The following is a 56,995-nucleotide window of genomic DNA, read 5'->3' as shown; positions in this document are numbered from 1 at the left end:
AACGAAACGCCCATGAAGCCACCGGAACGGGTATAGATCTGCGAGTTGATCCCGACCACTTCACCATTGAGGTTGAACAGCGGACCACCGGAGTTGCCCGGATTGATCGGCACGTCGGTCTGGATGAACGGCACGTAGTTTTCGTTTGGCAGGCTACGACCGACGGCACTGACGATACCTTGGGTCACGGTATGGTCAAAGCCGAATGGCGAACCGATTGCCACGACCCACTGGCCAGCCTTCAAATCCTGGGATTTGCCCAGTTTCAAGACCGGCAGATCCTTGCCTTCGATTTTCAGCAGCGCCACGTCGGAACGCGGGTCGGTGCCGACCAGTTTGGCTTTCATTTCGCTGCGGTCGGACAGACGCACGAGAATTTCGTCGGCATCGGCGATCACATGATTGTTGGTGAGGATGTAGCCATCAGGCGAAATGATGAAACCCGAACCCAGGGATTGGGCTTCACGCTGACGATCGCCCCGCGGTGAACGAGGCTGCTGCGGCATGCCCCGCTCGAAGAACTCGCGAAGCGCCGGCGGCAAGCCTTCCAGGTCAGGCATATCCTGGATCGACACTTTGCGGTCCGGCAGTTTTTGCGTGGTACTGATGTTGACCACCGCAGGCGATGCCTGTTCGACCAGCTGCGTGAAATCAGGCAATTCGACCGCTTGAGCAGCGACCGCCTGACCGAGCACCAGTACTGTGGCAAAAATGGAGAGGTAAGACTTCAAGCGTGGTATCGACATACGGCTCCCGTTACGACGAGCATGGTTAAGCGATATGGATCAAGGAACACCGAGAAAGATACGCCGGTATTTTTGTTCCGGGAACAACAAACAAGGCCAGAGCCGAGGGCTCTGACTTAAGAAAAATTCACTGGATTTTGCAAATTGAAATGTTCACGAAACATTTCTATCTCGGCTTACTGCTTGGTTGCGGCGGCGTCACTGCGCATGGAAAGCGCAATCCGCTCTGCAGTGCCGACCGGAATTTCGCCGACGACCGTGACCATCATTCCGCCTTGCGGGGTGGTCAGGCTTCGGGAAACGGCAACGGTGGGGCCCAGCTGCGTGCGGGTGTCAGTGACTGTCGCGCCGTTCAACGGCTCCAGGAACACCGAAAAACGCGCCAGACCATCGTCATACATCAAGCTGTTGACTTGGGTTTTGGTTTCCTGATCCTTGCGAGCCGAGCTGCTGACCAACTCGAAACCGGGTGGCAACCAGTCAGAATGCCAAGTTTGAGCCGCCTTCACAGAGGAAGCCTTGTCACTCTCGAGATTGACCGCCTTGCAATCTGCGCCTGGCTGCAACTCGGCGTCAGACGGGACATCGGCGGTATCCAGTTGCGTAAACTGGAATCGCTCCAACAACTGTCCTTTGTCATTCAGTAGCAATGACTTGAGAGGAAGGCCGGTTTCTTTATCCAGATGCAGTTCAAAACCATAGCGGTGTTGATCGCGTGGCGTCAGTGAAACGATCACCGCCGGTCGACCGGCCACGCGCGACTTGCCGATGACAGCAAGGTCATACCAATTCTTGAGCTTTTGAGGATCGAGGGCTCGCGCGGGAGAATTCGGGGAATCCCCAAGTCCGGCTATCAGGATGCCGCTGACGCATTGAGTATGCCCGTCAATGCGGACAACTTCCTGCTCGGAGCCATCCTGCTGGAGCAGGCGTTCATGGACCTTGCCCTCCTGGACGCGGTGCCAGATCTTATGGGTAGAAAAACTACCGTTACGCTCGTAGACAAAAGTACCCTGAAAGCTGTGCTGCTGCTCGGCCTGACCAAGACGGGTCAACCAGTCCTGGGCTTCATCGGCATGGGCTGGAACAATGAACCAGCCACTAAGCAGAAGCGTAAGTAGAGGTATGGCGCGCATGATCCTCCTTAACGGTTTTCCAGGCTTGCTGCACGAGCGTAAGGCAGAGCGCTCTCGGTACCTTTCATTGCAGCCTGTTGAGCATGTTGGCGCAAGTAGCCCGGCAGACGCTGATCGTGCCAGCCTGGTTGACCTTGCAATACGCCATTGGCCATGGGACCAGTAGCTTCCGAACTCTCATTGTAGCCTGCCAAAACGGCTGGGCCTTTAACTTGAGGAGCAATCAGGTTCTGTTGACTGGATTGCTGAGCCAGTTCGACGCCAGCGATCTCGTCCTGGTTGTACAGACGAACACCGGCCAGTACGGCAAGGGTTACCGAAGCCGCTACAGCCAGACGACCCAGGCTGCGCCATGGTCCGCGGGAGGCTTTAGCCGGCACGGCTTCATCAGCCAGAGCAGCAGATACGGCCGCAGCGATATCCAGGCGTGGAAGCAGCAGATCCTTGTGCATCACCGCCCGAGCGATTTGATAACGAGCCCAGGTATCACGGGTTTCAACATCGTCACAGGCACTCAGTACCCGACGCAATTCCAACTCGTCCGCTTCGTTATCCATCACTGCGGACAGCGATTCCTGCAGGGCTTCACGACTCATGGCGTTCCTCTCTTGGCTGTCGCCGCTGTCTTCAGTTTTCCTGCAACAACGGCTGCAGGGCTTTATCGATGGCCTCCCGGGCGCGGAAAATCCGGGAGCGCACGGTACCGACCGGGCATTGCATAACGCTCGCAATGTCCTCGTAACTCAGACCATCGAATTCACGTAAAGTTAAAGCCGTACGCAAATCTTCTGGCAGTTGCTGAATGGTTCGATGGACGGTGCCTTCGATCTCATCCCGCAGCAAAGCTCGTTCTGGCGACTCGAGATCCTTGAGGCCATGATCGCCATCGTAGAACTCTGCATCCTCGGAACTGACATCGCTATCCGGCGGCCGACGGCCGCGTGAAACCAGATAGTTTTTCGCCGTGTTAATGGCGATGCGGTAAAGCCACGTGTAAAACGCGCTGTCCCCGCGAAAATTTCCAAGTGCACGGTACGCCTTGATAAAGGCTTCCTGTGCCACATCCTGGGCTTCATGGGTGTCGTGCACAAAACGCACGATCAACCCGAGAATTTTGTGCTGGTATTTCAGCACTAGCAGATCGAAAGCACGCTTGTCGCCACGCTGAACGCGCTCGACCAGTTGCTGATCCTCTTCCTGGGTTAGCATGAACACTCCTCGATAAGCTCGAAGGAGGCTTGCATAACTAAACGACCGGACTTGCAAACATAGACTCGGGCTTTTCGCAAAAGTTCTCCCCCTCCAGGCAAGTTTCCTGCGGGCTCTGATTCGGCACGCACGAAAAGCGCAGCGCGAGATGGCCCGGCTGCGCAAATAATCTTGTCATCGGATTCGCTGGCAAGGACCCAACCGCGGTTCCTGCGCTGAAGCCGACACTGTCCCTTGAATCGGGCAACCGTCTATTGATCTTGGGCCTTTGGCAAAAGTTCCAAATATTTATAGCCGTGCCGAACCGACATTGTGCGACTGTGAATAGAAAAAGACTGTTAAATCCGCGATACAGTTCACTTGTCGCCGAATCGATGCAAAAAACATCCGACGAAGCGTCAGGTCTTTTCTGTCACGGTAGTTTCACAATGCCATATAGGCTCGGGTATTGTGCCGCTCCCCCTCTCTATATACTAGTGGGCTGCGCGGCTGCCTGACTTGCCTGTCCAGATGTCTGGCGCCTACCCCGACCCGGGTCGCTTTGAGCGGAATCCTGAAATGAGCCAACAGTTTCAACACGATGTTCTGGTAATTGGCAGCGGCGCTGCCGGCTTGAGCCTTGCGCTGACCTTGCCCGGTCATTTGCGCATTGCCGTACTGAGCAAAGGCGACCTCGCCAATGGCTCGACCTTCTGGGCGCAAGGCGGTGTTGCCGCGGTCCTCGACGACACCGACACCGTCGAGTCCCACGTCGATGACACCCTTAATGCTGGCGGTGGCCTGTGCCATGAGGACGCCGTGCGCTTTACCGTCGAACACAGTAAAGAGGCGATTCAATGGCTGATCGATCAGGGCGTGCCATTTACCCGCGATGAACAGTCAGGCACTGAAGATGGCGGATTCGAGTTTCACCTGACTCGCGAAGGCGGTCACAGCCACCGGCGTATCATCCATGCGGCCGATGCCACGGGCGCTGCGATTTTCAGGACGCTGCTCGCCCAGGCCAAGCAACGGCCGAACATCGAGTTGCTCGAACAACGGGTAGCCGTCGATCTGATCACCGAAAAACGCCTGGGCCTCGAAGGCGATCGCTGCCTGGGTGCCTATGTGCTCAATCGCGGCACCGGCGAAGTCGACACCTACGGCGCACGCTTCGTGATTCTTGCCTCCGGCGGCGCGGCCAAAGTCTACCTCTATACCAGCAACCCCGACGGCGCCTGCGGTGACGGCATCGCCATGGCCTGGCGATCCGGCTGCCGGGTGGCGAACCTGGAGTTCAACCAGTTCCACCCCACGTGCCTGTATCACCCGCAAGCCAAGAGTTTCCTGATCACCGAAGCCCTGCGCGGCGAAGGTGCACACCTGAAACTGCCCAATGGCGAGCGTTTCATGCAGCGCTTCGATCCACGGGCCGAACTGGCACCACGGGACATCGTCGCCCGGGCCATCGACCATGAAATGAAAAGGCTTGGTATCGATTGTGTCTATCTGGACATCAGCCACAAGTCCGAAGATTTCATCAAGACCCACTTCCCCACCGTGTACGAGCGCTGCCTCGAGTTTTCCATCGACATCACCAAACAGCCCATTCCGGTAGTTCCCGCGGCGCACTACACCTGTGGCGGCGTCATGGTCGACCAGCAAGGTCGCACCGACGTGCCAGGGCTGTATGCGATTGGCGAAACCAGCTTTACCGGCCTGCATGGCGCCAACCGCATGGCCAGTAACTCGCTGCTGGAGTGCTTTGTGTATGCGCGCTCAGCGGCGGCGGATATCCTGGAACAATTGCCGAACGTTTCGACCCCCGCCGCCCTGCCGGTCTGGGACGCGAGCCAGGTGACCGACTCCGATGAGGACGTGATCATTGCGCACAACTGGGATGAACTACGGCGATTCATGTGGGATTACGTGGGTATCGTGCGCACCAACAAGCGCCTGCAACGGGCCCAGCACCGAGTGCGCCTGCTGCTGGATGAAATCGACGAGTTCTACAGCAACTACAAGGTCAGCCGGGACTTGATCGAGTTGCGCAACCTGGCCCAGGTGGCCGAGTTGATGATTCGCTCAGCCATGGAGCGCAAGGAAAGTCGCGGCCTGCATTACACGCTGGACTATCCGAAGATGCTGCCGGTCGCGCTGGACACTATTCTGGTGCCGTCCACCTACGCCGGCTGAACTTGAGTCGAACCCGCAGGCGTCGGTGCAGATCCGCCGCCTGCGAATCCCGGGGCACGCAAACAGACCGGATGCGCCGCTCCCCCCGCAGACGAACCCGCAGCAGCACCACTAATGGCAGCGCGATACTGTCCGGACGAAGCTGCACCGCTTGCCATCCCGCCGCCCGGCTCCACAACTGCCAGCCATCGGCATCGCGCCGCAAGCCGCGAAAGGCCTGCGCGTGGGTCAGCAGAATCTGGCGTGGCAATGCCCAAACGGCGTGCAGCAGACAGCAAAAGGCGCCGAGCAGACTGGCCCAAAGCGGAATAGCGAGAAGATAAAGCGAACCCAACGCGAACAGCTGGGCCAACAGATACGCCGCCAGCAACTGCCGTGAGGCATGCCAGCGGCATTCGAAACCGTTACTTGGGCTGAACACGGTCCAGAATCATGCGGACCATGCGTTGAAGCTCCGGGTCTTCCGATTCGGCGCGTTCCATGAACCAGCCGAACATGTCCTGATCTTCGCATTCGAGCAACCTGACGTAGCAGGCACGATCAACCTCGTTGAGGTGCGGATAAACCTCTTTGACAAACGGCACCAGCAACACGTCAAGCTCAAGCATGCCGCGGCGGCTGTGCCAGTAGAGGCGATTCAGTTCAACATCTTCGACCATGGAGCGCTCCTCAAATAGGCCGCAAGTATACAGCCCCGCGCCCCGTAGAACAGTCGGCTTTGGTCGGGCACCGGCGAACCTTTGTGAACTACCCATTTCAACAGCGCCCCCTTATCATGTCCGCCAGATTCTTTACCCTGCGATGACCCATGGCCGATTCTGCTTTTTTCTGCACGCTGTCTCATGAAGGTGTTCTGGCGGTCCGCGGCGCGGATGCCGGCAAGTTCCTGCAAGGTCAATTGACCTGCAACCTCAATTACCTGAGCGATACCCAGGCCAGCCTCGGCGCGCGTTGCACGCAGAAGGGCCGGATGCAGTCGAGTTTCCGCATTCTGCTCGAAGGTGACGGCGTGCTCATGGCCATGGCCAGCGAATTGCTGGAACCGCAACTGGCCGACCTGAAAAAGTACGCCGTATTTTCCAAGTCCAAACTGACCGACGAAAGCGCTGCCTGGGTCCGCTTCGGCATCGATCATGGCGATGCCGCGCTCGACAGCCTCGGCCTTGAACTGCCTGCGGAAACCGACCGGGTGGTGCGCAGTGACGGGCTGATCGCCATTCGCGTTTCACCCGATCGCGCCGAACTCTGGGTCAGCGCCGATCAAGCCGGGGCCATCAAGGGCAAGCTGTCCGCCCTGCTTGCCGAAGGCGACCTGAATCAATGGCTGCTGGGCCAGATCCGCGCAGGGATCGGCCAGGTGATGCCGGGCACCCGCGAGCTGTTCATCCCGCAGATGCTTAACCTGCAGGCTGTCGGAGGCGTGAGCTTCAAGAAAGGTTGCTACACCGGCCAGGAAATCGTCGCGCGGATGCAATACCTGGGCAAACTCAAGCGCCGCCTGTATCGCCTGCAACTGGACGCCAGCGAACGGCCTGAACCTGGCACCCAGCTGTTTTCCCCGAGCCATGGCAGTTCAATCGGCGAAGTGGTACTGGCCGCCCATGGCGAACAACAGATCGAATTGCTGGCGGTGCTGCAAGCCGAAGCAGCGGAGGCCGGCGACCTTCACGTCGGCGCGGTCGACGGCCCGGCCTTGCACTTGCTCGATCTGCCTTATCAACTGGACCGCGACCGCGAAATCCAGCGTTAACCGCAGTACTTTTTTGCGACACCAAGAGAACAGAAATGAGTGAGCTGGCGGAAAAGGTCCAAAGGGATTTGGTTGAGGCCATCGATAACGATGACCTGGTTCTGCCAACACTTCCGGAAGTGGCACTGCAGATTCGCAAGGCGGCAGAGGACCCTGAAGTCAGTATCAGCGCCCTGAGCAAGGTCATTGGCCGCGATACCGCGCTGTCGGCGCGCCTGATCAAAGTGGTCAATAGCCCGCTGCTGCGCGCGACCCAGGAAGTTACCGAGTTGCAAACGGCCGTCACTCGCCTGGGGATCAACTACAGCAGTAACCTGGCCATCGGCCTGGTCATGGAGCAGATCTTCCATGCCCGCTCCGAGGTGGTGGAACAGAAAATGCGTGAAGTCTGGCGCAAGAGCCTGGAAATCGCCGGTGTCAGCTATGCGTTGTGTCGCCACTACACCCAGCTCAAGCCCGATCAGGCAGCCCTTGGCGGGCTGGTGCATCAAATCGGCGTCCTGCCGATCCTGACTTACGCCGAAGATCACTATGATCTATTGTCCGACCCGGTCAGCCTCAACCATGTGATCGACCATATCCATCCGCTGCTCGGCGACAAATTGCTCAGGGTCTGGGAGTTTCCGGACATGCTGGTGCAGGTGCCGAGGCTCTACCTGAACTTCAAGCGACGGTCTGACCAGATCGATTATGTTGATCTGGTGCAGGTGGCCAGCCTGTACTGCTGTAAAGACACCGACCACCCGTTTGCCTGCATCGACCCCTTCAGCGTGCCAGCCTTCAACAAGCTTGGGATCGATTACGACAACAAAGCCCTGTGCGCCGATCTGGAAGAATCACGCTCGATGTTTTATTAAGCATCAATGCAATTCCTGTGGCGAGGGCGCCAGCCTCCTCGCCACACATGCTTGACTCACTCCCCGGCAATAAAACTCACCCGCACTTTCAACCCCGCGTGCTCACCATCATGCAGGCTGATCTGCGCCAGGTGCGCGCGGCAGATCTCGCCGACAATCGCCAAGCCCAACCCGGACCCGGCCACCTGCTGGTTACGTCGGTAAAAACGTTCGAACACGCGATCACGCTCATCGAGCGGAATGCCCGGTCCATCGTCCTCAACCTCCAGCACCGCCGGTGCCGAGACTCGCAAAATCACGTTGCCGCCCGGTGGCGTATGGGCCAGCGCGTTATCCACCAGGTTGCTCAACAGTTCGTTGAGCAAGGTCGGCTCACCCCGCATCCACACCGGCTCGTCCGCTTCCAGCGCTAGCGCCACGCCGCGCTTGTGGGCCAATGGCGCCATGGCCATACCCAGGTCACGCGCCAGTTGACTGAGATCGAGCAGCTGCGCGCCGCCCTCGGCAATCGCCCGGGCGCCATTTTCGACCCGAGCCAGGGAGAGCAATTGATTGGCCAGATGGGTCAAGCGATCGGTGCCCTGGGCGGCGGCTTCCAGCGTACTGCGCCAGGTTTGCGGTTCGCTTGAACGCAGGCCCAGTTCCAGCCGCGCCTTGAGCGCCGCCAATGGGGTGCGCAGTTCGTGGGCGGCATCGGCGATGAATTGCGCCTGACGCTCGAACTGCCCGCGCAGGCGTTCGGTAAAGTGATTGAGCGCACGCACCAGCGGCCACAACTCATGCTGCACTTCCACCAATGGCAATGGCCGCAGGTCATCCGGCTGGCGTTCTTCCACCGCCGAGCGCAAGCGCTCCAGTGGGCGTAGCGCGGCACTGACCGCGAACCACACCACCATTAGCGCACCAATGGCCAGCATGCCAAGACGCAGCAACGTGTCGGTCGCCAGGCTGCGGGCCATGCTGACGCGCGCCTCGTCGGTTTCCGCCACGCGAATTTCCGCCATGCCATTCATGTTCGGTTCGCTGACCGGTTTGAGCAGACTCACCACACGTACGTTCTGCCCTCGGTAAGTCGCATTGTAGAAACGCGCCAACGCCGGATAGTCATCGGTGCGCGGTGTCCCCGGTGGAGGTGGCGGAAGGTTTTCGTAACCGGAAATCAGCTTCTGATTGATATCGTTGACCAGATAAAAAATCCGACCGGCACTGTCGTACGCGAACGTGTCGAGCGCCACGTAAGGCACATCGGCGCTCAGCGTGCCGTCGCGCTGGGTCACGCCCGCCGCGATGGTCCGGGCTGAAGCGAGCAATGTCCGGTCATAAGCGGTGTCGGCCGCTTCGCGACCATTCCAGTAGGCACTCAAACCACTGGCCAGCATCAACACCACCAACAACAGCGCCAGGTTCCACAGCAACCGCCAGCGCAGGCTGCTGGGCTTATGCATCGCGGCTTTCCAGCAAATAACCGAGACCACGGAACGTCACGATGGCAACCGGCTGACCGTCGAGCTTCTTGCGCAAGCGATGTATGTAGATTTCGATGGCGTCGGGACTGGCTTCCTCGTCGAGGCCAAATACCTGGGAGGCCAATTGCTCCTTGCTCATCACCCGGCCGGGACGGGCGATCAAGGCTTCGAGCACGGCTTGTTCACGGGAAGTCAGGGTCAGCAGTTCTTCGCCAAGGGTGAAACGGCGCGTGTCCAGGTCATAGGCCAGCACGCCGCAACGTTGCAGGCGCTCGCCACCGAGCACGCTACGCCGCAGCAGTGCCTTGACCCGGGCTTCAAGCTCGGTGAGTTCGAAAGGTTTGGCCAGGTAATCGTCTGCACCCAGATTCAGCCCATGGACCCGATCCTTGACGTCGCTGCGTGCGGTCAACATCAACACCGGCAGGTTCTTGCCCCGCCCGCGCAAACGCGCCAACACCTCGAAACCATCCATGCGCGGCAAGCCGACATCAAGGATCGCCATGGCGTATTCCTCGCTGCCCAGCGCCAGGTCGGCGGCCACGCCGTCGTGCAGCACATCCACGGTCAACCCGGTGCTCTTGAGCGCCTGGGCGACACTCTCGGCGAGCTGCAGATGGTCTTCGACGAGCAGGACACGCATGAATTTTCACCTCATTCAGGGATGGTCGACGCCATTCTTTGGCGCGGAGTTTACAGCCGCAACCGCCGCTGTGAAGCCCGAAAACCGTGAAAGTCAGCTGAAAGGTTAACGAAAGGTTAGCCCGTTACAGTCCAGCCACGGACAGTTTCGGCTGCCGTCGCTGCTGCCACACAGCGATACGAAAAACGCCTCGAAGCGTTTTCGACCAATAAGAACAATAAACGGAGTCATTCATCCATGCAGTCCTTGCAGACCCAGGCTATCGCGCCTGCCCGCCTCTCCCGTTTCAGCCACACTGCGCTTGCCAGCGCTGCCGCCCTGGCCGGTTTTTCACCGTTGAGCCAGGCCGCCTTCATCGAAGACAGCTCGGCCACGTTCGAAACCCGCAACATGTATTTCAACCGCGATTTTCGCGACGGTACCAGTGCCCAACAGTCCAAGCGTGATGAGTGGGCCCAGGGCTTCATGCTCAATCTGAAATCGGGCTACACCGATGGCACCGTGGGGTTCGGTGTCGACGCACTGGGCATGATGGGGGTCAAGCTCGACTCAAGCCCGGACCGTACGGGGACCGGCCTGTTGCCGACCGACGATGGGCGCGCCGTCAACGAATACTCCAAGCTCGGCCTGACCGGAAAAATGAAGATCTCCGCCAGCGAGCTGAAAGTCGGCACCCTGATTCCGGAGCTGCCGATCCTCAAGCCCAACGACGGGCGCATCCTGCCGCAGACCTTCGAGGGCGGCATGCTGACTTCCAAAGAAATCAAGAACCTGACTTTCACCGGCGGGCGCCTGGACAAGGCCAAGGATCGCGACAGCACCGACTTCCAGGACATTGCCCTCAACAACAAGAACAGCCGCTTCGCCGGCACGGTGGCCGGCAAACACTTCGACTTTGGCGGCGTGGACTACAAGTTCACCGACAAGATCACCGGCAGCTACCACTTCGCCCAACTCGATGACGTCTACAACCAGCACTTTCTCGGGCTGGTCGCTTCCAAGCCGTTCGGCCCCGGCACCTTTGCCAGCGACCTGCGGTTTGCCATCAGTGACGACCAGGGCCAGGCCCGTGGCGGCAAGATCGACAACAAGTCGCTCAATGGCCTGGTGAGCTACGCCTTGAGCGGGCACAAATTCAGCGCGGGCTACCAGCACATGTCCGGCGACAGCGCGTTCCCCTATGTGGATGGCAGCGACCCGTACCTGGTGAACTTCGTGCAGATCAACGACTTTGCCGGCGCCGAAGAGCGCTCCTGGCAGGCGCGTTATGACTTTGACTTTGTCACCCTCGGCATCCCTGGCCTCAGCTTCATGAGCCGTTACGTGAGCGGTGACAACATCAAGCTCAAGAACGGTGACGAAGGCAAGGAATGGGAACGCAACAGCGAGATTAAATATGTTGTACAAAGCGGCGCACTCAAGGATGTTGCCGTCCGCCTGCGCAATGCCACCTACCGTTCCAACTACTCCGCTCGCGATGCCGATGAAGTGCGTCTGCTGGTGAGCTATAGCGTTGCCCTTTGGTAATTCAGTACGTCCATAACAACAACTCCCAAGGAGACTTGAATGAACCTGTCAATGCGTAAAATCGCCCTCGCCGCCAGCGTCCTGCTGTTCACCGGCCAGGCGCTCGCCGAGCCCAAACGCCCCGAATGCATCGCCCCGGCCTCGCCAGGGGGTGGTTTCGACCTGACCTGCAAACTGGCGCAAAGCGCGCTGGTCAACGAAAAATTGCTGACCAAACCGATGCGCGTGACCTACATGCCCGGCGGCGTCGGCGCGGTGGCGTACAACGCGGTCGTCGCCCAGCGTCCGGCCGATGCCGGCACCCTGGTGGCCTGGTCCAGCGGTTCGCTGTTGAACCTGGCGCAAGGCAAGTTCGGGCGTTTCGATGAAACCAACGTGCGCTGGCTCGCCGCCGTGGGTACCAGCTATGGCGCCATCGCGGTGAAAAGCGATTCGCCCTACAAGACCCTGGACGATCTGGTGCAGGCGTTGAAGAAAGATCCGAGCAAAGTGGTGATCGGTTCCGGCGGCACGGTCGGCAGCCAGGACTGGATGCAAACCGCATTGATCGCCAAGGCCGCCGGGATCAACCCGCGCGACCTGCGTTACGTCGCCCTCGAAGGTGGCGGTGAAATCGCGACCGCCCTGCTCGGCGGCCACATCCAGGTCGGCAGCACCGACATTTCCGACTCCATGCCGCACATCCAGAGCGGCGATATGCGCTTGCTGGCGGTGTTCGCCGACAAGCGTCTCGACGAGCCGGAAATGAAAGACATCCCGACCGCCAGGGAACAAGGCTACGACATCGTCTGGCCGGTGGTTCGCGGTTTCTACCTCGGGCCGAAAGTCAGCGATGAAGATTACGCCTGGTGGAAAGCGGCCTTTGACAAGCTGCTGGCTTCCGAAGACTTCGCCAAGTTGCGCGATCAGCGGGAACTGTTTCCGTTCGCCATGACCGGCCCGGAGCTCGACACCTATGTGAAGAAGCAAGTGGCGGATTACAAGGTGCTGGCCAAAGAGTTCGGCCTGATTCAGTGATCGCCTCTGTCTAGCTAGCGGCTGCGGCTCCGGTTTGCGGGGCCGCGGCCCAGGAGTTCCCCATGCTCTTACAACGCATTTTTGCATCGGTGCTGTTGCTGGCCTGTGTTGGCCTGGCGCTGATGGCCTGGCCGTATCAAGCGGCTTTTTCCTACGAACCGGTGGGGCCTCGGGCCTTTCCGCTGTTGATGCTCGGTCTGATGAGTGCGGCGCTGCTGTACATGGTTTTTCGCCCGGCACCGATCAAGCACAGCGCTGACGAGCCGCCACTGGATCGCGCAACCCTGAACAAAATCGGCCTCTGCGTGGTGCTGTTACTGGTCTTCGCCGGCACCTTCGAACCCCTCGGTTTCATCGTCGCCAGCATCCTCACCGGCGTGCCGATGGCGCGCCTGTATGGCGGCCGCTGGCTGCCCAGTGTCGTGATCATCAGCCTGATGGCCGTCGGCCTCTACCTGCTGTTCGACAAGTTGATGGACGTGCCGCTGCCCCTTGGCGTGCTCGACGTTCTGGAGAACTGATATGGATACTCTTGGCTATTTGGGTCAGGGTTTCGGCGTTGCGCTGAGCCCGTACAACCTGGTGACCGCCCTCTGCGGCACCCTGATCGGCACGGTCGTGGGCCTGTTGCCAGGCCTGGGGCCGATCAACGGCGTGGCACTGCTGATCCCGATCGCATTCGCCCTCGGCCTGCCACCGGAGTCGGCACTGATCCTGTTGGCGGCGGTGTACCTGGGCTGCGAATACGGCGGCCGGATCAGCTCGATCCTGCTGAACATCCCTGGTGAAGCCTCCACCGTGATGACCACCCTCGACGGCTATCCGATGGCCCGAAAAGGCCTGGCCGGCGTGGCCTTGTCGTTGTCGGCGTGGAGTTCGTTCATCGGTGCCTTCATCGCTACTTGCGGCATGGTGCTGTTCGCCCCGCTGCTGGCGAAATGGGCGATTGCCTTCGGACCGGCGGAATATTTCGTACTGATGGTGTTCGCGATTGTCTGTCTCGGTGGCATGGCCGGTGATCGTCCGCTCAAGACCTTCATAGCAGCACTGATCGGCCTGTTCCTGTCGACCGTCGGCATCGACGCCAATAGCGGCGTTTACCGTTTCACCGGCGATAACATCCACCTGACCGACGGCATTCAATTCGTGGTGCTGGTGCTGGGCCTGTTCTCCATCAGCGAAATCCTCCTGCTGCTGGAAAAGACCCATCACGGTCAGGAAGCGGTGAAAGCCACCGGACGGATGATGTTCAACTTCAAGGAAGCGGCATCGGTGTTCGTGGTGAACATTCGTTGCGGCGTACTCGGCTTCATCATGGGCGTGTTGCCAGGTGCCGGTGCGACCCTGGCCAGTGCCGTAGCCTACATGACCGAGAAACGCATCGCGGGCGCCAAGGGTACGTTCGGCCAAGGCGATATGCGCGGCCTGGCCGCACCGGAAACCGCCATTGGCGGCGCAGCCTGTGGCGCACTGGTGCCGATGTTGACCCTCGGTGTGCCCGGCTCGGGCACCACGGCGGTGATGATCGGCGCACTCTCGCTGTACAACATCACGCCTGGGCCGCTGTTGTTCCAACAGCAACCCGACATCGTCTGGGGCCTGATTGCCTCGTTGTTCATCGCCAACATCATGCTGGTCATCCTCAACATCCCGATGATCCGTATTTTCACGCGCATCCTCGCCGTGCCGAACTGGGCACTGGTGCCGGTGATCGCCATCATTACCGGGATCGGCGTCTACGCGGTGCACGCGACCACCTTCGACCTGTTCCTGATGATCGGCATTGGCATCTTCGGCTACATCCTGCGCAAGCTGGATTTCCCGTTGTCGCCCCTGCTGCTGGGCTTCATCCTCGGTGGCTTGATGGAGCAGAACCTGCGTCGTGCCCTGTCGATTTCCAACGGAGCGCTGGAAATCCTCTGGTCGAGCCCAATCACCTTCGGGTGCTGGGTCCTGACGGCGATCATGCTGTTGATGCCGATCATCCGTATCTGGCGTAAACGTTCGGCCGCGCAACGCGCTATCGCCGATGTCTGACCGATTACCCCTCAAACACTGGTGGGGTACACCGCTGGTCGGCCTGCTCGGCGGTTACCTCGCCAGCCAGGTCGGCTGGCCGCTGCCATGGATGGTCGGCTCGTTGCTGGCGATCATCCTGGTGCGCTGCCTGACCCCTTGGCAATTGGCGGAAATCCCTGGTGGCCGCAAGTGCGGCCAGTGGGTCGTCGGTATCGGCATCGGCCTGCACTTCACCCCGGTGGTGATGGAGCAGGTGCTCAGTCATTTCGGGCTGATCTTCTTTGGCGCATTGGTCACCAGCCTGTCCGCGGTGGTCGGGGTCTGGTTGATGCGGCGCACCGGTGAGGATCGCGCCACCGCATTCTTTTCCAGCATGCCCGGCGGCTCCGGGGAGATGGTCAACCTCGGCACACGCAATGGCGCGGTGCTCAGCCGCGTTGCCGCCGGGCAAAGTCTGCGGGTACTGGTGGTCGTGCTTTGTGTGCCGGCCGCATTCAAGTATTTATTGGGCGACGGTGCACCAGTCTCCCATGCCACCGCCGTGGACTGGCGCTGGCTGGCCCTGCTGTTCCCGGCCGGCGCGTTGGCGGCGTGGATCTGGGAGCGTTTGCGTCAACCCAACCCTTGGCTGTTCGGCCCGTTGCTGGTGAGCGCGGCAGTGAGCATTGGTTGGGATTTGCACATCGGCTTGCCTCAGGGTGGCAGTCAGATCGGTCAGTGGCTGATCGGCAGCGGCCTGGGTTGTCACTTCAATCGGGAGTTTTTCCGACGCGCGCCATCGTTCATGGGCCGCACCCTCATCGGCACGGTGCTGACCATGCTGATCGCCACGGCGGCGGCATTGGGCTTGAGCGCGCTGACCCGTCTGGATCTGCGTTCACTGACCCTGGGCATGATGCCCGGCGGGATTGCCGAGATGAGCCTGACGGCGGAAACCCTGCAACTGTCGGTGCCGCTGGTGACCGCGATGCAGGTGATGCGACTGCTGTTTGTGCTGTTTCTGGCGGAGCCGTTGTTCAAGTATTGGAACCGGAATCCCGAGTGAAAACTCGCCACAAAAGCCCTCAGCCGTTCTAAACCGGCGGCAAACGCCACTCGATCGGCGTCTCGCCATTCTGCTCCAGGAATTTGTTGGTCCGACTGAAGTGCCCGCACCCGAGGAAGCCACGATAAGCCGACAACGGTGACGGGTGTACCGACGTCAGGACCAAATGCTTGGTCGCATCGATCAGCTTCTGCTTGCTCTGGGCATGGGCGCCCCACAGCATGAACACCAGGTGCGGTTGCTGCTGGCTGACGACTTCTATGATCCGATCGGTGAAAAACTGCCAGCCCTTGTCCTTGTGCGCATTGGCATTGGCGCGCTCGACCGTCATGGTGGTGTTGAGCATCAACACGCCCTGATCGGCCCAGCTCTGCAGATAGCCGTGGTTGGGGATGTCGATGTTCAGGTCACGCTTCAACTCTTTATAGATGTTCACCAGCGATGGCGGCGCCGGGACACCCGGTTGCACCGAAAAGCACAAACCGTGCGCCTGGCCCGGACCGTGGTACGGGTCCTGGCCGAGGATGACGACCTTGACCTTGTCCAGCGGCGTCGAGTTGAGCGCGTTGAAAATCATCGGGCCCGGTGGATAGATTTCCTTGCCGGCCGCCCGCTCCTCTTGCAGGAATTTTCGCAACTGCGCCATGTAGGGCTGGTCGAATTCGGCACGCAGCGCCTCCTTCCAGCTCGGTTCGAGTTTGATACGGTCGTCGGCAGTCATGGTCATATCCGGTAAAAACAATGGGGCGAACCCTAAGAAGGCCCACCACGCTTGTCAATTGATCTGACGCAGATCCGGCACTTTCCCACACAACGATCATACTTAACCCTCAAATTCCCGATCGAGGTCACGATGAATCTGCACTTCGAAGAACTCACCGGCACCGACGGCGCCCGTATCGGTATCGCCAGCCTGGATGCCGAAAAGTCGCTGAACGCCCTGTCCTTGCCGATGATCAAGGCCTTGCGCGTTCAACTGGACGCCTGGGCCAACGAGCCGCAAATCGTCTGCGTCTTGTTGCGCGGTAACGGCGCCAAGGCTTTTTGCGCCGGCGGCGAAGTGCGCAGCCTGGTCGAGGCCTGTCGCGCCCATCCCGGCGAAGTGCCACCCTTGGCCGCGCAGTTCTTTGCCGCGGAGTATCGCCTGGACTTCAGCCTGCACACCTACCCCAAACCTTTGATCTGCTGGGGCCATGGCTATGTGCTTGGCGGCGGCATGGGCCTGCTGCAAGGGGCGAGCATTCGCATTGTCACGCCAAGCAGTCGCCTGGCGATGCCGGAGATCAGTATTGGCCTGTACCCGGATGTCGGAGCCAGTTGGTTCCTGTCACGCCTGCCCGGCAAGCTCGGCTTGTTCCTTGGCCTGACCGGCGCCCACATGAACGCGCGTGATGCGATCGATCTGGACCTGGCCGACCGTTTCCTGCTCGATGAACAGCAAGAGGCACTGATCGAAGGCTTGTTGCAATTGAACTGGCAGGAACAGACGCCGAGGCAGCTCAACAGTCTGTTCAAGGCCTTGCAGCAGGAGGCCGTCGCGCACCTGCCCGAAGCCCAATGGTTGCCGCGACGCGAGCGCATCGATGAATTGCTGGATGTCAGTGATGTGGGTTGCGCCTGGAAGGCCATCAGCGCGCTGCGCGATCACCCGGACCTGATGCTCAGCCGCGCTGCGCGAACCCTGAGCGAAGGTTCGCCGCTGACCGCGCGGCTGGTGTGGGAACAGATCATCCGCGCGCGGCATATGTCGCTGGCTCAGGTCTTCCAGATGGAATACACCCTGAGCCTCAACTGCTGTCGTCATCCGGAGTTCAGCGAAGGCGTGCGTGCACGGTTGATCGACAAGGATCAAAAGCCTCACTGGCACTGGCCCGATATCAACAACGTGCCGGACGCCGTGGTGGAGGCGCATTTCCATAAAGTTTGGGAGGGGCGCCATCCACTGGCGGATCTATCGGAGTATTAAATAAAACTGTAGGAGCGAGCCTGCTCGCGATGCTGGGTCAGTTACCGCTGTGGTGACTGATCCTCCATCGCGAGCAGGCTCGCTCCTACAGGGAATTTCGTTCAGGTCGGATTAACGGTGGTCACCCCGGCCGTCGTGATTGCCCCGACCGTTATGGTCGCCTCGGTCATCGTGATTGTGGTTGCGGCCGCCTCCACGGTGGTCATTGTCCCAATCGCCGCGGTTACGGCCGTCCCAGCCGCGATTCTGATACGCCCGGTAGTCGGCCCGTGACGGCTGGTAGTAACGCGGAGCCGGTTGATAGATCCGCGGTTGCGAGTAATAGCGCGGGGTTGGCTGATAGTACCGCGCAGGCGGCGCGTAATACCGTGCCGGGGGCGAATAGTAACCGCCGCCATTGGAATAGTAGGAACTGCCGCCGGCGTAATAGGCCGGCGCTGGCGAGGTGTAGACCTCGGAACTGTAATAACCGTCTCCTCCATCGGGATAAGCCACGCATCCACCCACGGACAATCCCAACACAGCAATCAGTAGAATTCGGCGCAGCTTTTTTTGATAGAGCATGGCGGCCTCCTGGACCGCGGGTGAGCCACACCAGCGACGCTGGCAGGCGACAGTCGATGATTCGGTGACTGTCGAAACATCTGACATCAAATTCCGGATCTGGTGCGATTCAGTAACAACTTGAAACATCTCGTCGGTGAAAGTTTTTTCATCCATTCAACCGCTGATTAATGGTGACCACCGTGGTATCCACCGCGGTAATAACGCGCCCCATGCCCGCCCCAATAGTAATAGCGATAGCCCCCATAGAAACGTGGGCCACCGTAGTAGTAACCGGGGCCGTAATAGTAGGAATAAGGCGCGTAGCCAGGATAGTAATAAGGCGCGGGATACACATCGTAGGGGCCGGCGTAGTAATAACAGCTGCAAAGCCCCAGACCGAGCACAACGACCAGCAACATACGACGAAACATGGCGGCCTCCTGAAAGACCCGCCGTCGGGACAAACCGACTGACACCTGTTTTGACTCGCAATCCGCGTCCGAGTGCAGTGCCCTGCCGGCCTTCGGATCAGTGGCCGGCACGTCCCATTGCGGTGCGCGCATGCACCATCACAAGGCAGCCCTTCCCCCTGCCGGCCTACGCACCTGAGGCCTGAGCCGCATTCCAGAGCGCTTCAAGCGACTTGGCACGGCTCTCGCTTTAACAACAGCGTGCAGGAGTCACTACAGGTTCGCGGCACCACAATTTGCAATGGCTGACTAGGGTTCCGGCTCGCAATCGCGAGTGACTGGTCCGAGAGTTGGCGACCTCCAGTTGAGGTTACACGGCGGGACAAAAGCCCGGGAGACAAGCCACCGTTCGCGGTGCCGCTGCCTTCCTGTCCGTCCTTGACCAACTGGAGAACCACCATGTCCCAGCTTCGTTTACCCGCCTTGCTCGCCGCTGCCTTCGCCGCCCTCGTGAGCCTCTCTTCCCAAGCCGCGCAGAAAGACCACTTCAGCGTCTGCTGGACCATCTACGCCGGCTGGATGCCCTGGGAATACGCTGGCAGCCAAGGCATCGTCGACAAATGGGCGAAGAAGTACGGCATCAAGATCGATGTGGTGCAGCTCAATGACTATGTCGAGTCGATCAACCAGTACACCGCCGGCCAGTTCGATGGTTGCACCATGACCAACATGGATGCGCTGACCATCCCCGCCGCCGGTGGCGTCGACAGCACCGCGCTGATCGTCAGCGACTTCTCCAACGGCAATGACGGCATCGTGCTCAAGGGCGAGGGCAAGAAAGTCGCCGACCTCAAGGGCATGGACGTCAACCTCGTCGAATTGTCGGTGTCCCATTACCTGCTGGCCCGTGCCCTGGATTCGGTGGACCTCACCGAGAAAGACCTGAAAGTGGTCAACACCTCCGACGCCGATATCTCGGCGGCCTTCAACACCGCTCAGGTCAACGCCGTGACCACCTGGAACCCGATGCTCTCGGACATCAAGGCCAAGCCTGCGGTGACCGAAGTGTTCAACTCCAGCCAGATCCCCGGCGAAATCATGGACATGATGGTGGTCAACTCCCAGACCCTCAAAGACAACCCGGCCCTGGGCAAAGCCCTGACCGGCGCCTGGTTCGAAGTCGTCGAACTGATGAACGCGAAAAACGCCGCGAGCAAAAGCGCGCTGGAACACATGGCCAAAGCCTCGGGCACTGACCTGGCCGGTTTCCAGGCTCAGCTGGACACCACCAAGTTGTTCGCCACGCCTCAAGAGGCCCTGGCGTTCAGCACCAGCAAGCAATTGCCGGAAACCATGCGCAGGGTCGCCGAGTTCTCCTTCCAGCATGGCTTGCTGGGTGAAGGCGCCAAGGACACCAGCGCGGTCGGCATGGCCTTCGCCAACGGCGTGACCAGCGGCGACAAGGGCAACCTCAAGCTGCGCTTCGATCCGAGTTACGTGCAGATGGCCGCCGACGCCAAGCTGTAAGAAGAGGACTTGGCCATGCGCCTGATCAATCGCCACCCGGATCGCCCGAGTCGCCTGTTGTTGGTGATCCTGCCGTTCGCCCTGGTGCTGTTCGCCTATTTCATGGGCTCGGCCGAGCGGCTGACGGACAACCCCAACGACAAGTTGCTGCCCAGCGCCGTGCAGATGACCGATGCGGTCAAACGCCTGGCCTTCGTCGCCGACAGCCGCACCGGCGAGTTCGTACTGTGGCAGGACACCGCCTCCAGCCTGCGTCGCCTGGGCATCGGCCTGGGCATCAGCGCGCTGGCCGGACTGTGCCTGGGCATGGCTGCTGGGACCCTGCCGCTGTTCGGCGCACCGCTGTCGCCACTGCTGACGGTGCTATCGATGGTGCCGCCGCTGGCGATCCTGCCGATCCTGTTCATCGTCTTCGGCCTGGGAGAATTGTCCAAGGTGATGCTGATCGTGATCGGCATCACCCCTGCCCTGGCCCGAGACCTGGAACAACGCGCCCGGGACATTCCCGTGGAGTTGCTGATCAAGGCCCAGACCCTCGGCGCCTCGACCTGGACCCTGATGCTGCGAGTGGTGCTGCCGCAATTGCTACCGCGCCTGTTGATCTCGCTGCGCCTGATGCTCGGTTCGGCATGGCTGTTCCTGATTGCCGCCGAAGCCATCGCCTCCACCGACGGCCTCGGCTACCGGATCTTCCTGGTGCGCCGCTACCTGGCCATGGACGTGATTCTGCCCTATGTGGTGTGGATCACCCTGCTCGCCTGGCTGATGGATTGGGGGCTCAAATACCTGACCCGTCGCGCGTTTCCCTGGTATGAGGGGGCGGCCAAATGAGCTTCATCACGGTGAAAAACGTCTGGCAGCAATACGCCGACCAGGTGGTGCTCGAAGGCCTGAACCTGAACATCAATGAGGGTGAGTTCTGCACCCTGGTCGGCGCGTCCGGTTGCGGCAAATCAACCTTCCTGCGCCTGTTGCTGGGCCAGGAGCGCGCCAGTCGCGGCGAGATCCTGCTCGACGGCCAGCCGCTGGCCGGTGAACCGGACGCCAGCCGAGGCGTGGTGTTCCAGCGCTATTCGGTGTTCCCGCACCTGAGCGTACTGGACAACGTCGCCCTCGGCCTCGAACTGCCGCGCTCGCCGCTGTTTGGGCGTTTGTTCGGCAGCGCCAAAAAAGAGGCCCGCGAACAGGCTTCGGTGCTGCTGCACAAAGTCGGCCTCGGGCACTCGCTGGACAAGTACCCGGCGCAGCTTTCCGGTGGCATGCAGCAACGCTTGGCCATCGCTCAGGCGTTGGTCATGAAGCCGCGTGTGTTGCTGCTCGATGAGCCCTTCGGCGCCCTCGATCCGGGCATCCGCAAAGACATGCACGCCTTGTTGCTGGAGCTGTGGCGCGAAACCCGACTGACAGTATTCATGGTCACCCATGACCTGTCCGAAGGCTTCAGCCTCGGCACGCGCCTGCTGGTGTTCGACAAGGTCCGCGTCGACCCGCACGCCCCCGGCGCCTATGGCGCGCGCATCACCTACGACATCCCTTTGAACAGCGACCGCCGCGCCCAACGTGCCGCCGTCGACGCCCTGCCGATGCCACTGGCAGGCACGCTTCGTCTCGCTTAGAGGAATTTTGAAAATGACTGATTCGACTCAACTGTTCCCGCCCTTCGCCGAAGAAATGCTCCCCGGCGGCGGCCATCGCTCCTTCGTATTGAAACGCGGCCAACTGCTGCGCCTGACCGACCTGCGCGGCGGTGCCAACGTCAGCCTGACACTGCTCAACGCCAATGAAAAAACCGAACGCCTGAACCTGCCCGACAGCCTCAAATGCCAGCACACCGCCAAGCTCACCGCCGGCCATTGCCTGTACTCGGACATGGGCCGCGTACTGGCCGCCATCACCGCCGACACCTGCGGCTGGAGCGACAGTCTCGGCGGCGTACTGTGCGCTGAAGAAGTCGCGCAAAAATATGGCGCCGGCCGCTATCAGGAACTGCGCAACGGCTTCTTCCGCAATGGCACCGACAACCTGTTGGTGGAACTGGGCAAGTGGGGGCTGGGCCTGTCGGACTTGCTGATGACCCTCAACCTGTTCAGCCGGGTGAACGTCGACGATGCCGGGCGTTTCCACTTCGTCGAAGGCAACTCCAAGGCTGGCGATTACATCGAGCTGTACGCGCCGATGGACACCCTGGTGGTGCTCACCGCCCTGCAACACCCGATGGACCCGTCGCCGGACTATGCGCCCAAACCGCTGAAGCTCAGCTGGATGAACGCCGACGCCAGCGTCGCCGAACACTGCCGCACCTCGCGCCCGGAAAACGAGCGCGGCTTCATCAACACCGACCGTCTGTTCGCCTGAGGATCGCTGCCATGTCACTCGCTATCGCCACCGCCGCTACCACCAACCGGCAGCCAGAAACCGCGATCTACCGCGCCACCATCCCCGCCGGCGAACCCTGGCTGATGGAGGTCAAGGCTGGCCAGACCCTGCGCATCCTTGACCTGGAAGGCAACCAGGCCGTCGACACCCTGTTCTACAGCGTCGCCAACCCGAAAGAACGCTACGACGTGCAACGCACCCTGCGTCGGCAGAACAGCGTCTACCTGAGCACCGGCAGCGTGCTGTATTCCAACCTCGGCAAGCCGATGCTGACCCTCGTCGCCGACACCTGCGGCCGTCACGACACCCTCGGCGGCGCCTGCGCCCAAGAGAGCAACACCGTGCGTTACGCCCTGGAAAAACGCTACATGCACAGCTGCCGCGACAATTACCTGCGCGCCTGCGTGCATGACGGGCGCCTGGGCAAGGGCGACATCGGGCCGAACATCAACTTCTTCATGAACGTGCCGGTCACCGCTGACGGCGGCCTGACCTTCGAAGACGGAATTTCCGCGCCCGGCAAATACGTCGACCTGCGCGCCGAGATGGACGTGATCGTGCTGATCTCCAACTGCCCGCAACTGAACAACCCGTGCAACGCCTACAACCCGACACCTGCGGAGCTGCTGGTATGGAACTGAAACTCAGCCCTTTGCGCCGCTGGTTGTTTGCCCTGTGCCAGGCCCGTTCGGGGCAGTGCGCCAAACCTAAAGAACACCTCCAGCCACTGTAGGAGCGAGCCTGCTCGCGAAAAACCAGAGGCCACCGCTGGGCATCTGGAGCTACGCGTCATCGTTCACGTCCATCGCGAGCAGGCTCGCTCCTATAGGGGTCAGCGTTGAAGAAAAAAGATTTTTCCGTCGGGGACGACCCCGGCGCTCATCGAAAAACTGCGGGACGGCCCGCATCCCCTTCAGGGGTTATGCCATGTTCGAAAAAGTCCTGATTGCCAACCGTGGCGCCATTGCCTGCCGCATCCTGCGTACCTTGCGCGACCTGCAAGTCCAGGGCGTTGCCGTTTACTCCGAAGCCGATGCCGCCAGCCTGCACATCCTGCACGCCGATGAAGCCCACAGCCTCGGTGACGGCGCTGCGGCCGGCACTTATCTGGCGGTCGACAAAATCCTCGCCATCGCCAAGGCCACTGGCGCCACGGCGATTCATCCCGGCTACGGTTTTCTGTCGGAAAACGCCGCGTTCGCCGAAGCCTGCGAAAGCGCCGGCATTGCGTTTATCGGCCCGACGCCAGAGCAGCTGCGCGTGTTCGGCCTCAAACACACCGCCCGCGCTCTGGCCAAGCAGCACGGCGTGCCGATGCTCGAAGGCACCGAGTTGCTCGACAGCCTCGATGCGGCACTGATCGCCGCCGAGCAGGTCGGCTACCCGGTCATGCTCAAAAGCACCGCCGGCGGTGGCGGTATCGGCATGCGCGTGTGCCGCAGCGCGGCCGAGTTGAGCGAATCCTTCGAGGCCGTGAAGCGCCTTGGCCAGAACAACTTCAGCGACGCTGGCGTGTTCATCGAGAAGTACATTCAGCGCGCCCGGCACCTGGAAGTGCAGGTGTTCGGCGATGGCCATGGCGAGGTCATCGCCCTCGGTGTGCGCGATTGCTCGGTGCAACGGCGCAACCAGAAAGTCCTCGAAGAAACCCCGGCGCCGAACCTGCCCGACGGCATGGCCGATGAGCTCTGCGCAGCGGCGATCAAACTGGCCAAAGCGGTGAATTACCGCAGCGCCGGCACCGTCGAGTTTGTGTTCGACAGTGATGCCCAGCGCTTCTATTTCCTGGAAGTGAACACCCGCCTGCAGGTGGAGCACGGTGTTACCGAACAAGTGTGGGGTGTGGATCTGGTGCGCTGGATGGTGCAACTGGCGGCCGGCGACTTGCCGCCACTGCACGCCTTGCGTCAGGGATTAAGGCCGGAAGGTCATGCGATTCAGGCGCGCTTGTATGCGGAAGATCCGGGCCGGGATTTTCAACCCAGTCCAGGCTTGCTGACGGCTGTGAATTTTCCCGCCGCCAACGGTGTACAACTGCGCATCGACACCTGGGTGGAGGCCGGTTGCGAGATCCCGCCGTACTTCGACCCGATGATCGCCAAGGTCATCAGCTGGGCACCGACACGCGAACAGGCCCGCGCCGATCTGCATCAGGCCTTGGGCGACAGCCTGCTCTACGGTGTGGAAACCAACCGCGATTACCTACGGCAGATTCTGCTCGATGCGCCCTTCGCCAGCGGCCAGCCGTGGACCCGCTGCCTGGAAGGCTTGGTGTATCAGGCCAACACCTTCGAAGTGCTGAGTGCCGGCACCCAGACCAGCGTTCAGGACTATCCGGGGCGCCTCGGCTATTGGGCGGTGGGCGTGCCGCCGTCGGGGCCGATGGACAGTCGCGCGCTGCGCCTGGGCAACCGTCTGCTCGGTAACGATGAGGGTGCGGCAGCGCTGGAAATCACCATGAGCGGGCCATTGTTGCGCTTCAATTGCGACGCGGTGGTGGCAGTGACCGGGGCAGTGATTCCCCTGACGCTGAACGGTGAATCGGTGCCGATGAACACCGCGTTGCTGATTTCGGCCGGAGCCACCTTGAGCCTGGGCACCATCGCCGGAGCCGGCGCGCGCAGCTACCTGTGCCTGCGTGGCGGCTTGCAGGTTCCGGATTACCTGGGCAGCAAAAGCACCTTCACCCTCGGCCAGTTTGGTGGTCATGGCGGTCGTGCCTTGCGGGCGGGTGATGTGTTGCATGTGCCAGCGTTGAATGACCGCCGCGTCGGTGCGCAACTGCCTGAAACTCAAATCTGCGAGCTGCCTGCCGTGCGGCAGATCCGGGTGATCTACGGCCCCCATGGTGCCCCGGAATACTTCACCGAAAACTACATCAGCACCTTCTTCGCCACCCAGTGGGAAGTGCATTTCAACTCCAGCCGAACCGGCGTGCGCCTGATCGGGCCCAAACCCGAGTGGGTGCGTGCCGACGGCGGTGAAGCCGGTCTGCATCCCTCCAACATCCATGACAATCCGTATGCCATCGGCGCCGTGGATTTCACTGGCGACATGCCGGTGATCCTCGGTCCGGACGGCCCGAGCCTGGGCGGGTTTGTCTGCCCGGTGACGGTGATCGAGGCGGATCTCTGGCAGTTGGGGCAGCTCAAGGCCGGGGACAAGGTGCAGTTTGTGCCGGTCGATATCAAAACCGCCCGCCACCTCGTGTTGAAATGGGATCAATGTGGGAGCGGGCTTGCCCGCGAAAGCGGTGTATCAGATACGTCAATGTTGCCTGACTGGGACCCATCGCTGGCAAGCCAGCTCCCACAGGCGGTTGTGTCGCCTGTGGTGTTGGATATCGGGCAGGACGATACGCGGTTGGTGGCGCGCCTGTCCGGTGATACTCACCTGCTGCTGGAAATCGGCGCGCCGGAACTGGACCTGGTCCTGCGTTTCCGCGCCCACGCCCTCATGCAGGCGCTGGAAAGCAAACAGCTGCACGGCGTGATCGACCTGACACCGGGCATCCGCTCGCTGCAAGTGCACTACCAGCCCGAGCAACTGCCGCTGGCCGATCTGCTGGGCATCGTCGCCGGCGAATGGGACGCCGTGTGCGCGGCCAAAGACCTGCAAGTGCCGTCGCGCATCGTCCATCTGCCCCTGTCCTGGGACGACCCGGCGTGCCAGTTGGCGATCGAGAAATACATGACCACCGTGCGCAAGGACGCGCCCTGGTGCCCGAGCAATCTGGAGTTCATCCGGCGCATCAACGACCTGCCGAACCTCGATGAAGTGCAGCGCACGGTGTTCGACGCCAGTTATCTGGTGATGGGCCTGGGCGATGTGTACCTCGGCGCACCGGTCGCCACCCCGCTCGATCCGCGCCATCGCCTGGTGACCACCAAGTACAACCCGGCCCGTACCTGGACCGCCGAAAACTCGGTGGGCATCGGTGGCGCCTACATGTGCGTGTATGGCATGGAAGGCCCCGGCGGATATCAGTTCGTCGGACGCACGCTGCAGATGTGGAATCGCTACCGCGAAGTCGCCGCGTTCGACGGCAAACCTTGGTTGCTGCGGTTCTTCGACCAGATCCGTTTCTACCCGGTGAGCGCCGATGAACTGCTGCGCATCCGTCGGGATTTTCCCCTCGGGCGTTTCGACCTGAACATCGAACACAGTCAGTTGAACCTCGCCGACTACCAGGCGTTTCTGGCCCGGGAAGCCGAAACCATCGCGGCGTTTCGCAGCCAACAACAGGGCGCTTTCAATGCCGAACGCGAACGCTGGATCGCCAGCGGCCAGGCGCATTTCGACAGCGAAGAGCTGGTCGCGCAAACCACCGAAGACGCACCGCTGGCCAGCGGTCACCAGAGCGTCGACAGCCACATCGCCGGCAACCTCTGGCAGGTCCAGGTGGACACCGGCACGCGGGTCGAGGCCGGTGATGTGCTGGTGATTCTGGAGTCGATGAAGATGGAAATCCCGCTGCTCGCGCCGATGGCCGGCGTGGTGCGGGAGATTCGCGTGCAGCCGGGTTCGGCGGTGCGTGCCGGACAACGCGTCGTGGTGCTGGAACTCGACTGAACCCATTTGAAAAGGACGAACGTCATGAACATCGATCTGCAACTCGACGCCCTGCGCAACGCTTACCGCGACGGCAGCACCACGCCCCGGCAACTGCTGCTGAGCCTGCGAGACAAAGCTGCAGCGCTGAACCCGGACTATCACCTGTTCATCCACTTGCTCAGTGTCGAAGAACTGGAACCCTACCTCGCCGCCCTCGACGGTCGCGATATCGACAGCCTGCCACTGTACGGCGTGCCGTTCGCGATCAAGGACAACATCGATCTGGCGGGCATTGCGACCACGGCGGCCTGCCCGGCTTTCGCTTATGTGCCGCAGCGCTCGGCGACCATCGTCGAGCAACTGCTGGCGCTGGGCGCGGTGCCACTGGGCAAGACCAACCTTGACCAGTTCGCCACCGGCCTCAACGGCAGCCGCTCGCCTTATGGCGCATGCCCGAACAGCGTGTTGCCGGAGTATCCGTCGGGTGGCTCCAGTGCCGGATCGTCGCTGGCCGTGGCGCTCGGTGTGGCGAGCTTTGCCTTGGGCACCGACACGGCGGGATCGGGGCGCGTGCCAGCGGCACTGAACAATCTGGTGGGGCTCAAAGCGACCAAGGGGCTGATCTCTCCCGCCGGCGTGGTACCCGCCTGCCGCACCCTCGATTGCGTGACCACTTTTACCGCCACCGCGCGGGAAGCCAGCCAACTGCTGGCGCTCACTGCGCACCTCGACCCACGGGACGAGTACAGCCGCAGTAACCCGTTGTGGAATGACGGCTCGGCCTTCGGCGCGCTGCGTCCATTGCGTTTCGGTGTCCCACGATCCCAGGACCTGGAATTCTTCGGCTGCACTGAAGGGCCGCTGTTGTTCGCCGACGCCGTCGAGCACCTCAAGGCCCTGGGCGGTGAAGCCGTGGAACTGGATCTGTCGCCCTTCCTCGAAGCCGCGCGCCTACTGTACGAAGGCCCGTGGGTGGCCGAGCGCTACAGCGTGGCCGGCGAACTGATGGAGCACAATCCCGAGGCCGTGCTGCCAGTGATCCGCGCCGTGCTGGCCAAGGCCCCGGCGGTCAGCGGGGTGCAAACTTTCCGCGCCCAGTATCGACTGCAAGCGCTCAAAGCCCTGTGTGACAAGGCACTCGAGGGTCTTGATTGCGTGCTCACACCGACCATCGGCCGCCCCGTCACGCGGGCGGAGCTTGAAGCCGAACCGGTGCTGCGCAACTCGGAACTCGGTTACTACACCAACTTCATGAACCTGCTCGATTACGCCGCCGTCGCCGTGCCCAGCGGTTTTATGGGCAATGGCCTGCCGTGGGGCGTGACGCTGTTCGGGCGGGCGTTCACCGACCAGTACCTGTTGAGCGTGGCGGCTGGCCTGCAGCGCCAGCAAGGTTCAACCGACCCGGCACCGACGACAGTGGCCAGGAACGACCGCGCACGACTGGTGGTCTGCGGCGCGCACCTCGATGGCCTGGCACTGAACTGGCAATTGAAGCGTCGTGGGGCCCGGCTGGTCGAAACCACCCAGAGTTCGCCTGATTATCAACTGTATGCACTGGCCGGCGGCCCGCCGTTTCGTCCAGGCATGGTTCGGGTGCACGAAGGCGGCGTGGCGATTGCCGTAGAAGTGTGGGAATTGCCGAGCAGTGAATTGGGCTCGTTCCTGACCGCCATTCCGGCGCCGCTGGGCCTGGGCAAAGTGCAACTGGCGGATGGTCACTGGGAGAGCGGTTTTATCTGCGAGGCCTATGGGTTGGAGGGTGCGGTGGACATCAGTCATTTCGGCGGGTGGCGGGCCTATCTGAAAAGCCTCGTCTGACAGTGATCCTGTGGGAGCAAGCTTGCTCCCACAAGGTCCGGGGAAGATTTACGACCATTCGTGGCACACATGGAGCAGTTATTTCCCGGCAGTGCCATTAGAATGCCTGCCATCGGATTACTGCCAACGGAATGTGTCATGCCGCTTCGCTCGCCGCTGTATTCTCAACGCTCGTTGATTCTCACGCTGATCGCGTTGCTGGGCGCCGGCTTCCTGGCCACTTCGTTTCTCAGTTACCACGCGTCGCGAACGTCAATCCGCGACAGCATCGTCAATACTGAATTGCCACTGACTTCTGACACGGTCTACTCGGAAATCCAGAAAGACCTGGTCCGACCGATCCTGATTTCCTCGATGATGTCCCGCGACACCTTCATGCGCGACTGGGTGGTCAACGGCGAACGCGACCCCACGCCGATGACCCGCTACCTCAACGAGGTCATGACCCATTACGGCGCCTACACGGCGTTTTTCATCTCCGACGCCAGCCTGACCTACTACCACGCCAAGGGCGTACTGAAACAGGTCAAGAGCACCGAGCCCCGCGATGCCTGGTACTTTCGTGTGCGCGACATGAAGGATCCCTACGAGATCAACGTCGATCCCGACCTGGCCAACAAAGACAACCTGACCGTCTTCATCAACTACAAGGTCTACGACTACAACAACCGGTTCATCGGCGCGGCCGGTGTCGGCCTGACCGTCGATGCGGTGATCAAGCTGATCGACAAGTACCAGCAGCACTACCAGCGCAGCGTGTATTTCGTCGACACCTTCGGACGCGTGGTGCTGACCGGTGCAGAGGGTGGCCCACAAGGCGCCCGGGTCGGACAATCGCTGAGTGAAATAGACAGCATGAAGAACCTGGTCAGCCAGTTGCCCAAGCCCCACAGCGGCAGCTACGAGTACTCCGGCGCGGGCCAGGGGCATTTTCTCAATGTGCGGTTCATCCCGGAGCTGAACTGGTATTTGTTCGTCGACAAACTCGAAGACGGCGACCTCAGTGACATCCGTCGCTCGCTCTACCTCAATCTGCTGATCTGCCTGATCGTCACGCTGATCGTGCTCACACTGCTCAACCGGGCACTCAAACGCTATCAGGACAAGATCCAGGCCCAGGCCACCCTCGACAGCCTGACCGAATTGCCCAACCGTCGCGGCTTCGACCTGCTGGCCGCACAAGCGATGCAGGAAGCCCAGCGCGAACCCAAACCGCTGACCGCGTTGCTGCTGGACCTGGACCACTTCAAGGCGTTGAACGACACCTACGGCCACCTGGCCGGTGACCAGGTGCTGATCGGCTTCGCACGGGACCTGGAGAGCTGCCTGCGCCAATCCGACATCGTCTGCCGCTGGGGCGGCGAAGAGTTTATCGTGCTGCTCAAGGACACCGACGGTGAGTCCGGTCTGATGATCGCTGAGAAAATCCGCCAGCATGTGGCACACCAGCGCTATGCCTACAACGGCAGTAGCCTGCATGTGACGGTCAGCATCGGCCTGACCACCCTGCGGGTCGACGACACCTTGCACACCCTGCTGTCGCGGGCCGATCATGCGATGTATCGGGCCAAACAATCCGGCCGCAACCGTACGTGCTCGGAAATGCCTCAATCCGTCTATGGCTAACGACTCATGAATCAGCCAGACCTCTGCCCGGCCTGCGGTGCGCCCAATGACTGCACCCTGGCCGATCCGCGAACCGCTGACCGGGCGTGCTGGTGCTATGGCGTCAGCATCGACCCGGCGATACTCCAGGCATTGCCGCTCGAGCTGCGCAACGCGTCCTGCCTGTGCCCGCGCTGCGCCGCAGTCGAGGCGCAGTTGCAAGCAGCGCCCCGGCCAATCGAGTAAGATGCCCGGCCCCTTTTTCGCCGATCCTTAGCCATGCGCGTCGACCGCTTCCTCAGCAACCTGCCTTGCTTCAACCGTCAGCAAGTGCGCCAGTTGCTGGCGGAAAAACGCGTGAGGATTGACGGAAAAATCACCTGCGACCCGCATGCCGAAGTCCGTGAGTTCAGCCGCGTCGAGGTCGACGACCACGTGCTGCAGGCCGGCAAACCGGTTCGCCACTTCATGCTGAACAAGCCCGCCGGTTGCGTCAGCGCCACCCGTGACCCGCAGCATCCGACGGTGCTCGACCTGATCCACGAGCCGGACAAGGATGACCTGCACATCGCCGGTCGACTGGATTTCAACACCACCGGCCTGATGCTGATCACCAACGACGGCAGTTGGTCGCGGCGCCTGACCCAACCGCAGACCAAACTGCCAAAGGTCTATTACGTCGAAACCGAACAGACCATCGGCCCCGAATACGCGCTCAAATTCAGCGAAGGCCTGTACTTCGCCTTCGAAGACCTCACCACCCAACCGGCAGAGCTGGAGCTGCTGGGGCCGAAATCCGCGCGCCTGAGCATCGTCGAGGGACGCTATCACCAGGTGAAGCGGATGTTCGGACACTTCGACAACAAAGTGCTGCGCCTGCATCGCGAACGCATGGGGCCTCTGGTGCTCGATGAGGCGCTGAAACCGGGCGAATACCGCCCGCTGAGCGTTGATGAGATCGAAATGATCTAAGCCGTCTACCGCTGAGCAGAAGTTGTCGAACAATTTACCAACGGCACTTGCGCGATCGCTTCTCCCCTGCTTGAATCAGGTCGTCAGCCGAAATGTGACTGACGAGTCACAACGTACTTCTAAGAAACTTTTTGCCGGTAGAGAACCTTCAGGTTCCGCCTCCCCCGGCAAACTGCCCGCCAATAATAATACCCGTCGACCTGCTTTACCGGATCGACATGGGCCTCTCAAATTCCAGGCGTATGCCTACCTGTCACAAAGCTCGTGCAATCTCTTTTGCGCGCATACCCGCTTGCCAGGAGTCTTATGACATGAGGCCAGAAATCGCTGTGCTGGATATACAGGGTCAGTATCGGGTTTACACGGAGTTCTATCGCGCAGACGCCGCAGAGAAGACCATTATTCTGGTCAACGGCTCGATGGCCACGACTGCGTCGTTTGCACAAACCGTGAAAAACCTCCACCCGCAGTTCAATGTGGTCTGCTACGACCAGCCCTACGCGGGCAAGTCAAAAGCCCACAACCTGCATGAGAAATTGCTGACCAAGGAAGTCGAAGGGCAGATCCTCCTGGAGCTGATCGACCACTTCGCCGCCGAACACGTGCTGTCGTTTTCCTGGGGTGGCGCCGCGACACTGGTCGCACTCGCCCACCAGCCACGGCGCATCGAAAAAGCCGTGATCAGCTCGTTCTCGCCGGAGATCAACGCGCACATGCTCGACTACCTCGAGCGCGGTGTGGACTATCTCGGCAGCCGCGATGGCGACCGGGTCGGCAACCTGGTGAACAGCACCATCGGCAAACATTTGCCGACGCTGTTCAAGCGCTTCAACTACCGGCACGTCAGCAGCCTGGCCGATCACGAATACGGGCAGATGCATTTCCACATCAGCGACCTGCTGCACAGTGATCGCCAATGCTTTTTCAAGGCTGCACAGCGAATCAACGTACCGGTGCTGTTCATGAACGGCGAATGGGACGAATACACCGCCGCCGAAGGCGCCCGGTTGTTCGCCGACCACGTGCAACACGCCACCTTCACGACGCTTGAAGCCACCGGCCACTTTCTCGACATGGAGCACAAAGCCGCCTGCCGGGACAGCCGCAACGCACTGCTTGGGTTCCTGAAACCGGCACAGCACGAAAGCCGACCGCGTTACCACTACGTCCAGGACCACCATGCATTGGCAATCTGAAACAGAGTCATCGCGAGCAAGTTTCGCCCCGCAGCGTTAAACGCATTCCTGCACGTGCGAGGCTTGCCCGCGATAGACCGCCATGCGCTTCAACTGCGTTAAACCCGCCCCACGTAAAGAAAAACTTCAAATCCCCAGCCGTATCTGGTAAAAAGTCACCGCTCTGAGCGCGGGCCGTAGAATGGCATCACTCCAGCTTCCCAAGCGGATAACGAGGGTTCTTGTTGAACAACCCGCTTGAGTGCACCGTGAACGCGAGTAATGCGGGTATAGTTTAGTGGCAAAACGAAAGCTTCCCAAGCTTTAGTTGAGGGTTCGATTCCCTCTACCCGCTCCACCTCCCCCCTGTATTTCCGGGCCTTCCAGCCAACTTTCTCTCCGATTTCGAACCTTCAAGCCCACCTCGATCCACCCCTCCATCACTCCCGGTTTCCCCCCTACCCACTCAACCGAAGCCGAACCATAGCCCCAGCTCATTCTGGCGCTGGATTGTGTCCTCAGCATCCTGCTTGCGGGATATGCCGGAACCAAGCCTCGGACCGCCACGTTCTCCCGGAACGGAGTGCAGATCAAAACCACTGAACGCTGAAAGCAACTCGGGCTACCTGAAGACCCAAATTGAGTACGCGAAAGCTTCTACGAGACCGAGGGCGATTCAAGTGGGTGACCTACGGGCCTGGGCGGTACATGTATCGCGCACCCAACACAATGCAGAGCTTGCTGACGACGACGCTGCTTATTGGCGTACATCGCGGCATCTGCAGACGCAAGCAACTCCCCCAGAGGCTTCAGCTCATTTGGCGAACAACGAACAGCACCGATACTTAAGCCGATAGGATAACGACAGCGTTCACTACCATTGAATTCGTCAACCAGTGCTTGCACACGAGCAGAGAGCGCATCCGAGGACTCCCCCGCGTCGACAGCCAGGACTACAAACTCATCACCGCCGATCCTGGCGACAATGTCACTCATTCTAAATGCTGATTTGAGCACCTGCGCAGCAGCCATGATCGCCAGGTCGCCCGCCTCATGACCGTGGATATCATTAAGTTTTTTCAGACCGTCGAGATCAACAAAAAACAGCAAGCAGGATTGATCATTACGGCGAGCAGAGCGCATTAGCTGGTCAGCCAAAAGAAAAAAGCTGCGGCGATTGTGCAAACCGGTCAGTTCATCCGTCAGTGACAGTCGGCGCACATCATCTTCGACTTTTTGTCGCTGCGATATTTCGTCCGTGAGTTTGCTGTTCACCGCTTCGAGGGCACGAGTTCGTTCGAACACCCGCAACTCAAGGGATGCATTCAGCGCAGCCAGTTCCGCCTGAGCATTCCCTCTCGACTTATCGAGCTGACAAAGATGCCTCGCCGTTCTCAGGATTACCGCAACGAGCATGGCTATGCTCAGCGTCGCCATCAAGGCCAGGCTGAACCGCTTGTCGTAGTAGCCCAACCTTTCTCCGACCAGCAGAGCACCTCCGATGCCGAGAATGACCACCGGGATACTGGCGAGCAAGCTTCTGGCAACCTCGCCACCCGCTGTGTCGCTTGTCAGTAACTCGACAAATTCGGAACGCTCCGGGATAACCAGCAGTCCGGTATTGAACAGGATCAGCGCAATAGCCGTATGGATGGCCATGGAGCTATAGAGGCCCACCGAGTAAAGCGCGCTGACATCGAACAAATAGCCCACAAACGCCATCAGGCTAATAAATAGCGCGGATGAAGCGAATATTTGCGGCAGTAAGGGTCTGCCCTCAAGCAGCAGGCCAAAGCCGGAAAGCAGAAAACACAGCGCTGTCGCCGGCGCCATTCGCCCCGGAAAAAGAACAGGTTGAGTGCGCTGAAGCTCGAAAGGAAGGAGCAAATCAATAGCGAGATCAACCGACATGACATATTCAACGAGGGTCAGTCCTCCAACCAGTATCGTCAAGACAGCGCCAAGCCGTCTGATCCAGTTTCCGGCCAGGGACACTCTAAACGTAGCGCACCACAGTCCCAGACCGAGGACAGTGAAGGTGCAGGCAGTATTGACTACCATTGCAGTCCAGCCAGGAAGCACGGCCTTTAGCGAAGGCACATCAAGCAGCCAGCCAACCAGCACAACCAAGCCGATTATCATCACAGTGACGGCGGCCAGCCGAGCATAGGTTATGAACTGACGCAGCCTTTTTACTTGGCTGAGTTCCGGCTCCGCCGTCATCGTCATCCCCGTTAATGTGTAGTTGATTGCGGCCATTATGCTGGTATGCATTCAGTCCCGCCAATGTGTTGAGGCTGTTGATGTCGACGCCGAATTGACCGAGGGCTGACGCAAGACTGGCCCACCTCCAGATCGGAACAAATTCAGCCAAGTCAGTTGTCAGCAAGGAACAGACCGGGTCAGTGACATCCCGGTATGCGTGTCGGCACTGAAACTGCGCTGGCCAGGGTGATTGCAGTGTTCGGTGCGGCGAAGCCGCACTGCGTTTATCTGTTCGCGCCCCCTGCGCCACTCGTTTGAACGTGCTGGCGCATGACGAAATTGGCGTCTGGCTGACTGCTCGCAGCTTGAATCAATGCAAGTTTCACTGGCCAGGCATTCGACAAGGTCACCGAGGCTCAGCGAGGCTGGAATTTCAGCCCCGCACGCCAATACATTGATCCTATTTTTGGCTGAGCGCCGCTATCGATACTCCCGAAGCGACGAAGGTGAGTCCTGCCCTGACTGAGTCCGGGCGCCCAACCTATGAGCTGGATCAGTTGAGTTCAAACCTGGATCGCTATACTGGACACCGCCCAACATCGACTCAAGGTTTTCCCCATGACGCCTTCGCACAGCGACCAACGAGATGTAGTGATTATCGGAGGGGGTCAGTCAGCCTTGGCGGTAGCGTATTTCCTGCGCCGAACTCAACTTTCGTTCGTCATCCTCGACGCAGAGGAAGAGCCCGGTGGCGCCTGGCGGCATGGCTGGAACTCGCTGCGTTTATTCTCTCCGTCCACCTGGAGTTCGATCCCAGGCTGGATGATGCCGCCTGCGCAGGAGGGATATCCAACGCGAAATCATGTAATCGACTACCTCAACCAATATGAGCAGCGCTACCGGTTTCCTGTTGAGCGTCCGGTTCGGGTCACCGCGGTGGAGGGCACTGAATTTGGCTTACGAGTCCGTTCTGACGACAGGTATTGGGATGCCAGGGTTGTCATCAGCGCCACCGGCACCTGGAGCAATCCGTATATCCCTCACTACCCTGATGCCGAGTTATTCGCCGGTCGGCAATTGCATTCCGCGAACTATGTCGATGCACAAGCGTTTGCTGGCAAGAAGGTTTTGGTCGTGGGTGGTGGCAATTCAGGAGCGCAGATTTTGGCAGAAGTCTCCAAGGTCGCCGAGACCACTTGGGTAACCCCTGCCGAGCCGGTGTTTTTGCCTGACGACGTGGATGGACGGGTACTGTTCGAGCGCGCCACTCAGCGCTTGAAGGCCCAACAGGAGGGGCGTGTCATTGACCAGCCCGTCGGCGGGTTGGGAGACATTGTCATGGTGCCGCCAGTGCTGGAAGCCCGTGAGCGTGAAGTCCTCAAATCTGTGCGCCCCTTTGAACGCTTCACTCGCGTTGGTGTGATGTGGGCCGATGGATCTGAATCGGCAGTGGATGTGGTGATCTGGTGTACCGGGTTCAGGCCCGCCCTTCAGCATCTGGATTCGTTGGGGGTGGTCGACACTGAAGGTCGTGTTGAAGTCGACGGCACTCACTCGATCCAGGAACCAAGACTATGGCTGGTGGGCTATGGCGAATGGACAGGTTCGGCTTCCGCCACACTGATTGGTGTAACACGCACAGCACGCAGCACAGTCAATGAGATCGCGACCTTTCTTGGCGATCCGTCCGTGGCCTAGTGCGCCTGCCCCCCAGGAGTAGAGGACATGAATGAAATGATCGCGCGCTGGCCGGAGCGCAATCCCCGCCTGTTTTTAGCGGTTGCAGCGCTTGTCTGGTTGGGATTGTATGAAGCCCTGATACCCGTTTCAGAGGCTTTGGTCGCAGCGCTTCCTGTTGATCGCGAGAGCCACCTGGGAGGCGCCTTACAGTTTTTTTTCTATGACACGCCCAAGGTGCTGATGCTGTTGACCGGCATCGTGTTCTTGATGGGCATGATCAACTCCCACTTCACGCCTGAACGCACCCGCGCAATGTTGGCGGGTCGAAGCGAGGGCACGGCCAATGTCATGGCGGCCACTCTCGGTGTGTTTACCCCGTTTTGCTCGTGCTCGGCCGTTCCTCTGTTTATAGGTTTTGTTCAAGCCGGAGTGCCCCTGGGGGTGACGTTCTCTTTCCTCATTTCTGCGCCCATGGTGAATGAGGTAGCGCTGACACTGCTGCTTGGCCTGTTCGGCTGGAAAGTTGCATTGCTGTACCTCAGCCTGGGGTTGTTTATTGCGATTGTTGCCGGCTGGGTCATTGGGCGTCTGAAAATGGAGGCCTATCTGGAAGACTGGGTTCGTGATATGCCCAGGATCCAGGCAACCGCCGGGGACACGAGCATGCCGCTGTATGAGCGGATAAATGCCGGGTTCAGCAGCGTGCGTGAAATCGTCGGAAAAGTATGGCCTTACATCCTTGCCGGTATTGCCATTGGCGCAGGCATTCACGGGTATGTACCTGAGGATTTCATGGCCAGTTTCATGGGCAAGGAAGCATGGTGGTCAGTGCCACTCGCGGTTCTTATCGGCATCCCCATGTATACCAATGCCGCAGGCATCATCCCCATTGTTCAGGCACTGCTCGCAAAGGGCGCAGCGCTGGGCACGGTGCTGGCCTTTATGATGAGTGTCATCGCTCTATCCCTCCCGGAGATGGTGATCTTGCGCAAGGTGCTGAAAATTCGCCTGATAGCCACCTTCATTGGGGTCGTCGCCGTCGGTATTCTCATCGTTGGTTACGTCTTCAACTTTGCGTTGTAATCCACCTGCCGAGGTTTTTATGAAAGACATCAAGGTTCTGGGCACCGGTTGTGCAAAATGCAAATCGACAGTAGCCATCATCGAACAGGTGGCGAGTGCGAAAGGCGTCCCTGTAAAACTGGAAAAAATCGAAGACATGCAACAGATCGTCAGCTACGGGGTCATGTCCACCCCGAGTGTCGTGATTGATGGAAAGGTTGTTCACTCAGGGGGCATCCCGAGCCGTGACAAGGTTGAAGCGTGGCTTAGCGCCTAGATGGGTCGCCTCTGGACGTCCAGACACACTCGGTGAGGAGAGGCCTAAGCAGTATCCAATGCTGAATATCGCGGCGCAGAACAAAGTCTGAAAATCAACTGCGCAATGGCTGCGTCGCGTAACCCATCGCGATAAACGCTGCGCGCAACACGACAGTGGCTCAACGACTTTGAAAATTGCCGAGAGCCTGCGGCATCACTCTTGCTATCTGAAAAATCACATCAGCAGGATTCGCTCCTGCGAGGCAAAGGTGCCTGAACCCAGACGAGATCCGAGCTCGATGCCGCCAGCAGATGGGCCTGCAAGTATCTGTACGTTTGATTTTTTCGCTAAATAGCAGGCCCGCTACAAGACAGCAGTTCGAGGCTAGCGTCAGGGCGCCTTGTTTTCGATCAGACAATTACCGCCATCCACCACCAGCACTTCACCGGTGATATAGCTGGCTTCCGGAGACGCCAGAAACGCCACAGCAGCGGCAACCTCTTCTGGACGACCGGCGCGGCCGATCGGAGTGTAGGTACCGGCGCGGCTTTCCTCCTCGGTCAAGGCCCCCGTATCAATCCAGCCGGGGGCAACACTGTTGACGGTGATGCCCCGTTTACCGACTTCCAGCGCCAGGCCCATATTCATCCCCAGCATCGCTGCTTTGGCCGCACTGTAAGCCGACTCACCTGGATTGCTACCGCGTGTACCGGTTGTTGAGCTGATGTGGACGATGCGTCCGTAGCCGCGCGTCTTCATTCCAGGTAAAACCGCACGAGTCAGCAGAAAAGCGCTGGTCAGGTTGCGCGCCAGAGACAGATTCCAGGTCGCCAAATCCATGTCCGCCACTTCGACGAAGGGTTCCGGGCTGCCGACCATAGCCATACCGGCGTTATTGACCAAAATGTCGATATGTCCGAACTGCTCTTGAGCCCAATCGGCAAGCGCCTTGACCTGCAATTCGTCAGTCAGGTCGGCTGTCATCGCCCGAGCGTCTATACCCTCAGCCTGCAACTCGGCGACACGTTGCTGGATCCGCGCACTGCTGGCAGTGATCAATACACGCACGCCTTCGCGGCCCAAACGTCTGGCGATCGCCAGACCAATACCACTTTCACTGCCCGCGCCGCTGACCAGCGCGACTTGACCTTGCCACATGGGAATCGTCATCTCTCATCTCTTTTTGATCACACAATTTAAAGCACCATAGCAAAAGGGCCGATGAACGCCGGTTGTTCGAGTACTTGTGATGACAACAATGGAGGCGGTGATGGCGTTCAAACAAAGCTTGCAACAGGACTTTGAATCAGCGCCGCATCCTGTCGGCCGATCACCCCCCCTTTTGTGAGCAGCTACAGCCGGTGTAGTGAGCCGCGCTATTTATTGGCCTCGACTGCGCTCAAACCACTGCCAGGTATCTTCGAGAGATTGCTCAAAGCAATCCAGAATGGCCTGGATGTCCTTCTCGGTTGAAATGAGCGGAGGGCAAAAAGCGATCGAGTCGCCCATGCTGCGAACGATCATCCCGAGATCCTGCGCACGTGACGCCAAGTAGCGACCCAGCCGACCCACAGTCTCAAACGGCGCTTTGGTATCCCTGTCGGCCACCAGCTCAACTGCCGCTATAAGCCCCACACCACGGACCTCCCCTACCAGCGGATGTCCGATAAAGCGCCGAAGCCCATGGCGAAGCACCTCTCCCATATTGGCTGCATGCTCAACCAGATTGTCTTCCTGAATGATCTTCAGGTTTTCAAGCGCGACCGCCGTTGCGACGGGGTGTCCGCCTCCGGTGAACCCATGACCCAGGGTGCCCAGTGCGTGGCTCTGATCAGCGATGCCTTGATACACCAGGTCGTTGATCAAAATGGCTGCAATCGGCTGGTAGGACGAAGACAGTTGCTTGGACAACACCATAACGTCTGGTTTGATCCCGAACGTCTCGCTCCCGAACAGGTTGCCGGTACGACCAAAACCGCAGATCACCTCATCAGCCACAATGAGGATGTCGTGCTTGCGGCACACTTTCTGGATTTTTTCCCAATAGGTTTCAGGCGGCACAATCACACCACCCGCTCCCATCAACGGTTCCCCGTAGAAGGCCGCGATGGTTTCGGGGCCCTCTTTTTGAATCAGATCATCCAGTTCCTGAGCGAGACGATCCGCAAATTGCTCCTCGGTTTCACCCGGCTTTGCGAACCGGTAGAAGTGAGGACAGCTGACGTGGAGAAAACCAGGAAGAGGCACGTCAAAACCTCGCTGGTTCGCAGGTATCCCGGTAAGGCTTGCGCTGACGGCGGTGATGCCATGGTAGGCATTCATCCGACTGATGAATTTCTTTTTGGCCGGTTTGCCCAAAGCGTTGTTGCGGTACCACAGAAGCTTCACAACCGTGTCATTGGCTTCAGAGCCGGAGTTGGTGAAAAACACCTTATTCATTGGCACTGGCGAGAGTTCAACCAGCTTTTCTGCCAGCTCGATGCTCGGCGCATGCGCCTTGCTGGTGAACAAATGATAGAACGGCAGTGTTCGCAGCTGCTTTTGTGCAGCCTCTATCAAGCGCTGATTGCTGAAGCCCAGCGCGACACTCCACAACCCCGACATGGCCTCGATGTACTGCTTGCCTTGATTATCAAAGACGTGAACACCTTCGCCACGCTCGATGATCAATGGGCCAGCCGACTCATGAAGGCGGGCATCCGTGTAAGGATGCATATGGTATTTAACGTCTTTCTGTTCAAGCGTGAGGTTTGTCTTGTTCATGGTATGAGCCCACAGTCTGGAAGAGAGCGTTATGCCAACTCGTCAAAGCATTCGCCGATGATGTTCAGGCCTTGCTGCGACTGAGCATCGGCCCGGGGGGCCGTGCATCAATAAAAGTTCCGGGCGGCTCTCTGCGGGAGAGCCGCCGCTTCAATCCCAATCAGGCGTGTTGACGGAAAAGAAGCGTGTTTTGAACGGACATCTCGCGCCCCATTACAGCTTGATCCAGGTGGCTTTCAGCTCGGTGTACTTGTCAAACGCGTGGAGCGATTTGTCGCGACCGTTCCCCGACTGCTTGAATCCACCAAAGGGGGCGGTCATGTCGCCGCCATCGTATTGATTGATCCATACACTGCCCGCCCGCAAGGCTTTGGCCGTGAGGTGTGCCTTGGAAATATCCGCGGTCCAGATCGCAGCGGCCAAACCGTATGGGGAGTCGTTGGCGATCGAGATCGCTTCCTCGACCGAATCGAACGTGATGACCGACAGAACCGGCCCGAAGATTTCTTCCCGGGCGATTCTCATCGCGTTGCTGACACCATCGAAAATGGTGGGCTGTACGTAAGTCCCACCCGTTTCCTCAAGCACGCGCTCGCCACCGATGACCAATTTGGCACCGTCCTTGTGACCGGCCTCGATGTAGGCCAACACGTTGTTCATCTGCTGCGTGTCGACCAGGGCTCCCACGTTTGTTTCAGGATCAAGAGGATTGCCGGGCGTCCAACCTTTCAGTGCTTCGATGACCATCGGAAGGAATGTGTCTTTGATCGAACGCTCGACGAGAAGACGGGAACCGGCGGTACAAACCTCTCCCTGATTGAAGGCGATCGCACCTGCTGCGGATTCCGCTGCGGTTTGAAGATCGGCAGCGTCGGCGAAAACGATGTTGGGACTCTTGCCGCCAGCCTCCAGCCATACGCGCTTCATGTTGGATTCGCCGGAGTAGATCAAGAGTTGCTTGGCGACCCTGGTCGAGCCCGTGAAGACGATGGTATCGACGTCCATATGCAGGGCGAGCGCCTTGCCTACCGTGTGGCCATAGCCCGGCAGTACGTTCAGGACGCCCGCAGGAATGCCGGCATCGATTGCCAGTTGGGCAATACGAATGGCGGTCAGAGGCGACTTCTCCGATGGTTTGAGAATCACCGAGTTGCCCGCTGCAAGTGCAGGGCCCAACTTCCAGCACGCCATCATCAACGGAAAGTTCCACGGCACGATCGCGGCGACAACGCCGATCGGCTCGCGAGTGACCAGGCCTAACTGGTCGTGAGGTGTCGCGGCGACCTCGTCGTAAATCTTGTCAATCGCCTCACCACTCCAACGGATGGCATCAGCTGAGCAAGGAAGATCGACATTCAGTGCATCCGAAATGGGCTTGCCCATGTCGAGTGTTTCCAGGAGCGCCAGCTCCTCGGCGTTCTGATCCAGCAGATCAGCAAAACGGAGCATCGCCTGCTTCCTGGAAACGGGCGACAAACGAGACCAGACACCAGCGTCAAATGTGGCGCGGGCGACTTTTACTGCGTGATCCGCATCGGCGGCATCGCAGCTGGCAACGTTGGCGAGAAAGCGCCCGTCGACCGGACTGACGCACTCAAAAACAGCTTCTGCCGCAGCGCTCACATACGCGCCATTCACGAACGCGCGCCCTTCAATCTTCAGCTGTGCAGATTTGGTTTCCCAATCGCTCAAAGTTAACGGTTGCATGGTTGTCCTCAGGTTTCACGATTGATGGCCCAGGTCGAGCTCGCTGAATTCGTAGGCTGGGTCAGGGTTGAATGGGTGTTTCAGATAGCGGCTAAAAAATCCTGAAGCAGCAGGCGACAGTTGGCTCGATTAGCGGCCTCCTTCTCCTGAATCTCCGCGCGCATACGCTCTGGCAGATCTCCGGCAGAGGCCAGAAAGCGCTGCCCCTCCTCGGTATTGCGCCAGTAGTGCGTCCAGGTATCGAACATCTGTGCGTCAATTTCCGGATGGAACTGCACCCCCATGGACTTGCCTTTGCGGTAGGCCTGGGGGGCCAGATCGGTTTTCGCCAACAAGGTTGAGCCGGGGGGCGGCGTGAAGGCGTCAAAGTGGAAATTGAGCCAGGGGCCCTTGTGTGCCCACTGCGCCTGAAGTGTCTGGACTTCAGTCCAACCGATTTCTGCGGTGGAGTTTCGATAGACCTGACCACCCAGCGCGCGGGCGAGCAACTGGCTGCCAAAGCAGATTCCAAGCGTCGGCACGCCTCGCTCCTGAACAGACTTCAGCCATTTCAGCTCGGCGTCCAACCAGGGCAATCGATGGTCATAGGCCGATTCAGGGCTGCCCATCACAACAACGATGTCGAGCGTTTCAGGCGCTGGCAGGGCCTGGCTGATGGATACAATTTCCAGATCCATACCCTGCTCGCTGAAGAGCTCGGGCAGGCTGCCAGGGACATCAGTATCGGAATGAACAATTGCAATGGCGCGCGGCGACTTCATAAGCAAATCCTGATCGAATCTTAATACTTATGAAACCATATCTTAAAGTAAATTAGATGCCAAGCAGCTTTTTACGCCCTCATCAGGTAGTTTTCCACTCTAAACAGCCAAATTCTTATGCGATTCGTGCCATGCAATGGCAAAAACGAGCCCGCCAGCCCCCCATAAAACGAAAATTCCCCTTGAAAGATATGAAACCATATTTTAAATTGAATTCGTAATGCGACTCCGGCGAGATACCAGACCCACGCAGGTAATGGCCCGCACCGCCCGTCAACCTTCGCAGTTGACCCGTGCGAATCGCGAGCAGCTCGCCTCTTCTAATAACGATCGAAGGTGTCCAAATGTCTTCCAGTCTCCCTACTACGCTCGAAGCTGCGCCCTACCTGGATGTGGCCAACCCTTCCTTTTCAATGCGCTCGAAGGAAGTGATTGATGCGCGAGAAAAAAGCTGGTTTGCACGGACGCCTTATGGCATCGCAGTGCTTCGCTACGACGAAGTCAACGCGCTGATTCGAGACCAGCGTCTTCGCCAGGGGAGCTACGCATGGCCTGCGCACAATAAGGCAACAGGAAGTTTTGCCGACTGGTGGATTCGGATGCTGCTGAGTCGCGAAGGCGCCGATCACTCCCGCCTTCGCCGCCTTGCGAACCCTGCTTTTGCACCGAAGCTCGTACGCAAGCTCACGCCTGTATTTCAGGACATGGCCAACGAAATCATTGATGGATTCTCGAAGAAAGGCACCTGCGAATTCGTCGCCGACTTTTCTGAGCCATACGCCACTCAAGTCATCTGCGCCCTCCTCGGCTTACCGCGCAGCGAGTGGCGAGGGCTGGCTCAGCTGGCGGTGGACATGGGCCTGGCGCTGGGCGTGACGTTCAAGCAGGACGAAGCAAAGATCAACGCCGCGACCGACAAGCTGTTCGGTTATGCCGCCATGGCGGTTGAAGCCCTGAAGAAGAACGGCCTGGGCGATGACTTTCTCAGCCTGCTGGTTAAAGCCAACGAAGAAGACAAAACCGCGCTGAGCGATCAAGAACTGTACGACATGATCGTTCTCGCCATTTTCGGCGGTATCGACACCACGCGTAACCAGATCGCTTTGGCCATGGACATGTTCGTCCAGCACCCGGACCAGTGGAAACTGCTGGGTGAAGATCCTGAGCTGGCAAGGGCTGCTGTCGAAGAAGTCATGCGCGTGCGCCCGACCGTGACATGGGTGACCCGCGAAGCGCTGGAGGATTTCAACTACCAAGGACTGGATATCAAAAAGGGCACGACGGTTCACCTGTTCAGCCAGGCGGCCGGTACCGATCCGACCGTCTTCGAAAATCCCGGGTTCGATATCACGGCCAAACGACAGGCGCACTTCGGTTTTGGCGCAGGCGCTCACCACTGCATCGGTCACTTCATTGCTCGCGGCGACATGACAGAAGCCTTGGCGCTTCTTGCAAAACGCATCAAAAACCCTCGCTTCAATGGCGAAGTGCAATGGCTGCCGGATAGCGGAAACACGGGCCCTATTGCGATGCCCATGGCGTTCGATCCAGAGGTCTGATCATGAGCACTCCAACCATTGCGATCATCGGGTCGGGCCCCTCGGGCTGCTTCATGGCTCAAGCACTTCGACGTGAATGGCCGGACGCAGAGATCACGCTGATTGAACGACTGCCCGTTCCATACGGTTTGGTCCGCTACGGTGTGGCGCCTGACCACCCGGGCACGAAGGCAGTGACCCGGCAATTCGAAAGAATGTTTGAACGCGAGAAAATCCGGTTTCTGGGTAACGTTCATGTGGGCACCGAACTACCCCTGGCAGATCTGCGTGCCGCTTACGACATCGTGGTGGTTGCGACGGGCCTGTATGGCGATCGGAAACTGGGCGTACCGGGGGATGCGTTGAATCACATCTACGGCGCCGGACAGGTCACTCGCTTCCTGAACGATCACCCGGACGAAGAAGCGTTTTTGCCACGCTTTGGCGCTCGCCCAATCATCGTGGGCAACGGCAACGTTGCCATCGACGTGCTGCGACTGCTGGTCAAAAAGGGCGAAGAGTTTCATGGCTCGGACTTGTCCCACGAAGCACTGACACACCTGGCGAGCAGCCCGATAGAACACATCGATGTCGTAGGTCGATCGCCAGCTGCATTGGCAAAATTCGACACGGTGATGATCAAAGAACTCGCCAAACTCGCCAATGTGCAATTCGAGTTTCACGACGAGTTCGATCTCGAATCGATTGAGGATCCGCTTGCCAGGGCCAAAATAGAAGCACTGCTCGGGCTTGCCAGGGCCAAGATGGAAACACTGCTCGCGCTGGCCACGTCAGAAGTCGAGCCGGACACCAGCAAAAAATCGGTGACATTCCATTTTGGCTGGGCGCCCGTTCGCGTGGCCGGTGTCGACCATGTTGCAGGCCTGGTGCTGAAAGACACGCAAAACCCCGACCGTCAGCAAAGCATTCCCGCGACAAGCATCATCACTGCGATTGGATTTGAAGAGCGCCCGGAACTCGATCTGTGCCGCACGGATTTATCACGCCAGGGCTCCGATCTGGCGAACGGCTTTCTGGATGACGGCCTGTATTGCACCGGCTGGTTCCGCCGAGGCCCCACGGGCACGATCCCGGACAATCGAGCGGATGCCAAACACGTGGCCGACAACATCGTACAGGCCGTGAAGTCGGGCGCCCTGGGCCTTGGGAAACCAGGTTACTCGGCGATAGCAGAGGCGATCAAAAGCACGACTGTTTGCTACGAAGACTGGAAGCGCATCGATACGGCCGAACTCAAAAATGCCCCTTATGGCCGCGCGCGCCGAAAATTCCGCAACAAGGTTGCCATGTTGGGCGCAGCCCAGTCCCATCAAGCAGGAGAAAACAATAAATGAACATTCAAGTCCTCTACGGCACAGAAACCGGTAACGCTGAAATGGTCGCCGACGATATCGTCGATGCACTCAGCGCAGACGTGAGCATCGAAAGCACCGACATGTCTAAATTCTCAGTCACCGATCTGTCGCCAGACGTGTTCTATTTCATCGTGTGCTCGACCTATGGCGACGGCGAACTTCCGCATTCCGCTCAGCCTTTCTTCGAAGCGCTCAACAGTGAACAACCCAACCTCTGCGGTCTCAAGTTCGCGCTGTTTGGCCTGGGTGACAGCTTCTACGAAACCTTCAACCGCGGCAGCGAGATCGTTGCACAGACGCTGACTCGGCTGGGAGCCAAACAGGTGGGGGAACGAGGGGTGCATGACGCCAGCGCAGGACAACTTCCCGGTGACATTGCAATGCCTTGGGCTAAAGCGGTTCTATCAGGACTGTGAACACTACGACCGGCACAATGGCGACTTCGTGAACCAGCGCCTTCACGGCGCTGCCTGAATCACCGTCGTCATGTGCAGCCCTACGATTCATGAGGTGAAATATGTCTCAACAGCCATTGCGGATTTGTATTCTGGAAAACGGACGAACACCCGACGACTTGATCGATGAGTTTGGGTCGTACCCGAAAATGATCGACAAGTGGCTATCCCCTTATCTTCCGGAAGCCACGTTCACCTACCTGTCGCCAGTGCGTGGAGAAAAGCTCCCGGCCCCGGATGACTTCGATGGTTTTATCCTCACCGGGTCGAAACACAGCACCTACGAGCGAAGTCCCTGGATGGTTGGCCTGATCGCACTCCTTCAACAGTTGAGACAGAAACGAATTCCGGTTTTCGGGATTTGCTTTGGCCACCAAATCATGGCGGATGCGTACGGCGGCCTGAACGCAAAATCAAGCAAGGGATGGGGCGTCGGCTCTCAGCAATACAACTATGAGACGCCCGAACTTCCAGGACGCATTGCCTCATTTGTCTTCCATCAAGATCAGGTTCAGAAGGTTCCGCCAGAAGCGACCCGCATAGGTGGATCAGCTCACTGTGAAAACGGTGTCTTCGCCTATTCCTTTCCGGCGATCTCCGTTCAGTACCATCCTGAGTTTTCAGCGGAATACATCCAGGCACTGGCAAAAAAATTTCGCGGCGATCTTCTAAGCGACTACGTGTCGGCCAACGCCCTGGATTCCATTGCTCATTTACCCGTCGATGCGTCTCCTGTAGCGAAATGGGTCGCGGACTTCTTTCGCACCCATTGTACGCAGTAAGCATCACCCAACCGATTAACCTATGGGCCTGTATGTATAGGCCCTTTTTTTTGCCATCCCCCTTTATAAGCGCCTGATCTCACGTCGTAAAGGTCGCTATTTATTCGTTTTACCTTATAAAAAACTAAAAAAACCGCACGAAACAACCTTAAAAATCGGCGATTTCAAAATTTAACGCTTGAAAGATATAAAACCATATCTTAAATTAAATGCGTCCCTGCCAGGTGCCATGTGCCAGCCGTCAGAGCAGGAATACAACAAGAATGTGCTGCTGCCATGCCTTGCCCATGCAGCGCCAGGAGAACTCGAATGACTGCGTTAGACCTGCACAGAGAATTCAACACCAGCTCCCAAGCATCCCTGGAACTGGCCAAACGCATCAAAGATGCCGGCGTCGAATACCTCTACTACCAAGTTGTCACCCTCTCCGGTCGCGTCATCGCCAAGGTCGTGCCGGCGAAACACCTGCTGCGCAACCTTGAGAAAGGCGTGCAATTCCATCGCACGGCCGTCTCGGATCTTCAAACGACCCGTACTGGCGAACTGCTGGGCGGGGGCGCACAAGCGGCTGAGTTCACCGCCATCCCGGACATTAATAGCTTCAACATTCTTCCGTGGGACAAATCCATTGGTTCGTTCTTCTGCCGTATGTACGAGCCGGATCACCGCCTCGAAAACGGCGGCGCCCCACTGGGCACCGATGCTCGTGGACACTTGATCCGTTCGCATGAAGCCTTCATCAAGGAAACCGGTTTCCGTATGAAATCGGGCTGCGAGCCAGAGATGACCTGGTTCGGCGACAAGCTGGAAGTTCAAGTGCGCCCAGGTGCAAGCCCGGCCTACCACATGGGCAACCTCGAGCTGATGCGCCCTATCTACAAGCGCGTCATGGAATATGCGATCTCCATGGGCCTGGACATGATCGAAGGCGATTACGAGGACCCAGGCCAGCTCGAACTCAACTGGATGTTTGACTCCTGTGAACTGACTGCAGACCGACTGATGACCTATCGCTTGATCTGTCGCCAGGTCGCGAGTGAATTCGGTGTCAAGGCGAGCTTCATGCCGAAGCCGAGCACCGGCAGCATGGGTAACGGCTGCCACCATAACGTCAGCTTGTGGAAAGACGACCGTAACGTTCTGGCTGAACCCGGTCGACGTGAACTGCACCTGACTGAAACAGGCATGCATGCCTTGGGTGGCATGCTCGCTCACGCTCCTGGCTCCATGATGATCATGGCGTCGACCGTGAACTCCTATAAACGCTTCTGGGATATCGGCCAATTCGCTCCAACTCGAATCAACTGGGGCATGGACAACAAAACCTGCACCGTGCGCCTGTCCGCCAACGGTCGTCTGGAGTACAAGCTTCCCGATGCCAGCGTGAACCCCTACCTCTCGCACACCGTGCTTCTGGCCGGCATGCTGGATGGTCTTCGCAACAAGACAAGCCCAGGCCCGTCCGAGTCCAAAGACAGCTATGTCGACGGCGGCGAGTCGGTGGGGATTCCTCTCACCCTGGGTGACGCCGTTGCAGCATTTGATCGCGATGAAGTCGTACGCAATGCATTCCCTGCAGAACTGTCCAGTCTCTATCGCGAACTGAAGGCCGATGAATGGGCTCGCTCTTGCGGCGTAGTGACCGACTGGGAACGCAAAATGTACCTGGACTACCTGCCATGATCGACAAAGCCCTCCAAGCACCAAAATTGCGAATGATTTGTGCAGACCTCCCTGCTCCACCGCTTTTCTGGAGAGACGACAACGGTTTCCGACACGGCTACGAATCCGATCTGGGCAGGCTGCTGGCCCAAACATTGGGCCTGCCTTTTCAGTTCGCCTATCAGAACTGGGCCGATTTTTATCCCGCGCTACAGACTGGGGAAGGCGAGGTCATTTTGTGCGGTCAGGGCATTTCCGCTCATCGCAAGACATTGGCCGACTTCACTGAGCCGTACGCGGTATTCGATGAAGCCGTGATGATTCGACGTGGCTCAAATCTGCGATCCCCATCAGACCTGAAGGGCAAGAAAGTCGGTGCGATTGCCCAAAGCTTGAACATGGCACTGGCCGAAACGTTCACCGGCTGCATCTGCGTGCCTTTCGGCGGGGATAGCGACGATGTTTTGGGTGACATGGTCAGCGCGCTACGCGACGGAATTATCGATGCATTCGTGGACGACGACGTCGCGCTGGTTCCGCTTGCCGAGGAACCGGACCTGGAAATCGGGTTCAGTGTTCCCACTCAAAACCAATGGGGCATTGCGGTCAAAAAGGGAAATGAGGCTTGGCTCGCCCACGTCAATGAGGCCCTTGCGACGATCAAATCGAACGGCCAACTGGAACAACTTTGGCGCAAATGGATGCCTTCGCTGAGCTACCCCTTCGGGACCCGTTGAGAAACAGCACTCACCCTGTATCTCAGCTTGTCTACTCGGCGTTATCACCCGAGTTTTTGGCCGCACCTGTCGAGGGGGCGGCCTTTTTTTTAAAATTTAATTTGAGAGGTTTTAGCGCGAAGTGCCGGCTGAGTCTGGTAAATTGAGGCCATGAGACACAACCATTTGGGAGGATTGGCAGATCAATTGAGCTCGCCCGAGCAACATTCACTGCCGATGGATGATGAACAACAACTCCAGTGCAAGAACAGCCTCGTTCATGAGGTTGCGACAAGAAGGCCGGACAGAAGAAGTCGTTCGCAGATTAATTGAAGTGATCGACCTGGGGCTTTTCGCCGAAGGCGAGCAATTGCCAAGCGAAAACGAACTGGCCATGCAGTTCGGGGTAGCGACCGTAACACTGCGTGAAGCCTTGGCCTACCTTCGCGAACGCCGTGTCATCGAGACAAAGAGAGGCCGTAACGGCGGAAGCTTCGTATGCCCCGCCATTGAACTCCCGGAAGTTCATTTGCGTACTCGCCTTGCCGATATGAGCGCGCTGGAACTACGCGATCTCTGCGACGAACATGTTGCCATCTCGGGGGCCGCGGCTCGACTCGCCGCCAAGCGCTCCTCATCGGAGCATCATGCCAAGTTACAGCACTACATTGATGCGCTAGGCGATGCGACAACCCGAACAGAACGGCGCCGTGCCGACGCGCGATTCCATATAGAGATTGCCGTTGCCGCGCAGTCAGTAAGACTGACCCACGCAGAAATGAGCCTTCAGGCAGAAATCGGCGAGTTGATGTGGATCCCCGGAGAAGGCTCCATAACGCCCGAAGCGGCCCAATCAGAACACCGAGCGATTGCCGATGCGATCATGGCAAATGATCCCAATCTTGCAGGTGCATTGGCAGAAGCGCATGTCACGCGCGGCATCAAAAGGCTCATAGATCTGAGATTAGATCTTTTATCCGAGATAGCCTAGAAAATGGCATGCGCCTTGCTCCTTCTCCCGTAAGCGGCTTTTTGATGCGAAGTGGGTGGAAGCTACTCACGGCATCAAGCTGAAACTGCGTTACGAGAATGCAACAGGGGCCCAACATCATGCCAGTACCACTTTTTCGCACCGACGCAGACGACTGCGCCGCTAGCATCAATGCTTCGATCGGTAACGTTTTCGACCAGTTGACGATCCTGGCAAACGAAGTCGTGGAGATTTGGAGACGTGAGGCTGCGCTGGGCAAGAAGCCCTCATCCAAAGACCTGGCCGTGCTTAAACCAAAAATCGATGCACAGCTCCAGGGCTCCAAATCATGCATTCACGGCACTGGCGTTGTGCTTGAGCCGGGAGAGCTGGAAGACTGCGAGATGTACCTTGAGTGGTGGAGAATGGGGGCTGCGGGCAAGGTCGTACCCATGACCCTCAACTTCAATCGCCGCAGCGAAAGCTTCTACAACTACCAGAGCATGCAGTGGTTTGCTCGCCCGAAAAATACAGGAAGCAATGTTGTCATAGGCCCTTACGTCGATCTTTACGGGGCCGATACGTACATATTGACCTTCTCCCTGCCTATCCACGTTGATGGTCGTTTCGTGGGTATCGCCGGTGCGGACATCGCCTTGCATAAGTTCGAACGAATCCTGCTTTCCAGCCTGATCAAAATGGAAAACGAAGCCCTGATCGTATCCGAGGAAGGTCGCGTCATTGCTGCCAACACGGCCAATTGGACGGTCGGAGATATGGCTCATCACGCAATGAATCGCCAGGAAACAGGTTGTCGGGTTATCGAACTCGGCGAAGCCGCTGCGCACTGGTCGCTGGTGCAGCGCCCCTGCAAGCGAAAACACCGAGGCGCGGCATAAGCCGACACATTTCGCCGTAGAGAGGCTCAAGCCTCTCTACGCAGCACGAAACCCTTTTCGCCCCACCTCTTCCAAATCATTCAGTGCCTCGATCAAGCGCATGGTTGGCCCCATTGCTCATCGAGACATGCTCCAGCGCCGCCGGATCCACGCCATCCAGACAACCTATGTTGTAGCCGCATTGGGTCGGATCGGAGCGCCTCACGTTATGCGTGTAGATACCGCATCGAGAACAGAAGTAATGGCACGCAACGCCCGTATGGAAACGATAGGCCGTCAGAACATCCGCACCCTGGGTGATGCGTATGCCGGATAGCGCTACAGTCCCCATCACTGCGCCTTTGCGCCTGCAGAGCGAACAGTTGCATCGCTTGGGGTCGACCACCCCATCAGGAAGATCCAGCTCAAACACCACCGCGCCGCAATGGCAGGATGCGGTATGGGTCGGCTGGATGATGGTTTTACCAATACGTTTTATCATCGCGAAACACCGGCGCAAGCGACCTGCTTATACAGGCTCACTCACCACTCACTGAAACGTTCGACAGCATTGAGTGGATCTGCTGAGTGGCCTCCTGCGTTCTTGAAGCGAGCTTTTTTACTTCATCAGCCACAACAGAAAACCCACGCCCCGAATCCCCTGCCCTCGCCGCTTCAATCGCGGCATTAAGCGCGAGCATGGTTGTTTGATCTGCAATGGCCTTTATCACTCCAAGAGCAGTGGAAATTTGAGCATAGGTTGCCTGCATGGCCGCCTGCTCCCGCTGACGTAACTCGATGGCATGCCGCTCGGAAGAAATGTCTCGAACGGCGCCAATCAGCCTGCAGACCTTGCCGTCAGCCCCCGTCATGGCCCGCCCCCGCTCTCGATACCAAACCATACCCCGCTGCTTATGCCTCATTTGATACTCAACGACGTAATGGTCGGCGCTTTGCGGAGCCCGTACGTATTCTTCGATAATCTTCAGCATCCTGGGGAGATCGTCGGGATCAACGATCTGGTTATACGTTTCCCAGCCATCGAGAAACTCCGAATCAGAATAGCCAACCAGTTCCTTGAACTGACGAGACCAACGAAGCTCATTGGAGGGATGCTCCAGGTCTCCGTCAACGATCTTGAGATCCCAACAGCCTTCCGTGAGGGTCTGTTTGACAAGCTCCCACACTTGCGCTTCCCCACTCAGTGCAGTCAACTCCTTATTGATCGACTCGAAGGCCAAGTTTTTCTCAGCGGAACATTGATTCAGGTATGCGACCTCACTTGTCAGTGCGCTGATTTTATCCGCGCTGGCGGTTGCGTTTTGCGCCCCGTTCTCTTGCGCCTGCTTCAGGCTCTCAACCTGGTCCTCCAACGCTTTTATCCGCTCGGCCAGAGCGAACACATTTGAATGCGTCGTAGCATGACCATTTTTCAACAACTGCAAACTGTCCGGGGTCAGAGGCTCTTGCCCCAGCAGTGCATGCAGGGCGCGATCCACCTCATTAAACTCTGCACTCAATAAACCTTTGAACCACATCACGTTGCTCCTTTGCTGCGCAACTCAGCCATAGTTTTCTGGTGCTTCCGACCTTCAAGCTGACATCGGCACGCTAGAGACAGCCAACAATTGGAATGCCCTCAGAAACAAAAAAAACGCCCTTCTTAAAGAGCGTTTTGATTACGTCGGAAACTATGCGGTGGTTCTTCGAACCGAGCCGGTTACAACGCCCCCCCTCGATGGAATTGCGTCTCCGTAAATGGCTGCGCTGCGTAAATGAGGGCGGGCAATCCACATGTAGAGGAAGCCGACCGCGATGACAGCGAAGGAAGACAACACAACAATCCAGTTGTCATACCAAAGTGCATTGGGTGTGCGTGGCCAGCCGATGTTCACCATAGCCGCAACCCCATAGACGAGCGCGCCAACGTTGGTGATCAAACCAAGCGATCCAAGCTGGTACTCGCCGCTTGGTTTCCAGCCTTTCAAGCGAGCTCGCAGAGCAGCAAGAACAACCATCTGGAACGCGATATAGATGCCTACCGCCGAGAAGGAAATAATCTTCAACAGCGCATCAGCAGAAATCATCGAGCCGACGACAATCACACCAGGCAAAAGCGCCGACAACAACAAGGCATAAGGCGGGACATGACGCTCATGAGAAAACCTGGAAAGCAGGCCGCTGGCAAAAATCATCTTGTCGCGAGCGTACGCATAGATCAGTCGACTGGCCGCAGCTTGCAGGCTCATCACGCAAGAGAGGAAGGAGATCAGCACGACGCACAGCACTGCAGTGGATCCCACCGGGCCAAACGCATTGGCCAGAATGGCGGACACTGGATCAGCAAGAGTGCCATTGATAACCGCGCCAATATCGACCACCGACATAATCAGGGCAAAGCAGACGAAGGTGGCTGCAACACCGCCAATGTAAATCGTGCGACGCATCGATTTGGGGATACGCAGACCGGGCTCCGGGACTTCCTCGGCGACATCGCCACAGGCCTCGAATCCGTAGTACTGGAAGACACCGATAAGGCTAGCGGCCAGGAATGCTGCGGTGTATGAGCCGGTACTCTCCGAACCGAACGTATTGAAGAAAATGCTCATATCGTGGTGACGCTCAAACACCAGCAGGTACACGCCTACCACCAACGCCCCCATTATTTCGGCGAAGAACCCGATCAGCGCTGCCTGCGCCAAGACCTTGGTGCCCATCATGTTGATGGCTGTCGCAATGGCCAGGATCACCAATGCACAGATTACGTTTGCACCCACCGTAGGCTCGAACCCGACAACTGAAGCGGTGTATGGCGCTGCGCCATATGCCACCCCTGCAATGGTCGAGAACATCGCCATCACGTAAACCCACCCTGTCATCCATGCCCACTTGCGACCCCAAAGGCGACGCGCCCAGGGGTATACACCTCCTGCGAGCGGGAATTGGGAGACGATCTCACCAAACACGAGCGCCACCAGAAGTTGGCCAACACCGGCGATGAGCAATGCCCAAATCATCGGAGGGCCGCCCAGCATCAGAGATGAGGCGAACAGGGTGTAAATGCCGACGACCGGCGAGAGATAAGTGAAGCCCAACGCAAAGTTCGCCCAAAGGCTCATATCGCGTTTGAATTCGGACTGGTATCCCAGGGATGCAAGACGCTCGGCGTCAGCGTCAACCGGGGAATTCACGGGATGATTCGTCATGGTGCAACCTCGTATTTTTGTGTTCTCGGCAGCGACGTAGAAGGGGGGGCCATCTAGCATTTTTTTGCTCTTGTAAACGCGAACGCTCATCGCAGGCCTAGAAATACCGCCAAATACATTTGAAGTCAAAGGAAAATGTTTTACCTCTGAGCTATTGGTAAAAATCCCCGTAAAGGCTGGTCAAAAACCTGATACAGGCACCAAACCAACAACCAAAACACGAAAAAATCGGCCAGACATGATCAAAAAAACGGCAGATATCGTTGACAATACATATGGATTAGAATTTTATATGATGCAGCGCCAGGCATGCAGCCGGCCTTGACCCATCAGGAGGCTTCTCATGCGTGAAATAATCGGTGCATTCGAGATCGGAGTGATGCCGGCCCCAGAGGCGGAGGAGCTGATCAGTGAATCCAAAACAGATCAACGAAACGCTTGGCCACTGCTCGCCGCATTGTTCGTTCAGGTTTTTGCCTGCCTGAGTCTGGCTCGTTGAGGATCCGAGCTTGCCCAAGCCCTTTCCTGGCTCAAAAAAAGCCGCTATCGCTAGCGGCTTTATTATTTATACGAACGCCCTGGCATCCGCTGGACCGACCTTCGGAGCGGCGAAGAACGCCCGCTCACCGATTTGCTCTCTGACCTTGCTTACGATGTAGGCGCCGATAGGAATGGCCGAGGTGGCGGCTGGGGAAGGTGCGTTACACACATTCACGCTCCTCTTCGTATTGACGAACAAGAAGTCATCAATCAGCTTACCGCTGTTCGAAACAGCCTGGGCACGAACCCCGGCGGGGTACGGTGTCAGATCCTCTTTATTGATCGACGGACAGTATTTCTGCACTTGCTTGAGATAGCCGCTCTTGAACAGAGAATTCCTCATCTCTATCAGGCCAGGTTTGAAGTTTGCCTTCAAAACCTTCAAGACTCCGAGCGAGGTGAAGATTTCAAACATATCCCCCAGGGAGAAATCAGTTTTCTTGTACCCCTCACGCTTGAGCGCCAATACAGCGTTCGGCCCTACGGTGACAGTGCCGTCAATCATACGAGTCAGATGCACACCCAAAAATGGCATCGACGGATCAGGGATGGGGTAGATCAAGTGATTGACGATCTGATTGTGTTGCTTGGGCAACAGGTAGTATTCGCCCCTGAAAGGACAAATCTGGAACTCGGGTTCGAGCCCCAGCATCCTGACGACCCGATCAGCCATCAGGCCTGAGCATGAAATCAGAAAACGGGCCTGGTAAATGCCTGTCGACGTCGTGACCACGACCTCGTCCGCTCGCTCATCGAGAGCGGTCACTTCAGAGTTGTAGCGAATGACGCCGCCCGCTTTCGTAAACTCTGCAGCCATCTGTCGAGTGACTTCGGCGTAACTCACGATGCCACTGGAAGGGACGAAGATTCCCGCCAACCCGACAATATTCGGTTCTCTTTCCCGAAGCTCGGCAGCTGAAAGCCATTCACGCTCAAGGCCATTGGCCTCAGTGCGCTCCCAAAGGGCTTTCATTCGTTCCTTCTCAATTTCATTCGTCGCCACAAGCATTTTGCCGCAGGCGTCATAACGAATTCCGTGCTGATCACAGAAGGCTTTCGTTGCCCGGTTTCCTTCCAGGCAAAACTTGGCTTTCAGACTGCCAGGCGTGTAGTAAACACCCGCATGGATCACCCCACTGTTATGACCGGTCTGATGCTGGGCAGGACCCGATTCTTTTTCCAGCAACAGAATTTTTGCATCCGGGTATTCAGATGCCATTTGCATGGCTGTAGACATTCCCACAATGCCGCCACCAATGATTACAAAGTCGTACACAGCTATCACCTCACAAGGATGGCGGACAGGGAACGGGCCGCAGTCGCCTGCGGCCCCTCCGTCAATTAGTTGGATGTCTGGCCGTGGTGGTGACCCACCTTCGGATAGCTGAAGTAGCCGCGTTGACGCATCAGTTCGCGACGCAGGCCTGGATGCGCTGCGAAGCGGTCGCGTCCGTGAAGCCAGAACAAGTTGTTGATCAACACGAACGAACCCACCGCAACGGGAATAGACAACTTCGCCTGACTGGTTTCCAGCGACTCACCGAGTTCGAAAAGCCAGGTGCCCTCTTCGAAGTTTTCAGGCTGAACAAATTGATCGATGTAGCGCATGGTCGGACGCCCCTCACCATCCGTATCAAAGATGGAATGGAACACGTCCTCTTTGACGTTCTTGCTCGGTGGAGCTGTCCAGCGCAGGGAGCGGCGAGCCAATGGGTGCTTGTAGAACTTATTCAGATCAGCCCAGTCGTCGAGGTGCAACAGCAAGGAGTTGCCACCTTCCATGTTTTGCTCGTCGATCTTCATCATCAGGACGTAGTCAGTGATCTGATTCACGAACGTTCCGTCGTTGTGCAGCTCCATCACACGATGTGGCGCACGCAGGTAGCTGTCCGA

General features: G+C 58.6%; 53 protein-coding genes, 1 tRNA gene and 1 riboswitch (2 of these 55 cut by a window edge). Of the genes, 33 read left to right on the top strand and 21 right to left on the bottom strand.

Annotated elements, in window-relative coordinates:
* The 4 genes from AC1Q6D_RS12315 to rpoE form a co-directional block, all read right to left on the bottom strand.
* On the bottom strand, positions 1–746 hold the 5' portion of the coding sequence (locus AC1Q6D_RS12315; RefSeq protein ID WP_047526781.1) for a DegQ family serine endoprotease. The gene continues 685 nt to the left of window position 1, outside the view; only the first 746 of its 1,431 coding nucleotides appear in the window; it begins with the start codon at positions 744–746; its stop codon lies off the left edge, out of view.
* Positions 747–922: 176 nt separating this feature from the next.
* Positions 923–1,882, bottom strand: coding sequence for a MucB/RseB C-terminal domain-containing protein (locus AC1Q6D_RS12310; RefSeq protein WP_103405181.1), 960 nt, complete (start codon positions 1,880–1,882; stop codon positions 923–925).
* Between the two features lie 8 nt (positions 1,883–1,890).
* On the bottom strand, positions 1,891–2,478 hold the full coding sequence (locus AC1Q6D_RS12305; protein WP_103405180.1) for a sigma-E factor negative regulatory protein: 588 nt from the start codon (positions 2,476–2,478) through the stop codon (positions 1,891–1,893).
* Positions 2,479–2,509: 31 nt separating this feature from the next.
* Entirely contained in the window at positions 2,510–3,091 is a 582-nt protein-coding gene (gene rpoE / locus AC1Q6D_RS12300; protein ID WP_003172477.1) for an RNA polymerase sigma factor RpoE/AlgU, read from the bottom strand.
* Between the two features lie 558 nt (positions 3,092–3,649).
* Between rpoE and nadB the strand changes: the two genes are divergently transcribed.
* Positions 3,650–5,266 carry an L-aspartate oxidase gene (nadB, locus tag AC1Q6D_RS12295; RefSeq protein ID WP_103405179.1) on the top strand — a complete coding sequence of 539 codons (1,617 nt, stop codon included), beginning with the start codon at positions 3,650–3,652 and terminating at the stop codon, positions 5,264–5,266.
* On the opposite strand, the gene AC1Q6D_RS12290 is transcribed toward nadB, so the two are convergent.
* Positions 5,235–5,687, bottom strand: coding sequence for a protein YgfX (locus tag AC1Q6D_RS12290; RefSeq protein WP_103405178.1), 453 nt, complete (start codon positions 5,685–5,687; stop codon positions 5,235–5,237). The two genes, nadB and AC1Q6D_RS12290, sit on opposite strands and share 32 nt — an antisense overlap.
* Positions 5,671–5,925, bottom strand: coding sequence for an FAD assembly factor SdhE (locus AC1Q6D_RS12285; protein WP_007898624.1), 255 nt, complete (start codon positions 5,923–5,925; stop codon positions 5,671–5,673). The genes AC1Q6D_RS12290 and AC1Q6D_RS12285 overlap by 17 nt, the downstream gene beginning before the upstream one ends.
* Positions 5,926–6,074: 149 nt before the next feature.
* Here AC1Q6D_RS12285 and ygfZ point away from each other — a divergent pair, with 149 nt between their 5' ends.
* Both ygfZ and AC1Q6D_RS12275 read left to right on the top strand, forming a co-directional pair.
* Positions 6,075–7,016, top strand: coding sequence for a CAF17-like 4Fe-4S cluster assembly/insertion protein YgfZ (gene ygfZ, locus AC1Q6D_RS12280; RefSeq protein WP_103405177.1), 942 nt, complete (start codon positions 6,075–6,077; stop codon positions 7,014–7,016).
* Positions 7,017–7,051: 35 nt separating this feature from the next.
* Complete coding sequence (locus AC1Q6D_RS12275; protein WP_103405176.1) at positions 7,052–7,873, top strand: HDOD domain-containing protein; 822 nt, start codon at positions 7,052–7,054, stop codon at positions 7,871–7,873.
* A gap of 56 nt (positions 7,874–7,929) precedes the next feature.
* Here the strand turns inward: AC1Q6D_RS12275 and AC1Q6D_RS12270 are convergent, their stop codons facing one another.
* Both AC1Q6D_RS12270 and AC1Q6D_RS12265 read right to left on the bottom strand, forming a co-directional pair.
* The gene (locus AC1Q6D_RS12270; protein WP_103405175.1) at positions 7,930–9,318 is read right to left on the bottom strand and encodes a sensor histidine kinase; all 1,389 of its coding nucleotides are present in this window, start codon (positions 9,316–9,318) and stop codon (positions 7,930–7,932) included.
* The gene (locus AC1Q6D_RS12265) at positions 9,311–9,982 is read right to left on the bottom strand and encodes a response regulator (RefSeq protein WP_103405174.1); all 672 of its coding nucleotides are present in this window, start codon (positions 9,980–9,982) and stop codon (positions 9,311–9,313) included. Before AC1Q6D_RS12265 ends, AC1Q6D_RS12270 begins: the two co-directional genes overlap by 8 nt.
* Positions 9,983–10,219: 237 nt before the next feature.
* On the opposite strand from AC1Q6D_RS12265, the gene AC1Q6D_RS12260 reads away from it, so the two are divergent.
* From AC1Q6D_RS12260 to AC1Q6D_RS12240, 5 genes are all read left to right on the top strand, one after another.
* On the top strand, positions 10,220–11,509 hold the full coding sequence (locus tag AC1Q6D_RS12260; protein ID WP_103405173.1) for an OprD family porin: 1,290 nt from the start codon (positions 10,220–10,222) through the stop codon (positions 11,507–11,509).
* 39 nt (positions 11,510–11,548) lie between these two features.
* A complete protein-coding gene (locus AC1Q6D_RS12255; RefSeq protein ID WP_103405172.1) occupies positions 11,549–12,526 on the top strand; it encodes a Bug family tripartite tricarboxylate transporter substrate binding protein in 978 nt (325 codons plus the stop codon).
* A gap of 62 nt (positions 12,527–12,588) precedes the next feature.
* Positions 12,589–13,047, top strand: a complete 459-nt coding sequence (locus AC1Q6D_RS12250; protein ID WP_047526749.1) for a tripartite tricarboxylate transporter TctB family protein — start codon at positions 12,589–12,591, stop codon at positions 13,045–13,047.
* A 1-nt stretch (position 13,048) separates the two neighbouring features.
* A complete protein-coding gene (locus tag AC1Q6D_RS12245) occupies positions 13,049–14,563 on the top strand; it encodes a tripartite tricarboxylate transporter permease (protein ID WP_103405171.1) in 1,515 nt (504 codons plus the stop codon).
* Complete coding sequence (locus tag AC1Q6D_RS12240; protein WP_103405170.1) at positions 14,556–15,590, top strand: AbrB family transcriptional regulator; 1,035 nt, start codon at positions 14,556–14,558, stop codon at positions 15,588–15,590. Before AC1Q6D_RS12245 ends, AC1Q6D_RS12240 begins: the two co-directional genes overlap by 8 nt.
* A 28-nt stretch (positions 15,591–15,618) precedes the next feature.
* Here AC1Q6D_RS12240 and ung read toward each other — a convergent pair whose 3' ends face one another.
* Positions 15,619–16,311, bottom strand: coding sequence for a uracil-DNA glycosylase (gene ung / locus AC1Q6D_RS12235; RefSeq protein WP_103405169.1), 693 nt, complete (start codon positions 16,309–16,311; stop codon positions 15,619–15,621).
* 132 nt (positions 16,312–16,443) lie between these two features.
* On the opposite strand from ung, the gene dspII reads away from it, so the two are divergent.
* Complete coding sequence (gene dspII, locus AC1Q6D_RS12230) at positions 16,444–17,556, top strand: enoyl-CoA hydratase/isomerase DspII (RefSeq protein WP_103405168.1); 1,113 nt, start codon at positions 16,444–16,446, stop codon at positions 17,554–17,556.
* A 111-nt stretch (positions 17,557–17,667) separates the two neighbouring features.
* Here the strand turns inward: dspII and AC1Q6D_RS12225 are convergent, their stop codons facing one another.
* On the bottom strand, positions 17,668–18,120 hold the full coding sequence (locus tag AC1Q6D_RS12225; protein ID WP_103405167.1) for a hypothetical protein: 453 nt from the start codon (positions 18,118–18,120) through the stop codon (positions 17,668–17,670).
* A 167-nt stretch (positions 18,121–18,287) separates the two neighbouring features.
* Positions 18,288–18,533 (bottom strand): hypothetical protein, encoded by a 246-nt coding sequence (locus AC1Q6D_RS12220; protein WP_103405166.1) that lies wholly within the window; start codon positions 18,531–18,533, stop codon positions 18,288–18,290.
* Positions 18,534–18,810: 277 nt separating this feature from the next.
* Positions 18,811–18,911: riboswitch (guanidine-I (ykkC/yxkD leader) on the top strand.
* 60 nt (positions 18,912–18,971) lie between these two features.
* Here AC1Q6D_RS12220 and AC1Q6D_RS12215 point away from each other — a divergent pair.
* The 12 genes from AC1Q6D_RS12215 to AC1Q6D_RS12160 all read left to right on the top strand — a co-directional run bounded on the left by AC1Q6D_RS12215 (position 18,972) and on the right by AC1Q6D_RS12160 (position 32,900).
* Positions 18,972–20,039, top strand: coding sequence for a putative urea ABC transporter substrate-binding protein (locus AC1Q6D_RS12215; RefSeq protein ID WP_103405165.1), 1,068 nt, complete (start codon positions 18,972–18,974; stop codon positions 20,037–20,039).
* Between the two features lie 15 nt (positions 20,040–20,054).
* Positions 20,055–20,870, top strand: a complete 816-nt coding sequence (locus AC1Q6D_RS12210; RefSeq protein ID WP_103405164.1) for an ABC transporter permease — start codon at positions 20,055–20,057, stop codon at positions 20,868–20,870.
* Complete coding sequence (locus tag AC1Q6D_RS12205) at positions 20,867–21,655, top strand: ABC transporter ATP-binding protein (RefSeq protein ID WP_103405163.1); 789 nt, start codon at positions 20,867–20,869, stop codon at positions 21,653–21,655. The genes AC1Q6D_RS12210 and AC1Q6D_RS12205 overlap by 4 nt, the downstream gene beginning before the upstream one ends.
* Before the next feature lie 13 nt (positions 21,656–21,668).
* Positions 21,669–22,394 (top strand): urea amidolyase associated protein UAAP1, encoded by a 726-nt coding sequence (locus AC1Q6D_RS12200; RefSeq protein ID WP_103405162.1) that lies wholly within the window; start codon positions 21,669–21,671, stop codon positions 22,392–22,394.
* 11 nt (positions 22,395–22,405) lie between these two features.
* Positions 22,406–23,056 carry an urea amidolyase associated protein UAAP2 gene (locus tag AC1Q6D_RS12195; RefSeq protein WP_047526735.1) on the top strand — a complete coding sequence of 217 codons (651 nt, stop codon included), beginning with the start codon at positions 22,406–22,408 and terminating at the stop codon, positions 23,054–23,056.
* A gap of 286 nt (positions 23,057–23,342) precedes the next feature.
* Positions 23,343–26,987 (top strand): urea carboxylase, encoded by a 3,645-nt coding sequence (uca, locus tag AC1Q6D_RS12190; RefSeq protein ID WP_103405161.1) that lies wholly within the window; start codon positions 23,343–23,345, stop codon positions 26,985–26,987.
* Positions 26,988–27,011: 24 nt separating this feature from the next.
* On the top strand, positions 27,012–28,790 hold the full coding sequence (gene atzF / locus AC1Q6D_RS12185; protein ID WP_103405160.1) for an allophanate hydrolase: 1,779 nt from the start codon (positions 27,012–27,014) through the stop codon (positions 28,788–28,790).
* A 138-nt stretch (positions 28,791–28,928) separates the two neighbouring features.
* Entirely contained in the window at positions 28,929–30,416 is a 1,488-nt protein-coding gene (locus AC1Q6D_RS12180; RefSeq protein WP_103405159.1) for a sensor domain-containing diguanylate cyclase, read from the top strand.
* Between the two features lie 6 nt (positions 30,417–30,422).
* Positions 30,423–30,641 (top strand): cysteine-rich CWC family protein, encoded by a 219-nt coding sequence (locus AC1Q6D_RS12175; protein ID WP_047526728.1) that lies wholly within the window; start codon positions 30,423–30,425, stop codon positions 30,639–30,641.
* Positions 30,642–30,674: 33 nt separating this feature from the next.
* Entirely contained in the window at positions 30,675–31,367 is a 693-nt protein-coding gene (locus tag AC1Q6D_RS12170; protein WP_103405158.1) for a pseudouridine synthase, read from the top strand.
* 311 nt (positions 31,368–31,678) lie between these two features.
* A complete protein-coding gene (locus AC1Q6D_RS12165) occupies positions 31,679–32,563 on the top strand; it encodes an alpha/beta fold hydrolase (RefSeq protein WP_103405157.1) in 885 nt (294 codons plus the stop codon).
* A 263-nt stretch (positions 32,564–32,826) separates the two neighbouring features.
* A tRNA-Gly gene (locus AC1Q6D_RS12160) sits at positions 32,827–32,900 on the top strand.
* Between the two features lie 299 nt (positions 32,901–33,199).
* Here the strand turns inward: AC1Q6D_RS12160 and AC1Q6D_RS12155 are convergent.
* On the bottom strand, positions 33,200–34,816 hold the full coding sequence (locus tag AC1Q6D_RS12155; RefSeq protein WP_103405156.1) for a GGDEF domain-containing protein: 1,617 nt from the start codon (positions 34,814–34,816) through the stop codon (positions 33,200–33,202).
* A 549-nt stretch (positions 34,817–35,365) separates the two neighbouring features.
* Here AC1Q6D_RS12155 and AC1Q6D_RS12150 point away from each other — a divergent pair.
* The 3 genes from AC1Q6D_RS12150 to AC1Q6D_RS12140 are packed head-to-tail and all read left to right on the top strand — an operon-like array spanning position 35,366 to position 37,766.
* Positions 35,366–36,445, top strand: coding sequence for an ArsO family NAD(P)H-dependent flavin-containing monooxygenase (locus AC1Q6D_RS12150; RefSeq protein WP_103405154.1), 1,080 nt, complete (start codon positions 35,366–35,368; stop codon positions 36,443–36,445).
* A 27-nt stretch (positions 36,446–36,472) separates the two neighbouring features.
* Positions 36,473–37,510: a permease gene (locus AC1Q6D_RS12145; RefSeq protein WP_103405153.1), complete on the top strand. Its 1,038-nt coding sequence runs from the start codon at positions 36,473–36,475 to the stop codon at positions 37,508–37,510.
* Between the two features lie 19 nt (positions 37,511–37,529).
* Complete coding sequence (locus AC1Q6D_RS12140) at positions 37,530–37,766, top strand: thioredoxin family protein (RefSeq protein ID WP_103405152.1); 237 nt, start codon at positions 37,530–37,532, stop codon at positions 37,764–37,766.
* 372 nt (positions 37,767–38,138) lie between these two features.
* On the opposite strand, the gene AC1Q6D_RS12135 is transcribed toward AC1Q6D_RS12140, so the two are convergent.
* From AC1Q6D_RS12135 to AC1Q6D_RS12120, 4 genes are all read right to left on the bottom strand, one after another.
* Complete coding sequence (locus tag AC1Q6D_RS12135) at positions 38,139–38,918, bottom strand: SDR family NAD(P)-dependent oxidoreductase (RefSeq protein ID WP_103405151.1); 780 nt, start codon at positions 38,916–38,918, stop codon at positions 38,139–38,141.
* Positions 38,919–39,128: 210 nt separating this feature from the next.
* The gene (locus AC1Q6D_RS12130; RefSeq protein WP_103405150.1) at positions 39,129–40,511 is read right to left on the bottom strand and encodes an aspartate aminotransferase family protein; all 1,383 of its coding nucleotides are present in this window, start codon (positions 40,509–40,511) and stop codon (positions 39,129–39,131) included.
* 213 nt (positions 40,512–40,724) lie between these two features.
* Positions 40,725–42,218: an aldehyde dehydrogenase gene (locus tag AC1Q6D_RS12125; protein ID WP_103406602.1), complete on the bottom strand. Its 1,494-nt coding sequence runs from the start codon at positions 42,216–42,218 to the stop codon at positions 40,725–40,727.
* Positions 42,219–42,298: 80 nt separating this feature from the next.
* Positions 42,299–42,979 (bottom strand): type 1 glutamine amidotransferase, encoded by a 681-nt coding sequence (locus AC1Q6D_RS12120; RefSeq protein WP_103406601.1) that lies wholly within the window; start codon positions 42,977–42,979, stop codon positions 42,299–42,301.
* A 293-nt stretch (positions 42,980–43,272) separates the two neighbouring features.
* On the opposite strand from AC1Q6D_RS12120, the gene AC1Q6D_RS12115 reads away from it, so the two are divergent.
* The 8 genes from AC1Q6D_RS12115 to AC1Q6D_RS12080 all read left to right on the top strand — a co-directional run bounded on the left by AC1Q6D_RS12115 (position 43,273) and on the right by AC1Q6D_RS12080 (position 51,377).
* On the top strand, positions 43,273–44,538 hold the full coding sequence (locus AC1Q6D_RS12115; RefSeq protein ID WP_492618468.1) for a cytochrome P450: 1,266 nt from the start codon (positions 43,273–43,275) through the stop codon (positions 44,536–44,538).
* A 2-nt stretch (positions 44,539–44,540) separates the two neighbouring features.
* Positions 44,541–45,872 (top strand): FAD-dependent oxidoreductase, encoded by a 1,332-nt coding sequence (locus AC1Q6D_RS12110; protein WP_103406599.1) that lies wholly within the window; start codon positions 44,541–44,543, stop codon positions 45,870–45,872.
* Positions 45,869–46,309, top strand: a complete 441-nt coding sequence (locus AC1Q6D_RS12105; RefSeq protein ID WP_047526603.1) for a flavodoxin domain-containing protein — start codon at positions 45,869–45,871, stop codon at positions 46,307–46,309. Before AC1Q6D_RS12110 ends, AC1Q6D_RS12105 begins: the two co-directional genes overlap by 4 nt.
* 101 nt (positions 46,310–46,410) lie before the next feature.
* The gene (locus AC1Q6D_RS12100; RefSeq protein WP_103406598.1) at positions 46,411–47,130 is read left to right on the top strand and encodes a type 1 glutamine amidotransferase; all 720 of its coding nucleotides are present in this window, start codon (positions 46,411–46,413) and stop codon (positions 47,128–47,130) included.
* A 309-nt stretch (positions 47,131–47,439) separates the two neighbouring features.
* Positions 47,440–48,813 carry a glutamine synthetase family protein gene (locus AC1Q6D_RS12095; protein ID WP_103406597.1) on the top strand — a complete coding sequence of 458 codons (1,374 nt, stop codon included), beginning with the start codon at positions 47,440–47,442 and terminating at the stop codon, positions 48,811–48,813.
* Positions 48,810–49,529 (top strand): substrate-binding periplasmic protein, encoded by a 720-nt coding sequence (locus tag AC1Q6D_RS12090; RefSeq protein ID WP_103406596.1) that lies wholly within the window; start codon positions 48,810–48,812, stop codon positions 49,527–49,529. Before AC1Q6D_RS12095 ends, AC1Q6D_RS12090 begins: the two co-directional genes overlap by 4 nt.
* Positions 49,530–49,752: 223 nt before the next feature.
* Positions 49,753–50,499 (top strand): FadR/GntR family transcriptional regulator, encoded by a 747-nt coding sequence (locus AC1Q6D_RS12085; RefSeq protein ID WP_103406605.1) that lies wholly within the window; start codon positions 49,753–49,755, stop codon positions 50,497–50,499.
* A gap of 119 nt (positions 50,500–50,618) precedes the next feature.
* On the top strand, positions 50,619–51,377 hold the full coding sequence (locus AC1Q6D_RS12080; protein WP_244159914.1) for a cache domain-containing protein: 759 nt from the start codon (positions 50,619–50,621) through the stop codon (positions 51,375–51,377).
* A gap of 76 nt (positions 51,378–51,453) precedes the next feature.
* Here the strand turns inward: AC1Q6D_RS12080 and AC1Q6D_RS12075 are convergent, their stop codons facing one another.
* The 3 genes from AC1Q6D_RS12075 to AC1Q6D_RS12065 form a co-directional block, all read right to left on the bottom strand.
* Positions 51,454–51,858 carry a GFA family protein gene (locus AC1Q6D_RS12075; RefSeq protein WP_103406595.1) on the bottom strand — a complete coding sequence of 135 codons (405 nt, stop codon included), beginning with the start codon at positions 51,856–51,858 and terminating at the stop codon, positions 51,454–51,456.
* Between the two features lie 37 nt (positions 51,859–51,895).
* Positions 51,896–52,894, bottom strand: coding sequence for a methyl-accepting chemotaxis protein (locus AC1Q6D_RS12070; RefSeq protein WP_103406594.1), 999 nt, complete (start codon positions 52,892–52,894; stop codon positions 51,896–51,898).
* A gap of 153 nt (positions 52,895–53,047) precedes the next feature.
* Entirely contained in the window at positions 53,048–54,562 is a 1,515-nt protein-coding gene (locus tag AC1Q6D_RS12065) for an APC family permease (protein ID WP_103406604.1), read from the bottom strand.
* A 343-nt stretch (positions 54,563–54,905) separates the two neighbouring features.
* Here AC1Q6D_RS12065 and AC1Q6D_RS12060 point away from each other — a divergent pair, with 343 nt between their 5' ends.
* Complete coding sequence (locus AC1Q6D_RS12060) at positions 54,906–55,061, top strand: hypothetical protein (RefSeq protein ID WP_158249417.1); 156 nt, start codon at positions 54,906–54,908, stop codon at positions 55,059–55,061.
* Positions 55,062–55,127: 66 nt separating this feature from the next.
* Here AC1Q6D_RS12060 and lhgO read toward each other — a convergent pair whose 3' ends face one another.
* Both lhgO and glaH read right to left on the bottom strand, forming a co-directional pair.
* Positions 55,128–56,378, bottom strand: coding sequence for an L-2-hydroxyglutarate oxidase (gene lhgO, locus AC1Q6D_RS12055; protein WP_103406593.1), 1,251 nt, complete (start codon positions 56,376–56,378; stop codon positions 55,128–55,130).
* Between the two features lie 65 nt (positions 56,379–56,443).
* Positions 56,444–56,995, bottom strand: partial view of a glutarate dioxygenase GlaH gene (gene glaH, locus AC1Q6D_RS12050; protein WP_103406592.1) — the 3' portion only. It continues 435 nt past the right edge of the window; 552 of the gene's 987 nt are visible here — the last part of the coding sequence; its start codon lies off the right edge, out of view — the gene reads right to left on this strand; it ends in the stop codon at positions 56,444–56,446.

This window comes from Pseudomonas sp. MT92 (assembly GCF_058792515.1).
This window is presented reverse-complemented; position numbering and strand designations above follow the sequence as displayed.

Bases quoted from the DNA above. Each gene is read 5' to 3' on its own strand.
- AC1Q6D_RS12245 (WP_103405171.1), top strand. From the start codon at position 13,049: ATGGATACTCTTGGCTATTTGGGTCAGGGTTTCGGCGTTGCGCTGAGC.
- AC1Q6D_RS12145 (WP_103405153.1), top strand. From the start codon at position 36,473: ATGAATGAAATGATCGCGCGCTGGCCGGAGCGCAATCCCCGCCTGTTT.
- AC1Q6D_RS12075 (WP_103406595.1), bottom strand. From the start codon at position 51,858: ATGATAAAACGTATTGGTAAAACCATCATCCAGCCGACCCATACCGCA.
- AC1Q6D_RS12065 (WP_103406604.1), bottom strand. From the start codon at position 54,562: ATGACGAATCATCCCGTGAATTCCCCGGTTGACGCTGACGCCGAGCGT.
- AC1Q6D_RS12220 (WP_103405166.1), bottom strand. From the start codon at position 18,533: ATGTTTCGTCGTATGTTGCTGGTCGTTGTGCTCGGTCTGGGGCTTTGC.
- AC1Q6D_RS12175 (WP_047526728.1), top strand. From the start codon at position 30,423: ATGAATCAGCCAGACCTCTGCCCGGCCTGCGGTGCGCCCAATGACTGC.
- AC1Q6D_RS12060 (WP_158249417.1), top strand. From the start codon at position 54,906: ATGCGTGAAATAATCGGTGCATTCGAGATCGGAGTGATGCCGGCCCCA.
- AC1Q6D_RS12285 (WP_007898624.1), bottom strand. From the start codon at position 5,925: ATGGTCGAAGATGTTGAACTGAATCGCCTCTACTGGCACAGCCGCCGC.
- AC1Q6D_RS12130 (WP_103405150.1), bottom strand. From the start codon at position 40,511: ATGAACAAGACAAACCTCACGCTTGAACAGAAAGACGTTAAATACCAT.
- AC1Q6D_RS12225 (WP_103405167.1), bottom strand. From the start codon at position 18,120: ATGCTCTATCAAAAAAAGCTGCGCCGAATTCTACTGATTGCTGTGTTG.
- AC1Q6D_RS12195 (WP_047526735.1), top strand. From the start codon at position 22,406: ATGTCACTCGCTATCGCCACCGCCGCTACCACCAACCGGCAGCCAGAA.
- nadB (WP_103405179.1), top strand. From the start codon at position 3,650: ATGAGCCAACAGTTTCAACACGATGTTCTGGTAATTGGCAGCGGCGCT.
- AC1Q6D_RS12135 (WP_103405151.1), bottom strand. From the start codon at position 38,918: ATGACGATTCCCATGTGGCAAGGTCAAGTCGCGCTGGTCAGCGGCGCG.
- AC1Q6D_RS12270 (WP_103405175.1), bottom strand. From the start codon at position 9,318: ATGCATAAGCCCAGCAGCCTGCGCTGGCGGTTGCTGTGGAACCTGGCG.
- AC1Q6D_RS12240 (WP_103405170.1), top strand. From the start codon at position 14,556: ATGTCTGACCGATTACCCCTCAAACACTGGTGGGGTACACCGCTGGTC.
- uca (WP_103405161.1), top strand. From the start codon at position 23,343: ATGTTCGAAAAAGTCCTGATTGCCAACCGTGGCGCCATTGCCTGCCGC.
- AC1Q6D_RS12260 (WP_103405173.1), top strand. From the start codon at position 10,220: ATGCAGTCCTTGCAGACCCAGGCTATCGCGCCTGCCCGCCTCTCCCGT.
- AC1Q6D_RS12265 (WP_103405174.1), bottom strand. From the start codon at position 9,982: ATGCGTGTCCTGCTCGTCGAAGACCATCTGCAGCTCGCCGAGAGTGTC.
- AC1Q6D_RS12085 (WP_103406605.1), top strand. From the start codon at position 49,753: ATGAACAACAACTCCAGTGCAAGAACAGCCTCGTTCATGAGGTTGCGA.
- AC1Q6D_RS12170 (WP_103405158.1), top strand. From the start codon at position 30,675: ATGCGCGTCGACCGCTTCCTCAGCAACCTGCCTTGCTTCAACCGTCAG.
- AC1Q6D_RS12090 (WP_103406596.1), top strand. From the start codon at position 48,810: ATGATCGACAAAGCCCTCCAAGCACCAAAATTGCGAATGATTTGTGCA.
- AC1Q6D_RS12180 (WP_103405159.1), top strand. From the start codon at position 28,929: ATGCCGCTTCGCTCGCCGCTGTATTCTCAACGCTCGTTGATTCTCACG.
- ygfZ (WP_103405177.1), top strand. From the start codon at position 6,075: ATGGCCGATTCTGCTTTTTTCTGCACGCTGTCTCATGAAGGTGTTCTG.
- AC1Q6D_RS12140 (WP_103405152.1), top strand. From the start codon at position 37,530: ATGAAAGACATCAAGGTTCTGGGCACCGGTTGTGCAAAATGCAAATCG.
- atzF (WP_103405160.1), top strand. From the start codon at position 27,012: ATGAACATCGATCTGCAACTCGACGCCCTGCGCAACGCTTACCGCGAC.
- AC1Q6D_RS12165 (WP_103405157.1), top strand. From the start codon at position 31,679: ATGAGGCCAGAAATCGCTGTGCTGGATATACAGGGTCAGTATCGGGTT.
- AC1Q6D_RS12150 (WP_103405154.1), top strand. From the start codon at position 35,366: ATGACGCCTTCGCACAGCGACCAACGAGATGTAGTGATTATCGGAGGG.
- AC1Q6D_RS12255 (WP_103405172.1), top strand. From the start codon at position 11,549: ATGAACCTGTCAATGCGTAAAATCGCCCTCGCCGCCAGCGTCCTGCTG.
- AC1Q6D_RS12070 (WP_103406594.1), bottom strand. From the start codon at position 52,894: ATGTGGTTCAAAGGTTTATTGAGTGCAGAGTTTAATGAGGTGGATCGC.
- AC1Q6D_RS12100 (WP_103406598.1), top strand. From the start codon at position 46,411: ATGTCTCAACAGCCATTGCGGATTTGTATTCTGGAAAACGGACGAACA.
- AC1Q6D_RS12275 (WP_103405176.1), top strand. From the start codon at position 7,052: ATGAGTGAGCTGGCGGAAAAGGTCCAAAGGGATTTGGTTGAGGCCATC.
- AC1Q6D_RS12205 (WP_103405163.1), top strand. From the start codon at position 20,867: ATGAGCTTCATCACGGTGAAAAACGTCTGGCAGCAATACGCCGACCAG.
- AC1Q6D_RS12120 (WP_103406601.1), bottom strand. From the start codon at position 42,979: ATGAAGTCGCCGCGCGCCATTGCAATTGTTCATTCCGATACTGATGTC.
- AC1Q6D_RS12125 (WP_103406602.1), bottom strand. From the start codon at position 42,218: ATGCAACCGTTAACTTTGAGCGATTGGGAAACCAAATCTGCACAGCTG.
- AC1Q6D_RS12310 (WP_103405181.1), bottom strand. From the start codon at position 1,882: ATGCGCGCCATACCTCTACTTACGCTTCTGCTTAGTGGCTGGTTCATT.
- rpoE (WP_003172477.1), bottom strand. From the start codon at position 3,091: ATGCTAACCCAGGAAGAGGATCAGCAACTGGTCGAGCGCGTTCAGCGT.
- AC1Q6D_RS12095 (WP_103406597.1), top strand. From the start codon at position 47,440: ATGACTGCGTTAGACCTGCACAGAGAATTCAACACCAGCTCCCAAGCA.
- AC1Q6D_RS12305 (WP_103405180.1), bottom strand. From the start codon at position 2,478: ATGAGTCGTGAAGCCCTGCAGGAATCGCTGTCCGCAGTGATGGATAAC.
- AC1Q6D_RS12200 (WP_103405162.1), top strand. From the start codon at position 21,669: ATGACTGATTCGACTCAACTGTTCCCGCCCTTCGCCGAAGAAATGCTC.
- ung (WP_103405169.1), bottom strand. From the start codon at position 16,311: ATGACTGCCGACGACCGTATCAAACTCGAACCGAGCTGGAAGGAGGCG.
- AC1Q6D_RS12215 (WP_103405165.1), top strand. From the start codon at position 18,972: ATGTCCCAGCTTCGTTTACCCGCCTTGCTCGCCGCTGCCTTCGCCGCC.
- AC1Q6D_RS12080 (WP_244159914.1), top strand. From the start codon at position 50,619: ATGCCAGTACCACTTTTTCGCACCGACGCAGACGACTGCGCCGCTAGC.
- dspII (WP_103405168.1), top strand. From the start codon at position 16,444: ATGAATCTGCACTTCGAAGAACTCACCGGCACCGACGGCGCCCGTATC.
- AC1Q6D_RS12155 (WP_103405156.1), bottom strand. From the start codon at position 34,816: ATGCATACCAGCATAATGGCCGCAATCAACTACACATTAACGGGGATG.
- AC1Q6D_RS12110 (WP_103406599.1), top strand. From the start codon at position 44,541: ATGAGCACTCCAACCATTGCGATCATCGGGTCGGGCCCCTCGGGCTGC.
- AC1Q6D_RS12210 (WP_103405164.1), top strand. From the start codon at position 20,055: ATGCGCCTGATCAATCGCCACCCGGATCGCCCGAGTCGCCTGTTGTTG.
- AC1Q6D_RS12105 (WP_047526603.1), top strand. From the start codon at position 45,869: ATGAACATTCAAGTCCTCTACGGCACAGAAACCGGTAACGCTGAAATG.
- AC1Q6D_RS12250 (WP_047526749.1), top strand. From the start codon at position 12,589: ATGCTCTTACAACGCATTTTTGCATCGGTGCTGTTGCTGGCCTGTGTT.